The 57,671-nt window shown below is 38.1% G+C and carries 52 protein-coding genes and 1 riboswitch (2 of these 53 cut by a window edge); of the genes, 42 read left to right on the forward strand and 10 right to left on the reverse strand.

From position 1 onward, the window contains the following. The 8 genes from JN080_RS09830 to JN080_RS09865 form a co-directional block, all read left to right on the forward strand. Window positions 1–335, forward strand: partial view of a 3,4-dihydroxy-2-butanone-4-phosphate synthase gene (locus JN080_RS09830; protein ID WP_256235797.1) — the 3' end only. 655 nt of this gene lie to the left of the window's left edge; the window shows 335 of its 990 coding nt (coding positions 656–990); the start codon falls outside the window, past its left edge; it ends in the stop codon at window positions 333–335. Between the two features lie 201 nt (window positions 336–536). Beyond that, the gene (locus JN080_RS09835; protein ID WP_256235798.1) at window positions 537–1,334 is read left to right on the forward strand and encodes an alpha/beta fold hydrolase; all 798 of its coding nucleotides are present in this window, start codon (window positions 537–539) and stop codon (window positions 1,332–1,334) included. A 42-nt stretch (window positions 1,335–1,376) separates the two neighbouring features. Then, the gene (locus tag JN080_RS09840) at window positions 1,377–2,591 is read left to right on the forward strand and encodes an acyl-CoA dehydrogenase family protein (RefSeq protein ID WP_256235799.1); all 1,215 of its coding nucleotides are present in this window, start codon (window positions 1,377–1,379) and stop codon (window positions 2,589–2,591) included. A 70-nt stretch (window positions 2,592–2,661) separates the two neighbouring features. Beyond that, window positions 2,662–3,423, forward strand: coding sequence for an SDR family NAD(P)-dependent oxidoreductase (locus JN080_RS09845; RefSeq protein WP_256235800.1), 762 nt, complete (start codon window positions 2,662–2,664; stop codon window positions 3,421–3,423). Between the two features lie 42 nt (window positions 3,424–3,465). Continuing rightward, complete coding sequence (locus JN080_RS09850) at window positions 3,466–4,608, forward strand: CaiB/BaiF CoA transferase family protein (protein WP_256235801.1); 1,143 nt, start codon at window positions 3,466–3,468, stop codon at window positions 4,606–4,608. A 244-nt stretch (window positions 4,609–4,852) separates the two neighbouring features. Then, window positions 4,853–5,914: an LLM class flavin-dependent oxidoreductase gene (locus tag JN080_RS09855; RefSeq protein WP_256235803.1), complete on the forward strand. Its 1,062-nt coding sequence runs from the start codon at window positions 4,853–4,855 to the stop codon at window positions 5,912–5,914. A gap of 343 nt (window positions 5,915–6,257) precedes the next feature. After that, window positions 6,258–7,328 carry a phosphotransferase family protein gene (locus tag JN080_RS09860; protein WP_256235804.1) on the forward strand — a complete coding sequence of 357 codons (1,071 nt, stop codon included), beginning with the start codon at window positions 6,258–6,260 and terminating at the stop codon, window positions 7,326–7,328. A gap of 178 nt (window positions 7,329–7,506) precedes the next feature. Further along, a complete protein-coding gene (locus tag JN080_RS09865) occupies window positions 7,507–8,139 on the forward strand; it encodes a TetR/AcrR family transcriptional regulator (protein ID WP_256235805.1) in 633 nt (210 codons plus the stop codon). 96 nt (window positions 8,140–8,235) lie between these two features. Here the strand turns inward: JN080_RS09865 and JN080_RS09870 are convergent, their stop codons facing one another. Beyond that, the gene (locus JN080_RS09870) at window positions 8,236–9,759 is read right to left on the reverse strand and encodes a S8 family serine peptidase (RefSeq protein ID WP_256235806.1); all 1,524 of its coding nucleotides are present in this window, start codon (window positions 9,757–9,759) and stop codon (window positions 8,236–8,238) included. Window positions 9,760–10,125: 366 nt separating this feature from the next. Between JN080_RS09870 and JN080_RS09875 the strand changes: the two genes are divergently transcribed. The 4 genes from JN080_RS09875 to JN080_RS09890 all read left to right on the forward strand — a co-directional run bounded on the left by JN080_RS09875 (window position 10,126) and on the right by JN080_RS09890 (window position 13,621). Next, window positions 10,126–11,424, forward strand: coding sequence for an aromatic ring-hydroxylating oxygenase subunit alpha (locus JN080_RS09875; RefSeq protein WP_256235807.1), 1,299 nt, complete (start codon window positions 10,126–10,128; stop codon window positions 11,422–11,424). Window positions 11,425–11,440: 16 nt separating this feature from the next. After that, window positions 11,441–11,935, forward strand: coding sequence for an aromatic-ring-hydroxylating dioxygenase subunit beta (locus JN080_RS09880; protein ID WP_256235808.1), 495 nt, complete (start codon window positions 11,441–11,443; stop codon window positions 11,933–11,935). A 12-nt stretch (window positions 11,936–11,947) separates the two neighbouring features. Then, window positions 11,948–12,862, forward strand: coding sequence for a VOC family protein (locus JN080_RS09885; RefSeq protein ID WP_256235809.1), 915 nt, complete (start codon window positions 11,948–11,950; stop codon window positions 12,860–12,862). 267 nt (window positions 12,863–13,129) lie between these two features. Further along, complete coding sequence (locus tag JN080_RS09890; RefSeq protein WP_256235810.1) at window positions 13,130–13,621, forward strand: hypothetical protein; 492 nt, start codon at window positions 13,130–13,132, stop codon at window positions 13,619–13,621. 74 nt (window positions 13,622–13,695) lie between these two features. Here the strand turns inward: JN080_RS09890 and JN080_RS09895 are convergent, their stop codons facing one another. Both JN080_RS09895 and JN080_RS09900 read right to left on the reverse strand, forming a co-directional pair. Continuing rightward, window positions 13,696–13,839, reverse strand: a complete 144-nt coding sequence (locus JN080_RS09895) for a hypothetical protein (protein ID WP_256235811.1) — start codon at window positions 13,837–13,839, stop codon at window positions 13,696–13,698. A gap of 143 nt (window positions 13,840–13,982) precedes the next feature. Further along, the gene (locus JN080_RS09900) at window positions 13,983–15,524 is read right to left on the reverse strand and encodes an MDR family MFS transporter (RefSeq protein WP_256235812.1); all 1,542 of its coding nucleotides are present in this window, start codon (window positions 15,522–15,524) and stop codon (window positions 13,983–13,985) included. A gap of 380 nt (window positions 15,525–15,904) precedes the next feature. Here JN080_RS09900 and JN080_RS09905 point away from each other — a divergent pair, with 380 nt between their 5' ends. Then, entirely contained in the window at window positions 15,905–16,855 is a 951-nt protein-coding gene (locus JN080_RS09905; RefSeq protein WP_256235813.1) for a ribose-phosphate diphosphokinase, read from the forward strand. A gap of 156 nt (window positions 16,856–17,011) precedes the next feature. Here JN080_RS09905 and JN080_RS09910 read toward each other — a convergent pair whose 3' ends face one another. Further along, window positions 17,012–17,482: a low molecular weight protein-tyrosine-phosphatase gene (locus JN080_RS09910; RefSeq protein WP_256235815.1), complete on the reverse strand. Its 471-nt coding sequence runs from the start codon at window positions 17,480–17,482 to the stop codon at window positions 17,012–17,014. 138 nt (window positions 17,483–17,620) lie between these two features. On the opposite strand from JN080_RS09910, the gene JN080_RS09915 reads away from it, so the two are divergent. Both JN080_RS09915 and JN080_RS09920 read left to right on the forward strand, forming a co-directional pair. After that, window positions 17,621–18,301: a Dph6-related ATP pyrophosphatase gene (locus tag JN080_RS09915; RefSeq protein ID WP_256235816.1), complete on the forward strand. Its 681-nt coding sequence runs from the start codon at window positions 17,621–17,623 to the stop codon at window positions 18,299–18,301. A gap of 172 nt (window positions 18,302–18,473) precedes the next feature. Then, window positions 18,474–20,075 (forward strand): FMN-binding glutamate synthase family protein, encoded by a 1,602-nt coding sequence (locus tag JN080_RS09920; protein WP_256235817.1) that lies wholly within the window; start codon window positions 18,474–18,476, stop codon window positions 20,073–20,075. A gap of 93 nt (window positions 20,076–20,168) precedes the next feature. On the opposite strand, the gene JN080_RS09925 is transcribed toward JN080_RS09920, so the two are convergent. After that, window positions 20,169–20,486: a hypothetical protein gene (locus JN080_RS09925; protein ID WP_256235820.1), complete on the reverse strand. Its 318-nt coding sequence runs from the start codon at window positions 20,484–20,486 to the stop codon at window positions 20,169–20,171. A gap of 661 nt (window positions 20,487–21,147) precedes the next feature. Between JN080_RS09925 and JN080_RS09930 the strand changes: the two genes are divergently transcribed. Continuing rightward, window positions 21,148–21,690 (forward strand): glutathione peroxidase, encoded by a 543-nt coding sequence (locus JN080_RS09930; protein ID WP_256235821.1) that lies wholly within the window; start codon window positions 21,148–21,150, stop codon window positions 21,688–21,690. Window positions 21,691–21,911: 221 nt separating this feature from the next. Beyond that, entirely contained in the window at window positions 21,912–22,730 is an 819-nt protein-coding gene (locus tag JN080_RS09935) for a dimethylarginine dimethylaminohydrolase family protein (RefSeq protein WP_256235940.1), read from the forward strand. Window positions 22,731–22,793: 63 nt separating this feature from the next. Here JN080_RS09935 and JN080_RS09940 read toward each other — a convergent pair whose 3' ends face one another. Together JN080_RS09940 and dapA are read right to left on the reverse strand one after the other, a co-directional pair. Beyond that, the gene (locus JN080_RS09940) at window positions 22,794–23,093 is read right to left on the reverse strand and encodes a BC1872 family protein (protein ID WP_256235822.1); all 300 of its coding nucleotides are present in this window, start codon (window positions 23,091–23,093) and stop codon (window positions 22,794–22,796) included. A gap of 233 nt (window positions 23,094–23,326) precedes the next feature. After that, complete coding sequence (gene dapA / locus JN080_RS09945) at window positions 23,327–24,214, reverse strand: 4-hydroxy-tetrahydrodipicolinate synthase (protein ID WP_256235823.1); 888 nt, start codon at window positions 24,212–24,214, stop codon at window positions 23,327–23,329. 131 nt (window positions 24,215–24,345) lie between these two features. Continuing rightward, a riboswitch (Lysine riboswitch) is annotated at window positions 24,346–24,525 on the reverse strand. A gap of 304 nt (window positions 24,526–24,829) precedes the next feature. On the opposite strand from dapA, the gene JN080_RS09950 reads away from it, so the two are divergent. Beyond that, window positions 24,830–25,900: a sulfite oxidase gene (locus JN080_RS09950; RefSeq protein ID WP_256235824.1), complete on the forward strand. Its 1,071-nt coding sequence runs from the start codon at window positions 24,830–24,832 to the stop codon at window positions 25,898–25,900. Window positions 25,901–26,153: 253 nt separating this feature from the next. Continuing rightward, window positions 26,154–27,392, forward strand: coding sequence for a beta-ketoacyl-ACP synthase II (fabF, locus tag JN080_RS09955; protein ID WP_256235825.1), 1,239 nt, complete (start codon window positions 26,154–26,156; stop codon window positions 27,390–27,392). Between the two features lie 82 nt (window positions 27,393–27,474). Here the strand turns inward: fabF and JN080_RS09960 are convergent, their stop codons facing one another. Continuing rightward, on the reverse strand, window positions 27,475–28,794 hold the full coding sequence (locus JN080_RS09960) for an extracellular catalytic domain type 1 short-chain-length polyhydroxyalkanoate depolymerase (RefSeq protein ID WP_256235826.1): 1,320 nt from the start codon (window positions 28,792–28,794) through the stop codon (window positions 27,475–27,477). A 527-nt stretch (window positions 28,795–29,321) separates the two neighbouring features. Next, window positions 29,322–30,557 (reverse strand): PrsW family glutamic-type intramembrane protease, encoded by a 1,236-nt coding sequence (locus JN080_RS09965; RefSeq protein WP_256235827.1) that lies wholly within the window; start codon window positions 30,555–30,557, stop codon window positions 29,322–29,324. 334 nt (window positions 30,558–30,891) lie between these two features. Here JN080_RS09965 and JN080_RS09970 point away from each other — a divergent pair, with 334 nt between their 5' ends. The 13 genes from JN080_RS09970 (at window position 30,892) to JN080_RS10030 (ending at window position 45,117) form a co-directional block, all read left to right on the forward strand. Further along, entirely contained in the window at window positions 30,892–31,680 is a 789-nt protein-coding gene (locus tag JN080_RS09970; RefSeq protein ID WP_256235828.1) for an enoyl-CoA hydratase-related protein, read from the forward strand. Between the two features lie 165 nt (window positions 31,681–31,845). Further along, on the forward strand, window positions 31,846–32,847 hold the full coding sequence (locus JN080_RS09975; RefSeq protein ID WP_256235829.1) for an amidohydrolase family protein: 1,002 nt from the start codon (window positions 31,846–31,848) through the stop codon (window positions 32,845–32,847). Between the two features lie 99 nt (window positions 32,848–32,946). Beyond that, a complete protein-coding gene (locus JN080_RS09980; RefSeq protein ID WP_256235830.1) occupies window positions 32,947–33,621 on the forward strand; it encodes a GntR family transcriptional regulator in 675 nt (224 codons plus the stop codon). 256 nt (window positions 33,622–33,877) lie between these two features. Further along, window positions 33,878–34,756: an alpha/beta fold hydrolase gene (locus tag JN080_RS09985; RefSeq protein ID WP_256235831.1), complete on the forward strand. Its 879-nt coding sequence runs from the start codon at window positions 33,878–33,880 to the stop codon at window positions 34,754–34,756. A 27-nt stretch (window positions 34,757–34,783) separates the two neighbouring features. Then, complete coding sequence (locus JN080_RS09990; RefSeq protein ID WP_256235832.1) at window positions 34,784–36,079, forward strand: aromatic ring-hydroxylating oxygenase subunit alpha; 1,296 nt, start codon at window positions 34,784–34,786, stop codon at window positions 36,077–36,079. Window positions 36,080–36,113: 34 nt separating this feature from the next. Next, on the forward strand, window positions 36,114–36,605 hold the full coding sequence (locus JN080_RS09995) for an aromatic-ring-hydroxylating dioxygenase subunit beta (protein ID WP_256235833.1): 492 nt from the start codon (window positions 36,114–36,116) through the stop codon (window positions 36,603–36,605). A 24-nt stretch (window positions 36,606–36,629) separates the two neighbouring features. After that, window positions 36,630–37,550: a VOC family protein gene (locus JN080_RS10000; RefSeq protein WP_256235834.1), complete on the forward strand. Its 921-nt coding sequence runs from the start codon at window positions 36,630–36,632 to the stop codon at window positions 37,548–37,550. Between the two features lie 27 nt (window positions 37,551–37,577). Further along, window positions 37,578–38,351 carry an SDR family NAD(P)-dependent oxidoreductase gene (locus JN080_RS10005; protein ID WP_256235835.1) on the forward strand — a complete coding sequence of 258 codons (774 nt, stop codon included), beginning with the start codon at window positions 37,578–37,580 and terminating at the stop codon, window positions 38,349–38,351. 354 nt (window positions 38,352–38,705) lie between these two features. After that, window positions 38,706–39,788 carry a TRAP transporter substrate-binding protein gene (locus JN080_RS10010; protein WP_256235836.1) on the forward strand — a complete coding sequence of 361 codons (1,083 nt, stop codon included), beginning with the start codon at window positions 38,706–38,708 and terminating at the stop codon, window positions 39,786–39,788. Window positions 39,789–39,800: 12 nt separating this feature from the next. Beyond that, window positions 39,801–40,304: a TRAP transporter small permease gene (locus tag JN080_RS10015; RefSeq protein WP_256235837.1), complete on the forward strand. Its 504-nt coding sequence runs from the start codon at window positions 39,801–39,803 to the stop codon at window positions 40,302–40,304. 49 nt (window positions 40,305–40,353) lie between these two features. Continuing rightward, window positions 40,354–41,631, forward strand: coding sequence for a TRAP transporter large permease (locus tag JN080_RS10020; protein WP_256235838.1), 1,278 nt, complete (start codon window positions 40,354–40,356; stop codon window positions 41,629–41,631). A gap of 357 nt (window positions 41,632–41,988) precedes the next feature. Further along, window positions 41,989–43,344 carry a hypothetical protein gene (locus JN080_RS10025; RefSeq protein WP_256235839.1) on the forward strand — a complete coding sequence of 452 codons (1,356 nt, stop codon included), beginning with the start codon at window positions 41,989–41,991 and terminating at the stop codon, window positions 43,342–43,344. 399 nt (window positions 43,345–43,743) lie between these two features. Next, window positions 43,744–45,117: an MFS transporter gene (locus JN080_RS10030; protein WP_256235840.1), complete on the forward strand. Its 1,374-nt coding sequence runs from the start codon at window positions 43,744–43,746 to the stop codon at window positions 45,115–45,117. A 146-nt stretch (window positions 45,118–45,263) separates the two neighbouring features. Here JN080_RS10030 and JN080_RS10035 read toward each other — a convergent pair whose 3' ends face one another. Next, window positions 45,264–46,187: a LysR family transcriptional regulator gene (locus JN080_RS10035; RefSeq protein ID WP_256235841.1), complete on the reverse strand. Its 924-nt coding sequence runs from the start codon at window positions 46,185–46,187 to the stop codon at window positions 45,264–45,266. Between the two features lie 240 nt (window positions 46,188–46,427). On the opposite strand from JN080_RS10035, the gene JN080_RS10040 reads away from it, so the two are divergent. The 10 genes from JN080_RS10040 to JN080_RS10085 form a co-directional block, all read left to right on the forward strand. Further along, window positions 46,428–46,610, forward strand: coding sequence for an aspartyl-phosphate phosphatase Spo0E family protein (locus JN080_RS10040; protein WP_256235842.1), 183 nt, complete (start codon window positions 46,428–46,430; stop codon window positions 46,608–46,610). Between the two features lie 25 nt (window positions 46,611–46,635). Then, window positions 46,636–47,463, forward strand: a complete 828-nt coding sequence (locus JN080_RS10045) for an ABC transporter ATP-binding protein (RefSeq protein WP_256235843.1) — start codon at window positions 46,636–46,638, stop codon at window positions 47,461–47,463. A gap of 73 nt (window positions 47,464–47,536) precedes the next feature. Further along, the gene (locus JN080_RS10050; RefSeq protein WP_256235844.1) at window positions 47,537–47,989 is read left to right on the forward strand and encodes a CoA transferase; all 453 of its coding nucleotides are present in this window, start codon (window positions 47,537–47,539) and stop codon (window positions 47,987–47,989) included. A gap of 156 nt (window positions 47,990–48,145) precedes the next feature. Further along, a complete protein-coding gene (locus JN080_RS10055; protein ID WP_256235845.1) occupies window positions 48,146–49,126 on the forward strand; it encodes a quinone oxidoreductase family protein in 981 nt (326 codons plus the stop codon). Window positions 49,127–49,367: 241 nt separating this feature from the next. Further along, entirely contained in the window at window positions 49,368–50,603 is a 1,236-nt protein-coding gene (caiB, locus tag JN080_RS10060; RefSeq protein ID WP_256235846.1) for an L-carnitine CoA-transferase, read from the forward strand. A 358-nt stretch (window positions 50,604–50,961) separates the two neighbouring features. Next, a complete protein-coding gene (locus JN080_RS10065) occupies window positions 50,962–53,127 on the forward strand; it encodes a methylmalonyl-CoA mutase family protein (protein ID WP_256235847.1) in 2,166 nt (721 codons plus the stop codon). Continuing rightward, window positions 53,124–55,289: a methylmalonyl-CoA mutase gene (gene scpA, locus JN080_RS10070; protein WP_256235848.1), complete on the forward strand. Its 2,166-nt coding sequence runs from the start codon at window positions 53,124–53,126 to the stop codon at window positions 55,287–55,289. The genes JN080_RS10065 and scpA overlap by 4 nt, the downstream gene beginning before the upstream one ends. Next, entirely contained in the window at window positions 55,289–56,419 is a 1,131-nt protein-coding gene (gene meaB / locus JN080_RS10075) for a methylmalonyl Co-A mutase-associated GTPase MeaB (RefSeq protein ID WP_375141630.1), read from the forward strand. Before scpA ends, meaB begins: the two co-directional genes overlap by 1 nt. 23 nt (window positions 56,420–56,442) lie before the next feature. Beyond that, window positions 56,443–56,880: a methylmalonyl-CoA epimerase gene (mce, locus tag JN080_RS10080; protein ID WP_256235850.1), complete on the forward strand. Its 438-nt coding sequence runs from the start codon at window positions 56,443–56,445 to the stop codon at window positions 56,878–56,880. Between the two features lie 40 nt (window positions 56,881–56,920). Further along, a protein-coding gene (locus JN080_RS10085) for a (Fe-S)-binding protein (protein WP_256235851.1) crosses the window boundary here: on the forward strand, window positions 56,921–57,671 show its start. The gene runs 1,331 nt beyond the window's last position; only the first 751 of its 2,082 coding nucleotides appear in the window; its start codon is at window positions 56,921–56,923; the stop codon falls past the right edge of the window.

Below are 57,671 nucleotides of genomic sequence, written 5' to 3' on the forward strand. Positions count from 1 at the left end.
GCCTGGGTTTTCCAACGGCAAACCTAGATCTTTACGAACAGAATCTCAATTTACTGCCAGGGGTGTATGGCGTTAAAATTCACTTTAATAATCAAGAATTTACTGGAGTTATGAATGTCGGCTATCGACCTACTTTTAATGAAAATAAAAATTCAATGCACTATGAAGTCCACATCTTTGATTTTAATCAAGACTTATATGGACATAACATCGATATAAAAGTTTGTTTTTTCTTAAGAGAAGAAATTGCCTTCCCTAGTATTATGGAATTAGTCAACCAAATAAATATAGACAGTGATTTGGCAAAAAGCAGATTCACTCTATTGTTTTCATAGAAGATTTACTCTCACATTCGTGGCAAAATAAAATTCAGAAAATTTAAAAATATTATTGAATATGTCATCAGTGCTTGCTATAATAAAAATCAAACAAACGTTAGATTTTTTTTGAATCGTTTAAGTGGTCAGTCACCTTTCAAAGTGCAGCAAGGGTTGAAAGAAAAATAATAGATTATCTTTCAAAAGGAGGATTTATCGATGCCGTACGTAGAAGTGGAAAAAGATGTTCAGTATTACTATGAAGATCGGGGTCAAGGTGCACCAATTGTTTTTGTTCATGGATGGGGTATGAACCGGATGGTTTGGGAAAGACAGGTAGTTGATTTAAGTGAGCAATTCAGGGTAATTACCATTGATTGCCGCGGCTGTGGAAAATCTGATAAGCCTGCACATGGCTATGAAATCTCTAAACTAGCAGATGATGTTCATCAAGTTATCCAAAAACTTTCTTTAAAAGATGCGACCCTTGTTGGCTGGTCGGCCGGGGGATCGATTGTAATGGATTATGTCACTCGCTATCGCGGCGGCGAGGTGATTAAGGCAGTATCAGTTGGCGGGGCAGTCCCCCGGTATACGAATACAGTTGATTTTGAACTGGGTTTCCCCCAAGAAGCTGTTAAAGAAACGTTAACAGCGATGCGGCTGAACCGCCCATCTCTGTTACGCGCCATTGCTGATGGCTGCTTTCACCAAGATGTTGGTCAACCGATGAAAGATTGGTTTTTTAATATATTCATGGAGCAAAGTTGGTTTACGGAAAAGACAATGGAAGACCTAGGTAAGATTGACTTACGAAATAAATTAGGTGATATTTCGATACCGGTGGCCCTTTTTCATGGGCTTCATGACGGAGTTGTTCCACTTTCTTTATCTGAATATTCTGCAAAAGAGATACCAGAAGCAAAATTGGTCGTTTTTGAAAACAGTTCACACGCACCATTTATCGAAGAAATTGATCGCTTTAATGAGGAGTTAGTTTCTTTTATTCATTCTTAATAGGATAACAAAAATGTTGAATAAAAGAGGGAGGGAAATGACATGTATAATTTTAGTCCAACTGGTGAACAAGAAGAACTGTTATCCAAGGCGAAAAAAATAATGGAAGAAGACGTCTATCCTGCAGAAAAACATATTATGCCAGGAATAGGATTACCAGATGAGATTCTAAAACCTATCCAAAAAAAAGTAAAGGACCAGAATTTATGGGCAGCCCATCTTCCAATAGAGGTAGGTGGATTAGGTCTAGGAAATGTTTTTCTTGGGCTATTAAACGAGTTATTGGGAAGCAGTCCAATTGGTCCGAGAGTATTTGGAACAGCTGCTCCTGACACGGGGAATACAGAAATCCTCTTGAAAGCAGGAACCCCTGAGCAAAAGGATAGATATTTAAGACCTGTTATCAATGATGATATCCGTTCGTGCTTTGCCATGACAGAGCCTGATGTTTCGGGGGCAGATCCAACGGGATTACAAACAAGGGCTGTCAAGGATGGCGATGAATGGGTGATTAATGGTAAAAAGTGGTTTATAAGTAATGCTGGATTATCCTCTTTTGCGATTGTAATGGCTGTTACGAATCCTGACGCACCTCCACATGAAAGGGCAACAATGTTTCTTGTCGATAAAGGAACTCCTGGCTTTGACCTGATTCGCGATATAGGTGTAATGGGGGATTTCAGTGAAGGCGGACATTGGGAAATCCACTTTACTAATTGCCGAATCCCTTCTGAAAACATATTGGGCAAGGAAGGCGAAGGATTTAAACTAGCTCAAATGAGATTAGGTCCCGGCCGCATCACGCATGCTATGCGCTGGTTAGGCGTCATGAATCGCAGTTTTGATTTAATGCTTGATTATGCACTCAAACGAAAAACCCGTGGAAAACCACTAGCTGAATTGCAAACGATTCAAAATTTCATTGCAGATTCAGCAGCGGAAATTTCAGCATCAAGACTGATGACCCTTCATGCTGCATGGAAAATGGACCAAGGGGAAGATGCACGAAAAGAAATAGCCTTAATCAAATTTTATGGGGCAAAAATCTTAAATGATGTAATAAGTCGGGCCATTCAGGTTCATGGTTCTTTAGGCTACTCAAAGGATACACCGTTGGAAGCGTTCTATCGGGAAGCAAGAGCAGCCCATATTTACGATGGCCCAGATGAAGTGCATCGGATGGTTGTGGCAAAACGACTTTTAAAGGAATACCAAAATAAAATAAATAAACCATTAGCAGAAAATTTTCGAAGGTAAAATAATGGTTAATTATCTGTTCTCAAGGGGGTATTCCTGAACAATCGATGAGGTCAAAGGAGGTAACTAAGTGGGAAAGATACTGGATATTAGCGGGAAAGTGGTTGTCATTACGGGAGGTAGTCGAGGATTAGGAGCTGAGATGGCAAGGGAGTTTGCTGCAAGCGGGGCTGACTTGGTGTTAGCTAGTCGAAATAAGGAAAGCTGTGAGAGTGTCGCAAGTGATGTCCGAAAGCTGGGCAGAAAAGCCGTAACCGTTTCATGTGATGTGTCCAGCGTATCCGATATTCGCAACCTGTTTAATCGGGCGATGGAGGAATTTGGGAGAGTTGACGTTTTAGTGAATAATGCAGGAGCAAATGTAACAAAATCTGCAATCGAGGTGTCGGAAGAGGATTGGGACTATATCAATGATGTCAACATAAAAGGATTATTTTTCAGCTGCCAGGAAGCAGCAAAGATCATGATTCAGCAAAATTCCGGAAAAATCATTAACATTTCATCAGTCGGAGGGGTAAAGCCTTACAAACGGATTGCACCTTATACGGCAACCAAAGCAGCAGTTATTCATTTAACTCGCTCGTTGGCTGCTGAGTGGGCACGCTATAACATTCATGTTAATTCGATTGCACCGGGACTAATTGGGACTGAAATAAACAAAACGGAAATGGAAAACAAAGAATGGCTTGAAAGGTCAATTAAGGCAATCCCATTAAGAAGATTAGGTGAACCGAAGGATATTTCACAAATCGCATTGTTTCTTGTTTCAGATGCAGCTGATTATATTACAGGACAGACATTTTTTATCGATGGCGGAACACTTGCGGAGTAGAAAAGGTAGGTAAATAGAAATATAGAAAGGAGGTAGGCATTTTTGAATCTACCACTTCATAACATTCGCGTTTTAGATCTTTCGCGGTTATTACCAGGTCCCTATTGTACAATGTTTTTGGCGGATTTTGGCGCAGAGGTTATTAAAATTGAGGAACCAAATACAGGTGATTATGCTAGATTGGAAGAGCCAAAGCTTGGAACGGACAGCGCAATTTTCTCTTCATTGAATAGAAATAAAAAGAGTGTCACCCTTAACTTGAAATCTGAAAAAGACAAAGAAATTTTTTTAGAATTAGTTAAAACGGCCGATGTGGTGGTTGAATCTTTTCGTCCTGGTGTAATGGAACGATTAGGGTTAGACTATGAAACATTAAAAACCCTTAATTCTAAAATCATTTATTGTGCGATTACGGGTTATGGTCAAACCGGTCCTTATGCCAATTTGCCTGGTCATGATTTGAATTATATTAGTTATGCAGGGTTACTAAATTTGCAGGGGGAGCGCCATCGAAAACCATTTCCGCCAGCCGTGCAGATTGCCGACATCGGAGGTGGATCTTTAATGGCTGTAATTGGGATTCTGCTGGCTATCCAAGCCAGAAATAGTACCGGCAAGGGGCAGTTTGTCGACATTTCCATGTTGGACGGAGCTGTATCCTGGCTACAAACAACCCTCCCAAACTATTTAGCAAATAATCATCCACCGGTCAGAGGTGAGCTGCCGTTATCAGGTGAAAAAGCATGCTATGAAGTATATGAAACCTTGGATCAACGCTATTTATCAGTGGGTGCTTTAGAGCTGAAGTTTTGGACCGAGTTCTGTAAAGGCATCGAAAGAGAGGACTTGATTGAATTTCTTGATGCACCTCAATCCAAACAAGATGACATGAAGAATCAAATTGGGATGATAATCAAAAGAAAGACTTTAGAAGAGTGGATTGGGATATATACTAACTTAGAAGCATGCGTTTCTCCAGTGCTAGCGTTTGAAGAATTAATCAATAATCCGCAAATTACAGATCGTCAAATGATTCGCGAGGTACCAGGTATAAATGGCAAACAATTAGGCATACCGATCAAGCTCTCAGATACCCCTGGGTCGATATATTCTAATGCTCCTCTATTAGGAGAACACAATAAAGAAATTTTTGACGAGCTTGGCTATGTAAAAGGGAAAATTTAAAGGAATTGTCATATAGGAAGCTTATTAAACTTCTAATAAATAAAAGTAAAAAAATTCAGAATATTCTTGCATATAATCGAAAGCATGATTATAATAAAATCAAATGGTTGTTTGTTTTTAGTAAATGGTAAAATGGTTGTTATTTTTCAAACAAACGTTTGATTTACATTACAAGCGGTTTCACTTTTATCCATGGTAGTTCAAATATTTCATATAAAATTTTATTAAAAGGAGTGTTTGGTAAATGAAAATGGGTCTTTTTTATGTAAATGAGTGTCATGACAAAAATTATGAACGCGCTTACGGGGAAATGCTGGAACAAATTCAGTATGGTGAAGAAATAGGCTTTGAGAGCGTGTGGTTAGCAGAGCACCATTTCAGTGCCTATGGAAGTATGCCTTCTCCTCAGGTGGCGGCAGCTGCCATTTCACAAATTACTAAAAAGATGGATATTGGAATTGCTGTTAGTATCCTGAATTTCGACAATCCTGTGCGTATTGCCGAAGACTATGCGATGGTGGATGTCTTAAGTAAGGGACGCTTAAAGTTTGGCGCGGGACGCGGCTATCAACCAAGTGAGGCGAAAGGCCTTGGGATTAGTTTAGAAAGAACGAGAGAACGGTTCTGGGAGTATGTAGACATCATTCAAGGGTTATGGAGTAATGAAACGTTTAGCTATCACGGAGAATTCTATGAATTTGACAACTTAAGATTAACGCCAAAACCGGTCCAGCAGAGAATCCCATTCTATCATGCTTGCATTAGCCCTGAATCCTTTGACCTCATGGTAGAAAGAGGCGCACAGGAATTTATGGTAACGCCTACTCTAATGGTTATGGATGACGTACTTGAATATACAAGACGAACTAGAAATCGTTTAGTTCAAAAAGGGATAAACCCATCGATTCACATGAATTTGCAAATGAACATTGCTGATGATACTGATCAAGCGATAAAGAACGTTGAAAAAGAGATGGCAGTTTATTTTAACAAAGTGCTTGAGTTAATTCCTGGTGCAAAAGGAACACAGGCTCCTGCTACCTATGAGCGGTTTGCTGAAGTAGCAAAAGAATTTGACGGCCCAGTCAATGTTGGGGCATTAAATCAATCGGGAGTTGCTATATTAGCGGATTCGAAGGAAGCGGTTAATCGGCTTGAGGTCGTTGAAGAAGCTGGAATTAATAGTATGTCCTGCTGGTTCCGGATGGGAGATATGGAACACCGTAAGGTTATGAGAACAATGAAACGATTTGCAGACGAGGTTTTACCTTACTTTAAATCTACAGCAAAAAAGGTTAATGTCTAATTATTTATAATAATTTTACTTAGAAGTAGGGAATAGGATATTCAAAATTAGACTAATAAAATAAGAGAGAGAGGGTAAATGAAAAATTCATTTACCCTCTATTTCAGTAGATAGAAATATTTCAGGAGGGCCTCTTATTTTGGTGGGAGCTTATTGACAAGAGTGACCATGGTATATAAATAATTTTCCTAGTCAATTCAAGCTACAAGGCTGCAGCGGCAGGTTTTTCAATAAATTTTCTGAAAATTAAAAACATGGTATTGAATCAACGTTTTATTCTTGTTATAATAAAAAACAAACAAACGGTAGATTTATTTTGAAAATTTTATTAGGTGGTGAAAAAGTGAATCAATCACAATATAGTGAAACAATCCCCATTCGAAAGGGGGAGGAATTCAATCAGGAAACGCTAAGAAGTTTTCTAAATGAACATGTAGATGGATTTCCCAATAAACCTTTAGAGGTAAAACAATATCCTACAGGAGTCTCTAATTTAACATACTTCATTCGCAGTGGTGAATGGGAAGCTGTTATGCGTCGTCCACCATCAGGTCCTTTACCTCCAAAGGCACATGATATGAAAAGAGAATCCGATCTTTTAACAAAACTTCATCCAGTATTCCCACTTGTTCCTAAACCATATGTTTATTGTAATGATCCGGAAGTGCTGGGTGAACCATTTTATGTAATGGAGCGAAAACATGGAGTTGTATTGGACTACAAGTTTCCAGCCGGGTTTACTGCTTCAAAGGAGTTATGTAAAGAAATATCTTACGCTGTTGTCGATGCACTTGCACAATTACATTCTGTCGATTATGAAAAGGCGGATTTAGCTAATTTTGGCCATCCAAATGGTTTTTTGGAAAGACAAGTAAATGGATGGATCCACCGTTACATTAAGTTTAAAACGGATGAAATTCCCTATTTTGAGCCTATGGCGAAATGGTTGGTAGATCACATTCCATCATCCCAGTATGCAAGCATTATTCATAATGACTATAAATTAAATAATATGCTGCTTTCAAAGGAGTTTAAACAAATCGAGGCCATATTAGATTGGGAAATGGCAACGATTGCCGATCCATTCTTTGACTTAGCGTGTGCATTAGGTTATTGGATGGAGGAAGAAGATCCTGATTACCTAAAAGATAGCCTGCCAACTGTTACAACCTTGCCTGGATTCATTAAGCGAAAAGACTTTATCCAAAGATATGCTGTAAAAACTGGCAAAGACATTCCTTCTCTGACCTTTTATATGGTTTTTACGTATTTTAAACTCGCAGTTGTGTTGCAACAGATTTATTATCGTTGGAAAGTGGGGCAGACGAAGGACGAACGGTTCGAAACCTTTATTAAAAAAGTAAAGAACCTTATGTATTATGCATATGAAGTGTCTGAAACAGGAAATTATTAAGATTTTGATAAAGATTACTTTTTCCCCATCCCAAAATTATGTTCACCCATATGACTATACAATTGTGAAACAATAGAAGTAATGATAGAATTTTTTCAAACAACCATCTGTTTTATGGTGGAGACTCCAGGGGTACAATTATTCAAATAATTTTATTGGATGGGTAGGGGAAAAGAGTATGGGAAATTCAAATATAAAAAAGCCAACAAAAAAATCAAATGAGAAATTCATTAAAATTATCAATGCAGCGGCCAAAATTTTTCGAGAAAAAGGATATAAAGAGGCCACATTAGAAGATATTGCTAATGAGGTTGGAATCCTGAAAGGAAGCCTTTATTACTATATAGATAAAAAAGAAGACCTGCTATATGCAGTTGTTGAAAGGCCGTTAAGTGAAATGACGGAAAATTTGAAGGGAATTGTTAACTCGGCAGATTCGCCGACACTAAAATTAGAAAAAGCATTAGAAAACCAAATTAATGGTTTTGAACGGTACCAAAGTGAACTATTTGTTTGGATTTCAATTGAATGGTTTAAATCAGAATTTGGCGGAGAGATCGCAACATTGGGGGATGAAATTGATCGCCTGCTCCGAACCATAATAATCGAGGGAATTGAAAAGAAAGAATTTAGAAGTGATTTAGATCCCAAACTGCTGACTTTTGCGATATTCGGTGTGTTTAATTACATGCAGCGCTGGTATTCACCAACAAATGGATATTCTTTTCAGGAAATATATGTGCAGTTTAAAAAATTTATCCTTCAGGGGATCATGGATAAGGTTCTTTTGTGTTCTACTTCTGATCATTAAATGTTGATGAAAATAAAGAATCCCGCCAACCCAGCGGGATTTTGTTCTTGTCTGGGGAATTTAGGAAAACATGCCAGCGATTAAGTTTAATTGAAGTTATGTTTTACAAACTAACCGCAATAGTGTATCTGCTCCACCTATAATGCTAGAAGTCCCCCATTTCAAGGCTGGCTGCCCTGGTAATTCCACGAATATACTAAATCTTCCTGGAAGAAGGTTGTGTAAGCGGAACATACCATCAGTACCCAGGCTATTATTCTCAAGGTGAACATTCGTTTTTGTTTTGTAGGTAGAGACAATCTTTCCAGAAATTCGAGCGGATACAATTGCATTTGCTATAGGATTACCTAATTGGTCGACAATTTGTCCATAAAAACTGCCTTTTCGAATCTTAGCGCCTTTATCAGGAGTGTGTCTTCCTGAGGTACTTCTCCTGGATGATCCTCTCCTAGTAGTTCTACGAATCGTTTTTCCCGTTCTACGATTTACAGCATTAGAAGCATTTAATAACCCATACCCGTAAAAGTTATTCCATTGTTTACTTTTCTCATCTATGGGATCAGCTGCCCTTTGAATAAGTTGAATCACTTCTGCATTACTTAAATCTGGGTAAATAGCAAATAAGAGTGCAGCCAACCCGCTAACAAAAGGCGTCGCTTGCGAAGTTCCTTGCAGTGCATCATAGGATCGCATTTTATGCGGGGTAGAATAAGTTGGAGTAGTGGAGAGAATACTCGTGCCAGGCGCTGAAATTCCGATATTCATTCCCCAGTTCGAAAATTCAGCAAGATCATTGGCTTTATTTGTAGCAGAAACAGCTAGTACAAAATTATATCCAGCAGGGTATTCGACCTTGTTTTTGCCTCCATTTCCTGCAGCTGCTACAATGACAACTCCTTTTAACCAAGCATAGTCAATAGCACGTTGGAATGCCAGACTAAAGGGCGGTCCGCCAATACTTATGTTAATCACCTTAGCACCGTTAAGGACAGCATATAAAATACCTGCAATGAGCCATTTCGCCTTACCTCCATTGGGACCTGCCACTTTTACGGGCATGATCTTTGCTGAATTATAGCTGATTCCAGCTACACCTCTTTTGTTATTTGTTACAGCTGCTGCAATTCCAGCAACATGTGTTCCATGGCCATTTTCGTCTTTAAAATCATTACGGTCTTTAGTGGTAAAATTAACTGGTTTAACAATTTTGGATGACAGATCAGGATGATTAGGGTCAATTCCTGTATCTAAAATCGCGATCGTTACTTTGCGATCAATCTTTCGGGCTAACTCCCATGCTGCTTCTGGATTTACTCGTTTAAGTCCCCATTGGCTTTGAGGACCATCATATAATACCCGTTTAGGTTGTTCATAGTATGGATCGTTTGGTTGAAAACTTATAGAATATGTGGTATTTTCCTCTACAAATGCAACGTGATGAGAAGATTGATAAACATTTAAAACATTTTGAAACACTATCTTCAATACTTCAACTACTTCCACATTAATTGCATCAAACCTTGAAACAAGCCTTGCTCCAACCTTGCTGTGTAATTGATTCTTTTGTTCGTTAGTTGTTTGGGGAACAAAACCTACTAACAAACTAATGATTTCATTCACCTTAACTCTCCCCTCAAAGATGCTTGTCATGCCTGTCCGGCATACAATAAAGTATTCAAGATTGAGAGAATTGCAACGGCGAATATCACAGTAGTATAAATATTTTATAGGGAAATAGTAACAATTAAAAGATTATTTCTATTAGACGAAATTTTGCAAAAAGTGATATGCTAATAGCGTAGTAAAAATTCAGAATATTAAAGGAAGTACAAAAACAAATATCAGAATATCTAAAAATATTCTGAGACATCAAAGCAATGCTAAGGTGGTGAGTAAAATGTAAGGGGTTACAGCTGCTGCTGCGCAGCAAAGGGGATGTAAGCCAATCAATCTTGAGTTAAACAATACTTTATAGAGGTGAAAAAAATGGGAAAAAGAAATTATGTTATTGACAATAAAGAAGAATGCAAGTTTTTGGTTAACCGGAAAACATTTGTTGACCCAGAGATTTTAGCAGAAGAACAAGAAAATATCTTTAGTAAGTGCTGGATTTATGTCGGCCATGAATCAGAACTAAAAAATAGCGGAGACTTTCACACAAGAAATGTTGCAGGAAGACCAATCATTTTTACTCGCGATGACGAAGGACAATTCCATGTATTATTAAATACGTGTACTCATAGAGGATCATTAGTATGCCGAGGCGAAAATGGGAATTGTAAAACTTTCTTATGTACTTACCATGCATGGTCTTTTAAAACAAATGGCGCTCTAGTTGGTGTACCTATGGAAGCCAGCTATCCAAAGAGCTTTAACAAAAAAGACTACGGTTTACATGAGGTAAGAAGCGAAAGCTATAAAGGCTTTGTATTCTGTAACTACGACGATAATGCAATCAGCTTGGAAGAATATTTAGGGGAAGCAGCACTATACTTAGATTATGTTGCAGATCAGTCTGCAGTCGGAATGGAAGTTTTAAAAGGAACACAAAAATATGCAATCAGAGCAAACTGGAAGCTTCTGGGTGAAAATAGTATCGATGGCTATCACGTTGCATATAATCACAAAACATACCTTGAATATTTGACGGATGAAGGTCAGGATGTTTCAAAAGGGCTATATGGCCAAGGAAAATCATTAGGAAACGGCCATGCCGTTATGGAATACGAAGCACCTTGGGGAAGACCAATCGCGAAAGCCCAAGCAAATTGGGATGAAGAAACAAAGGAACGGATTGCTAAGTTACGTGCGAAAATTGTTGAACGAGTTGGCGAAGAAAAAGCTCATATGATGTGTGACGTCAGCAGAAACGTGTGGATTTTCCCTAACTTAATCATCAATGACATCATGTCATTAACTATTCGGACATTTAATCCAATCAGCACTGATTATATGGAAGTAACTGCATGGGCATTAGGACCAATTGATGAAAATGCACAAGAAAAGGAACATCGTTTAGATACGTTCTTAACCTTCCTTGGACCAAGCGGCTTTGCAACACCAGATGATATTGAATCATTAGAAACAGCTCAATTAGGATTTAAAAATACTATCAATGAAGTTGAGTGGTCTGATATTTCAAGAGGCATGGACCGTGAAGTTTCACCAACAACGGATGAAAAACAAATGAGATCCTTCTGGAGAAAGTACGTTGAGTTAATGGATCCGGAGGAAGACCAAGCTGCAGCTCAAACAAATAAAGCAGAAACAGAACAATTAATATAATAGAGGGGGCGGAATTATGAAAATTACGGAGGAAAAAATTACTCAGCAAACTATTGAGCAGTTTTTATATAAAGAAGCAGATTTACTGGATTCATGGAAATTAGACGAGTGGTTAACTTTAATGACAGAAGATTCAACATACTCTGTTCCAACTACAGATAATGCAGATGGAGACTACAAAGATTCTCTTTACTTCATTGCTGATGATTATCATAGATTAACAGCACGGGTAAAACGTTTAAGCAGCAAATTTTCACATGCTGAAAACCCTAGGTCTCGCACTCGGAGATTTATTACGAACGTTCAAATTGTGAATGAAGCAGATGGCAAAATCGAAATTGCAGCCAACTTTATCGTATATCGGATGAGATATGGCTTTACTGATGCTTACGTTGGCAAGTACAATTATACCCTTATTACTGAAAATAACGAATTGAAAATTTTAGACCGTAAAGCAATTCTTGACATTGAAGGACTTCGACCACATTCAAGAATCAGTATTATCTTATAAGGAGATGTAAGAATGATTCGCTACGCAAAGCTAGGATATGTTGCTCTAAATGTAAGCAATCTTGAAAAATCCTGTGACTTTTATGGAAGATTACTTGGCTTGGAACGGGTAGAGTCCGACGTTCCGAACACTGCTTTTTACCGCGTCAGCCGTGATCATCATAATCTGATTCTTACACAGGATGCTAATCCAGGATTAAAGCGAATTGGACTGGAATTAGAAGCACCGAAAATGGTAGATGCAACATTTGACTATTTCTCAAGCCAAGGGTTAAACCCGCAACTGGTGTCTTTAGAAGAGCTGGATATTCTTCAACAGGCAAAATCTTTTCGGGTAGTAGATCCTTTCGGCGTAACTTTTGAATTCTATAGTGATATGTCTCAGTTACCTTTAGAGTTCGAACCAACTGTGGCCGAAATTCAAAAATTAGGCCATGTGGTCTTAAAAACGCCGGATGTTGAAAAAGCCACAAATTTCTATAATGATGTGTTCAATTTTGCCATTTCAGATTATTTATCTGGTACAGGATCGTCGAACAAAGGCGGAACCTGGTTCAGATGTTTCCCAGTTCCATATCATCATTCCTTCGCTGTCTTTGAAGGCCAAGATACTAGTCTTCACCATGTGAATTTTATGGTTTCGACAATTGATGATATTGGCAAAGCTGTCAATCGGTTCAAGAAAAACGGTGTGAGTATAGCAATGGGTCCTGGCAGACATGCTCCCTCAGGCGCGATTTTCTTATATGTTTTAGATCCGGATGGCATAACAATAGAATACAGCTTTGGCATGGAGGAATTCTCGGAAGTCAATCCACGCAAGCCAAAGTATTTGGCACCTGACCCAGAAACCATCGATCTCTGGGGTGGCCAGGTTGCAGATCATAAGATGGCGGGCATCGGAGTTAAAGGCTTAATGCCAGTTTGATAACTTGTTTTTATTATAGCATAGGTTAATAACACATGCATAGTGTAAACTAATGAAATTATGAGAAAATTATAAAATTGCTATAGTTGGTGAGGAAAGTAACTAAACTTCCTTGCCAACTATTTTTTTATAGTTTATAAAACGTTTCAATTTGATTAAAATACATATAGGATCCTTCCTTAATCAGAAAGTAATTTTAATAGACTATTACTCCATTAAAAGACGATAATAGCTATTTATCAATGGCATATTGTAAGGGGAATTATTATGGTTGATGTAAAATCAGTAAAAATCGATGGTGAAATAATTCATGTCTTTAAGAGCATGATTTATATTTTCGAGTCAAGTTCGGTGTTGACCTTAGAATTAGATATGATTGTCAGTGAGGTTGCTGTAAAAAGGTATAAAAATGAAGAAACTTTAATTGTCGAGATTGAATTAGAAGATGGCAGAATCATTAGTTCCATTATGCATGTAAAAGTCCTATCAGGACGATTGCCACAGCTGAATGTGTACGTGGAACTAGGTGACTTAGATGAGTACTCAGACTTTCAGATTGTTCATGAAAGTGATTCCTCATATCCAAATCTAGAAGAAGGCATCACTATTGAAGAGATAAGAAAAGTGGAAATGCCTAATGAAAAGATCACGTTAAAGTTAAATTTACCGATCGATCAAACTGAGTGGCTAACTAAACAAAAGGTAAAAGATTTAAATAACATTTTCAAAGAACTGATCTATAAGTATTGGGAAAAATAGCAAGAATCACTTATTTTTCAAAGCTATTTTTCCCATTTATCAGATAATGACGATAATGGAACAGAATAACGGTTTTATCCCTTTATTCCCTGAAGCCATTCTTGATAACACTCATGGCACAATACTTCCTCTTTTTCAATAGTAGTCATATCAAACGTTACAAAATGGATTTCATTTTCTTCAATGTCATTGGTACAATAGAAACATTTGTGACTCATTTGGAATCCAATCCTCCTCAATAAAAACAAGTATTCTTAGTTTAAAACGATGTCCTATTTTTTATACTTATAAACGATAGAAAGAATATAAGCTGAGGATCAATTAAAAGGCTGATGAATTTTTTTCATCAGCCTAAAAAAAGTTATTGTGGGTTTAATGATTCTGCTGCTACTTCCTTTTTTCCTTTTTCATTGCTGGAGAGACGGTCGTTGGTTAAAAAGAAAACAAAAACGAGTACCAAAATGGCTGGAATAAGCGCCCATGTAAATGTGTAACTAATCGAATTGGCTAGATTGTCAATAATCTTGTCAAGAATGGGCTTAGGTATTTGTGATCGTGCTTGTTCAGACAAAAGGGCACGCGGATCACTTTGGTTTCCCCCAGGAAACAGTTGGCCGGCTCCTCCAAAGGATTCCTTTAATTTATCGGAAAAAACATTGCGCTGAATGATTCCATATATCGTAATTCCAACGGTCATTCCAAGCTGACGAACGAACGATAAAGTTGAATTGGCTGATCCTCGCCGTTCCGGTCCAAAATTATGGATTGCAGACATGTTGAGAACAGAAAAGGAGGCACCTGTGCCTAAACCAATAATAATCATATACAATGTTATCGTTGTCCGCGATGTACTTGCTGAGACAGTACTCAACAAGTAAATGCCAATCAGGAATATAACAGCAAAAACGAGCATGATATTACGGTATCCGAATCTTGCAGCACTCATTGCCCCTGTCTGTGCCGAAACTACAACACCAAGCATCATCGGCAGTAAAATCAGCCCTGAGTTTGTTGCTGTGCCGCCTGTTACTCCCTGAATGAAAATAGGAATGTAAATGGAGCCTACAATAAATGCGATTCCGTAAAGCAGTCCCACGATTGTACTTGAAGCATACAAACGGTCTTTAAACATCGTAAAGGAAATTACCGGGTCTGAGGCTTTTTTCTCCGCTAAGAGAAACGTTAAAAATAAAACAGCAAATCCGGCAAACAAATTAAGAATAACACCAGAATTCCAGGCATATTCATTTCCGCCCAGTTCCAAGGCGAACATCAAACAAACGACTGCACCTACTAGGGTAAATGCCCCGAGCCAATCGATTTTCTGTTTGTGGTGTTCCAGTGACTCCTTGTAAAACTGAGATATAAAAAATAGAGCAATGATCCCTAATGGTAGATTAATATAGAAGATCCAGTGCCAGCTGATATTGTCCGTGATATATGCTCCAAGCAGCGGTCCAAATATGCTGGATAACCCGAAAACTGCTCCAAACAAGCCGGTCATTTTGCCGCGCTTTTCGGGCGGGAAAATATCAAATAAAACGGTAAAAGTAATTGGAACTAATGCGCCACCGCCTATTCCCTGTATAGCTCTATATACACTTAACTGCTCAATGCTTTGTGCTGTGCCGCATAAAATGGAACCAAACATGAATAGGGCAAGACCCATGATAAAAAAACGTTTCCGGCCAAACATATCGGAGAGCTTCCCAAATATAGGCATCCCGGCCATTTCGGCTACCATGTAAGCGGATGTTACCCAAATAAATTTATCAAGCCCGCCCAAGTCCCCGATAATGGTCCCCATCGCTGTAGCGACAATGGTATTATCCATAGATGCCATCAAGAGAGAGAGAAGCAATCCCGCAACGACAAACCCTTGGTTATTTTTTATTTGTGTCATAAACATCCCCTTTACCCTATTTTTTAATGTTTATATGGTAATAAATTCAAGATAAGCGATATCTTCAGAATAATCAATGGAATTATTTCTTTTATTAGAAAATTTACATTGAATATGTAATTGGAAACGGCAGTTAAGTTTTGAAGGTATAATAAATGCGTCTGGACAAGGCATTCTAACAAGAGGCTTCTTACCATTCGAATAAAAAGAAATCATCCTTTGCCTATAGTGGAATTAACAAAAACATAAAAAATGATTCATTTCCAACACTTAAATATTTTTCGACAAATCCCGGGACGTGACATTATACTGCCATCAATAGTAAAATAAGAGAATAGACAAGAAAAAGAGGGAAATTTATATAGTGTGGAGGACAAAAAGTGACATATCAATTAAAATCTGCGTTTAAAATGTTTGCATTGAATTCAAATCGAGAACTGGCAAATGAGTTGGCTACACTCTTAGGCTGTGAGTTAGGAAAATGTTCTGTTTCTCAATTTAGTGATGGTGAAATTCAAATTCATATTGAAGAAAGTGTTCGAGGCAGTGAGGTATTTGTTGTTCAATCAACTTCATCCCCGGTCAATAAACATATCATGGAGCTTCTTATCATGATTGATGCGTTGAAAAGAGCTTCAACTAGAAGAATCAATGTTGTCATTCCTTACTTTGGGTATGCACGACAAGACCGAAAAGCTCGATCTCGGGAACCGATTACTGCGAAACTAATGGCTAATCTTTTGGAAAAGGCTGGAGCAACCAGGGTTCTTACAATGGACCTACATACTTCTCAAATTCAGGGCTTTTTTGACATACCTGTTGAACATCTATATGGTGTCACCATCCTTTCACAGTATTTTGAGAAAAAAGGCTTAGAAGATATTGTTGTTGTAGCGCCGCATAATGGCGGAGTAGTAAGAGCAAGAAAAATGGCTAATCTGTTACATTCTCCCATTGCCCTTATCGATCGACGTCGCCTCGAAGCAAATGCAGCAGAAACGATCAATGTCGTTGGAAATGTAGAAGGAAAAAATGTGATTATTATTGATGATTTAATTGATACAGGCGAAACCATTACTTTAGCCGCTAAAGTGCTTGCAGAAAAAGGGGCTAAATCGATCTATGCCGGCTGTACTCATCCTATTTTCACTGGTCCAGCTATCAGTAGAATAGAATCATCACCGATTAAAGAATTAGTCGTGACGAATACAATTGAGCTGCCAAATGAGAAAATGATCGATAAAATTACAACTATCTCGGTTGCACCATTGCTTGCAGAGGCTATTGATCGGATTCATAATGAAAAAGCAGTAAGTCCTTTATTCGAATAAGGTAAATCAAAGAGCTTGGACACCAAGCTCTTTTCTATTGCTCGCTGTTATAGATTTACTTATACATCGAAGATGATAAATAATGTTTTAATTGATTGCATATAGCGGATGAGAGGCTATAAAATATCCCGCCAATACTGAATTGGCGGGATTTCATTATTTCGTTATATTGTGGTCATTACAAATTTTCTTAAGTAATCCTTGGCATCCCTCATTAATCAGATTGTAGGTTTCCTGGAAATTCCCTGTGTAATAAGGATCCGGGACATCCTTTTTGTGATCAGTTAAGTCGAGTAGACGAAGGATTTTCGGATGATGAGGATGCCCAGTCAGTTCATAAATGTTCTGTATATTGCTTTCATCCATTCCGATAATATAGTCGAACTGGTTGAAGTTTTCTTTCACAAATTGGCGCCCTATTAGGCCATCTGATGAGATATTGTATTTTTTTAAAATGGCAAGTGTTCCTTTATGGGGAGGTGATCCAATGTGCCATGAACCTGTTCCTGCGGAATCAACCTTGATTTTGCTGCTCAGATTATCTTTTTTGAGTAAGTCACGGAATAATGCTTCAGCCATCGGTGAACGGCAAATGTTTCCGAGGCAGACAAATAAAACATTGATCATGAAGTAAGCCCCTTTTTGATACTATTATACTAATGTTTTTATTGGAATGCACTTTTATTTAGTTAAGATAGAAACTTGTATAAATCTTAGATAAAATGGAACAAGAGACGTTGCCAAGAGGCTGGGGAGGTGTGCTAATTGAAACGGGTTGTTATATCTTGGAGTGGCGGTAAGGATTGCTGTATGTGTTTGGACAGAGTGATCCAAAAGGGTTATCAAGTTGTAGGTTTCATTACTATGGTTACTGATGTTTTTAAGAGAACCTGTGCTCATGGCATTTCGATCGATGTGGTAAAAATGCAAGCTGAAGCCTTACAAATACCTGTCACTTTTGTAAATTCTACACCTGATTACGAAAATCAATTCGTGAACGCGCTAATAGATATAAAAGAAAACCAAAATATTGATACAGTAATTTTCGGATCTCTTTATGTAGAGGCGGATCGACAGTGGAATAAACAAGCTACGGCAAAAGCGGGACTGAACTCGGAATTTCCCCTGTGGATTCATTCAAACGATGTAAGTCAACTGGTCAAGGAATGGCTGCAATCAGGTTATCAGGCCATTATTTGTAGAGCGAAAGACGGCTGTTTAGATAAGTCGTGGGTGGGGAAAAGTTTAAGTACTAATTTTTTCAATCAAGTCACCAATTCGGCAATTTGTCCAATGGGGGAAATGGGGGAATTTCATACAATTGTTGTTGATGGACCATTATTTAAGAAAAGATTAGATTTGACTCATACCGACATTGTATTAAACAGCGGTCTTTGGTCATTGGATATTAAAGGAGCGAAATTAGCAGTAAATGATTTAAATTAAAACAATTTTTTACAGTTTCTCTTGTTAGTGTTTCTTCAAACCCCTGGTTGCAGGGGTTTTTTGTGTTTGCATAGATTTTCCCAATTTGAGAAAAAATAAAACCATTGAAACTTATTAAAAAGCTATGAATATACATGGGGAAAGATATTTCGTCATTTAGGAAGTGGAGATTATGGATTTGGCAGATGTATTAATTATTATCGGGTTTATTATGGCGGCAGTTGCTATTTTGACACCGGTTCTATTGCTTATCTATTTGTTATCAGTTGATCGAAATCAGAGAAGACACTCCATTTTAAGAAACTATCCTGTTTTAGGACGGATTCGCTATTTTTTTGAAAAGATCGGCCCGGAAATGCGGCAATATTGGTTTAATAGTGATACCGAAGGAAAGCCATTTTCTAGAGATGAATATGAACATATTGTTAAAAATGCTAAGTACAAACGTGATGTTGTCGCGTTTGGTTCAAAACGGGATTTTGATGAAGATGGTTTTTATGTTCGAAATGATATGTTTCCAAAGCTGGCGGAAGAAATAAAAATGGATTCAGATACAATGGTTAGAACAAAAAGATACCTATTAATGAAGGATCCGCTTTTTACACAACGAAAAGAAACGTGGGAGGATGACGATTCACCAGCTTTTTTATTACATGATGATGATGTTGTTGTGATTGGTTCAAATACAAAACATCCCTTCATTCTCAAAGGTCTTATTGGAATGTCTGCCATGAGTTATGGTGCATTAGGGAAAAACGCAATTACCGCATTATCAAAAGGATTAGCGATGGCGAAGGGCACATGGATGAACACAGGTGAAGGTGGATTATCTCCCTATCATTTAGAAGGTGGGGTTGACATAATCATGCAGATCGGCCCGGGGCTGTTTGGGATTCGCGATCTAAATGGAGAAGTGGATTGGGATGAGCTAACAAGGAAAAGTGAGATTCCACAAATTAAAGCATTTGAAATCAAACTTGCCCAGGGTGCCAAAACACGGGGCGGTCATATTGATGCAGAAAAGGTAAACCCGGAAATAGCCGAGATCCGTAAAGTGGAACCGTATAAATCCGTCGACAGTCCTAACCGTTTTCACCAGTTTAGTGATGTACCTTCGATGTGTGATTTCATCGAAAAAATCCGCGACCACACCGGAAAACCGGTGGGAATGAAAATTGTGATCGGTGGAAATGACAGTGCAGAAGAATTAGCCAGATATATGAAAGAAACCGGCAAAGGTCCTGATTTTATCACTGTGGATGGCGGTGAAGGCGGAACAGGAGCGTCTTATCAGGAATTGATCGACAGTGTCGGTTTGCCGATTAAATCGGCGCTGCCGATTTTAGTAGCAACCCTTCAAAAGTATGGGGTGCGTGATCGGGTTAAAATCATTGCTTCCGGTAAGCTGTTCACTCCTGACCGAATCGCCGTTGCATTGGCGATGGGAGCTGATCTTGTTAATATTGCCCGTGGCTTTATGATTTCAGTAGGATGTATTCAAACCATGAAATGCAATTCCAATATTTGTCCGGTGGGGGTTGCCACAACTGATCCCGATTTACAAAAAGCGCTTGTCATCGATGAAAAGAAATACCGTGTGGCAAATTATCTTGTCTCCTTACGAAAAGGTCTGTTTCGAATTTCAGCAGCTGCCGGTATTGACTCACCCATTTATTTTCGGCCCAAACATATTAGTTATAAGAATGAAAAGGGTGTAGTTGTATCATTAGAAAGTATTCTCCACGAAATTGGCCAAAGGATAGGGGCGAACTAAAAAAGTTTGCGAGGTAATACGAAAAAAAGAATTCTGGTAACAAGTGAATTGTCATCCAGAATTCTTTTCGTAAGCGAAACCAAAACTTTTGAATTATTCTTTTTTCTCAACCTTTACTAACCCTTTGCCTAAATTATTCTTTTCAAAATAGCAGATTACCTCATCCGAAACTTGTATCTTATCACCCGAATGGATGCTTTTAGAAGAAAAATGGATCCCTGTACCGTCTTTAGCTTTCCCGTAGTATTGATTACCTTTAATGTCAGTAATCTTGTATTCCATCGTAATATACCCAGAAGAAGCATTGCTTTTAGGGGTTGTGTTAACTGGGGCACTTGTATGACCTTTAACTAATGCTAGTACCAATAAAATGATCGAGAGCACCACAAGGATGATTACTTTTTTTAACATGCTGAACTACCTCCCTCTATGTATTTTACGAGATGGTAGTGGAATGTAAATCCTCCTACTTTCCCTTAGCCTTTTTACCTATTGGTTTATATGTTTTGTAGCTATTATAACACTTTTTGATATGCATGAAAGGCAAGGACTGCAGCGAGTATTGAAGAACAATTAAAATAGTAAAAAAGAATGGTAAGATTACAATTTTTTCTTTTATTATAAAAATGTATCAATTTATTTAAAATTGACCAAACCCTTATTAATCGACAACTTTTTTAAAATAGCATGTTTATAATGACAGCAACTAAAGGAGAGGAGAAAAGTTTGTGTTGGCTTGTAGCCAAAATTCATTTCATTTTAAAAAAATTAAATCCTCATCAGAAATCAGTATACATACAAAGGGGAAATTGCTAAATAGGAAAATAATTTAATGGGGAGAAATTTGTGATGGTAATTTTAAGCTATTTAAGCACATACATCTTGCTCCTTCTTGTTATTATTTGGCTGATTAACATTGCTTTTAATCAGTTTCTTAAATAAACGTACGAGAAGTTGGGAATCACTCGGAAAATTGGAAAGATAAACCAGTCTGTTATAAAATACTATTGATAGGTTGAATTTCTTTGGTCTATCGGAGAAACAAAATTAAAATCATGAAGGAGAGAAGGATTTGTCAGTATACTCATTTCAAGCAAAGTTATCAAATGGAGAAGAAATTAGTCTAGAAACATACAAAGGCAAAGTGATGTTAATTGTGAACACCGCAAGTAAATGTGGATTTACACCTCAATATGAAGGACTAGAAAAATTATATGAAACGTATAAAGATAATGGATTTACGATAGTAGGTTTTCCTTGTAACCAATTTGGAGGACAAGAGCCGGGAAGTAATGAAGAAATTAGCAGCTTTTGCTCTTTGAATTATAATGTGACTTTTCCAATCTTTCAAAAAATAGACGTGAACGGGGAAAAAGCACATCCTTTATATCAATACTTACGTGAAAAGGCACCAGAAGATTCTGATTTAGATAAAAGCGGCTCACTATACAAGCTTTTACGTGATAAGATGCCAGCATTATTAGAAGGTTCAAATATTAGATGGAACTTTACAAAGTTTTTAATTGATCAAAATGGAAATGTAGTGAACCGTTTTGCACCAACAACAAAACCGGAAGATATCGCGGAGGATATTAAAAAATTATTGGTAAAGTAAAAAAAGGTAGTCAACATATTAGTTGTAATTATATGTTGACTACCTTTTTTATGTGGTATGAATTACGAAACATGAAGAATTTAAATTTCATACAATGCAAATTGTTGAACGTATCACCTTATGCAAATATTAATCCCATTTTTGGAAAAACTAGTTGTTAAGGAGATAAGGAGGGTAAAAAAGTGGACGCAAGCCCTGAACGAAACAACAAGACTTTTTGCATGAGCGAATACGATGAATTAAAGCGAGTAATTCTTTGTCAGCCTCAATATATGTCGATACGTGAAGTGATTAATGAAACACAGGAGTATTTTAAGGACGAGGGTATACATATTGAAATTGCACTTGAGCAGCATGGCAAATTTGTCAAAACGCTTCAGGATCATGGAATCGAAGTAATTTTATTACCCTATCATAAAAAATATCCCGAACAAGTTTTTACTCGTGATGTTGGTTTTACACTAGGGCAAACGATTTTTGTTGCTAAGATGGCAACGGACGTTCGAGAAGGGGAAGAAGACGTTTTAAAACAATGGCTTGAGGATGAAGAAATTTCCTACTTTAATTTAGTGGAGGAACGAATTGAGGGCGGAGATGTTATCATTGATCGGGATACGATTTACGTAGGATTAAGCAACCGGACAAGTCAGGGGGCAGTCGAACAATTACAGCGACTATTAAATCAATTCAATGTTATTGCTATCCCATTTAAAGAAAAATACCTGCATTTAGATTGTATTTTTAATGTGGTATCACCTGAAGTGGCCCTTATTTACCCGCGTGCATTAACGAAAAAAGATATCGACTTCTTTGCTTCGCGCTATGAATTAATTGAAGTATCGGAAGATGAACAATTTCAACTGGGCACAAATGTATTAAGTATTGGCAACAAAACGGTATTGAGTCTTCCCGTTAATACGAAGGTAAACAAACAGCTTCGTAATAGGGGCTTTCAAATCATTGAGGTAGATATTTCAGAAATCATTAAATCTGGTGGCTCCTTCCGTTGCTGTACCCTTCCGATCTTGCGAAGAGGGTGAAACCAACCAAAACCCACAGCGCCTCAAGATTGCTGTGGGTTTTGACAGAATTGATGCTATTTTTTACAGCCATTCTTCAGGAATTGAACTATTGTCAGCAATTTCAAAGGCTGCATTCGTGATTGCCTGTGCAAGAGTATCGCCAGTTGCACATTTGTCATTAAAGCAAACCTTGGAAACTCCTTTTGGTGTATATGTAAATCCGTATTTTTCTAATCTTTTAACGATTAGCATTGCATGTTCCAAGTTTTGATCAGGTTGAAAATCATAAATGAAATTGCTATCTTCCTCATCATACCATCTATCCCATCTATTTAATTTCCAACCTAGTATTCTCCGTGCTATTACTTCTACATTGTTCATTTCCTGTGGCCCCTTTACTCTAGATTTTTTTATTTTACCATTTTCATCGTAAAAAGTACTATGCTGATGTATTTTATTACCGTGAATTTTTTTGGAAGCAGCGAAACACAAGCAGAAAGGGTCTAAAAGGAATTACCAACTTGAACGGATTAAGAGGATGCAAATTTGATATTTCATGAAAAAGCCTTCACTTCTTCTCATAAGTGAAGGCTTTGTTTCTCATACTCGTTTCATTAGTTAAAAGCGTTCACTTTGATTGCTGGAAGGATCCTCTGTAGTGTGCTTTTTTCCTCATCATTTAAAGCGATCAGTGGTAAGCGGAGACCTCCGACATTGATCCCATTCATATTCAATGCGGCTTTTACGGGAGCCGGACTTGGGGCAGCAAATAACGCTCTAATAATTGGGAGAAGACGCCGGTGTGCTGAAGCAGCATCCTGAAGATTACCATTTTTAAAGTTATTAATCATGTCTTGTAGTTCATTCCCAATTACATGGGATGCAACGGAAATGACTCCTGCTCCGCCAATGGCTAAAACTGGTAATGCTAATCCATCATCACCGCTGTACAACGTAAAATCACTAGGGGTTTTACTAATGATTTCTGCCATTGCATCTAAGTTGCCGCTTGCTTCTTTCACGGTCACAATATTATCAATCTTTGAAAGACGAATAATTGTCTCTACTGACATATTGACAGCACTCCGGCCGGGAATATTGTAGAGAATGATTGGCAATTTTGTAGATTCGGCAATCGCTTTAAAATGCTGATACATTCCTTCTTGGGATGGTTTGTTGTAATAAGGGGCAACGAGCATAATCCCATCAACGCCTGCTTCCTCAGCAAGTCTAGTTAAATGAATGGATGCTTGAGTATTATTTGAGCCGGTCCCGGCGATAACTGGGACTCTCCCTCCTACAACTTCGACAACACATCTAAATAAAGCAACTTTTTCTTCTACTGTTAAGGTAGGAGACTCTCCGGTTGTACCTGAAACGACTAAACCATCAGTCCCATTCGCTAATAAATAATTAACTAACGTTCTTGTAGCGTTAAAATCAATCTCGCCATTTAGATCAAATGGTGTAACCATAGCTGTTAATACTTGGCCAAAATTCATCATTTCTCACCCTTTTAATAGTTTTATAAAAAATTAGAGGTGGTGGTTTAGGCCCTTCGAAAATCAACGCAAAAAAGCAACAGTGAAGGCTCACTGTTGCAGTAGAAACATAAATAAAAGTTCGTTCCCATGCGTGAGATAGCCCTCCATATAGTTTCCTATATGACAGTCCTGTATTTCTTCAACAACAGAACCAGCTTCATGATAATGAGAATCTATGAAGCTTCGGCAAATTCCCCTTTCCACAATTGTCATTGGATCTCATTATCCTCAGATTGCGTACTAATGGTCTTTGCGCCTCTATCCCTCACTTCAAAAAGTATTGAAGTAAGAAAATTATTTAATTGATTTTAAATATATCATAATTATCCTTAAAAATCAAGGATATTTGGATAACTTTCTCAAATGCATTTTGAAGACCGTATTTTTAAACATAACTAGTTTAGTTACACCCATAAATTGGAAAGGACATATCCAACAAAAGTAATTTTCCCCATTATGTTTACCAGTCTTTGTTAACATGGTGATCAGAATAAGGACATCCCTAAAGAGCATAGGATAGTATGATGGTTTAGCGGCCCTTTCGACTTTACGCTTCCTAGAGGAGGATCAAAGATGATTAAGAAGGATCGTCATATGGTGAAGCCCTATCTAGTAACGAGAAGTTTATTCCCTGAAAACCAAGAATCACCCATTCATTTTCTTAAGGATTCCATTATACATCCCCGCCATTTTTATCGACGAAATCATTATCCCTATCCTGATCTTCCACCAAAAACTTACTTATTATCCGTTGAAGGAAGTGTTCTTAGACCGCTGACTTTATCTTATGAAGAACTTTGCCAGCTACCCGCTAAAACAATCAAAGTCGTATTAGAATGTTCTGGAAATAAACGTACTTCCTTTCATCCAAAAGTATTTGGCGAGCAATGGGAGGAAGGAGCGATGAATCAATCCTATTGGAAAGGCGTCTCATTACAAACACTTTTTACCTATACTGGACTTAGCCAAAGGGCTCAAGAGGTAGTATTTGTAGGATATGATTACGGCGAACGAAAAGATTTAAATGAGACCTTTCATTTTGCGAGAAGTCTTCCAATGACTAAAGCACTTCATCCTGATACAATTCTTGCTTATGAACTAAACGGTAAACCCATTCCATTTAAACATGGATATCCTTTAAGACTGATTGCTCCTCAGTGGTACGCCATGGCATCTGTAAAGTGGGTTAAAAAGATTGTAGTAATTGAAGAGACTTTTCATGGTCCATTCCAGAAGATTGATTATGTGTATTATCCAGACAAAGACAGCAACGCGCAGAGCTATCCCGTGACGACGATGCATGTTAACTCAACGATTCAGCAGCCTCTCGATCATTCCATTTTAAAGCGAGGCACTCATGATATACAAGGGATTGCGTGGACAGGTGAAGGAACAATAGAGAAAGTTGAGATTAGCTTAGATCAAGGGAAAACCTGGAAATCTGCTTCTTTCGAACAGAACCCAACTGAACCCTATACATGGGTCAGTTGGAGCCTTTATTGGACAGCGAATCAAAAAGGGGAATATTCAATTTGGTCTAGAGCATCGGACTCAATGGGCCGAACCCAACCATATGAGCCCTTTTGGAATCGAAAAGGTTATGGTTATAATGCGATTTGTAAAGTAGATGTAAAGGTAGAATAGACTCCACTTCTCAATGGAAGGAGCGACTGAATTTGCTATAGCATATTTTAGTCACTTCTTCATCACGAAAGGGGACAGGCATATGTTGATAATAACATTATCTTACTATCTGTGCGTGACAGCTCAAGCATTACTAGTTAAAATAGAAGGATGAATCTAAAATGAATGAAATATTTAGGAAAATTGTGGATAAAAAAGCAATATTGAGATATGATGATTATTTTATTCCAACGAATAGTAGGGGAGCAATTATATGAAAAAGCGTATCGTAATTACGGGTATTGGAGCGGTCACTCCTTTGGGGAATGATGCTTTTACCACATGGGAAAACATTAAAAATGGAGTTTCGGGGATTGGTCCGGCAACAAGATTCGATACCGAAAGAGTGGATGTCAAAATCGCTGCGGAAGTAAAAGACTTTCTACCAGAAAGGTTTATGGACAAAAAAGAATCAAGAAGAATAGGCCGTTTTAGTCAATTTGCTGTTGCCGCAAGTAAAATGGCAGTAAAGGATGCAGGCATTCAAATCGGCGAAGATATTGATCCTGAACGAATAGGTGTGTGGATTGGATCAGGAATTGGCGGTTTAGGTGAGTTCGAAGAACAACATCAGAAATTCTTGGAAAAGGGGCAAAGAAGGGTTAATCCGTTTACGATTCCAATGTTTATTCCTGATATGGCTGCAGGCCAGGTTTCGATTGAACTTGGAGCGAAAGGAATCAACAATTGTTCGACGACGGCCTGTGCTTCTGGCGCTAATTCAATCGGGGATGCATTCCGCGCAATCCAAAAAGGGGATGTGGATATGATGATTGCTGGTGGAGCAGAAGCAACGGTTACAGGGATGACCGTCGCAGGATTTTCCAATATGACCGCACTTTCGAAAAATCCTGATCCAAAATCAGCAAGCAGGCCTTTTGATAAGAATCGTGATGGATTTGTCATTGGTGAAGGCGCTGGAATTGTGATATTAGAGGAATTAGAACATGCTTTGGCCCGTGGTGCTAGCATATATGGAGAATTGATTGGATATGGTTCCACTGGGGATGCCTATCATATTACGACTCCTGCACCAGACGGAGAAGGGGCCCAGCGATCGATGAAATTAGCATTGGCAGACGCTGAAATCTCTCCAGAACAAGTGGACTATATCAATGCCCATGGTACGTCCACCTATTACAATGACTTGTATGAAACGTTAGCAATCAAAAACGTCTTCAAAGAACATGCCTATCATCTATCTGTTAGTTCCACGAAATCAATGACTGGGCATTTGTTGGGAGCAGCGGGGGCGATCGAGGCTGTTTTTTCGTTGCTAACCATTAGGGAAGGAATCATCCCGCCAACGATTCATTATGAAACACCGGATGAAGAACTCGATTTAGACTACGTCCCGAATGTCGCAAAAAAGAAGGATGTTCAAGTGGTCTTATCGAATTCGTTAGGATTTGGAGGTCATAATGCGACATTGATTTTTAAAAAGTTTGTTTAGGGACGGTTCTTTTGTCAATTTTCGTTCCCTCCTTGGAAGCAAGAGAAACGTCCCCATAGGGGGATAAACGATATCCCTGGGATTATTTTCGTTTCTTTTTTGTAAGTTTAGAAAGAAAATTGCTTAAAAACTTCTTTTTTGGTACATCGGTCGGCGGTTGGTCCAGCGTTAAAACTGGTGATTTGTCTAAGGTTTTGTCCGTTGATATACCTGACGCTTTGACTAATGAGTCGTCTAACATTTTATCCGGCGATTGGTCCAGCATTATGGTCGAAGATTTGTCTTGAGTTATAACAAGTGAGTCGTCGAACCTTTTGCCCGATATTTCGCCAGGGGTTTTTACCGGTGGTTTAATCGGTGTATCTACTGGTAATTCAACTGGTTTTTCAGTTGAGGAATCGTCTAGCGTGCTGGTGGAGTATTCAATTGGTGTTTCAACTTGTTTTTCATCCAGTTTTTCATTTGTATGCCGTTGATTTTTGGTGAAAAAATCCCATATTATTTCTGATGCATTTGGACCAGAGGGGTCAGTATAAGAACCATTTGGGTTTCCGCCAGACCAAGTATGCCCCATTTTGTCGATCATCCAAAGTTCCAATAAGGGTTCACCGCTCCCATCACAGTAGATATGTTGAGTATAGCTTTTTCCATTGATGATATCCCCTTTAACTAGTGTCGGGGTAACATCAGCATACCCTTTACCGCCTTCTACTAGGAAATTGGTTTGAGTCCATTGGGTGATTACCTGCTGACCATTGATGGGGTGGACCGTTGTATCACAGATACCATGGAAAACAATAACCGGCATTTTTTTCTTGAATTGTCCCATTTCTTCAAAAGCACTGTTTCCACAAACATATGGATCAGGCACACCTTTTTCCATGCTTTTTTTGGCATCCTCTGCTAAAGGATCAGTTAGAAAAAATACATTGGCAGCGTCATAAGCTAGACCCGAGCAAATTCCAATCCCGCTAAAGACATCAGGATACGTTACTCCTAGAATACAGGCTAGTGATCCCCCTGCTGATAACCCCGCCGCGTACACTTTATTTGAATCAATACTGTACTTACTTTTCACTTCCTCAATGATCTCAAAAATTAACTTGGGATGTCCCTTCCCTCGGTGCTGATTTTTATCTAAAAACCAGTTCCAGCAGCCAAAAGGGTTATAACCTGCCGGATTAGAAGGATTAAACAGGTTGTTCATATTAGGATACAGTACGAGAAAGTTTTCCTGTTCTGCAAGTGTGTTCATGTTTGTTCCTGCAGCAAAGTCATCTGGATCTTGACCACAACCATGAAGCATCACCATCAAAGGAGTCTCTATATCTTCTTTATATTTACTCGGAACATAAAGCTTATATTTAAAATTTTGATAGGTAAAATCTTGAAATTCTCCCAAAGGACTCACCCTCCGTCTATTAATCTATATTTTCCCATTTTGATCGATGGCCGTAACGACACAAAGCTTAATTTTATAATTTTTACAAAAAATGAATAATGGAAGCTCGGTCATTTACTGGTGTTTGGATTGAATGATGGTGAGACAGATATGTAGTAAGGGGGTAAAAAACAGAAAAATCTCCAACAAGGAGGTCTAAAGGGACTTTTACTTAGTTGATTTTTTATATTCTCTGCTCATGTACAACCCAAGGGTAACATGGCATTTTTTAAAGAATTCTAACCTTGTTGGCTATTTTTTCGTTTGGATCTATTGTTTTAATAATATTAACAAAATTAAAAAAATATTAAACTTTATTTGTCTTGGATTTACTAAATTGATACGTAAAGCCCCTGCCTTTTGGCATGGGGAGCAGACAGTTTTATCGATACGTATTCAAAAGGAGCTGGGGAAGCTGTGTAAAAGGGAGCAACCATGAATTTCAGGCACAAAAGGCGAAGCCATTTATGTTTACTGGAGATACGATTTTATGGACCGTAGTTTGAGTTACGGGTAAGGGTTAGTCTGTTTTTCTTATCCGAGATTTCCTTTAGGCCAATTCGGATCATGAGGAATACAAAAACCCATGATACGACCATTAGTATTATTTGGCCAAACGGATAAATTCCTAGTAAAGGTGCGTCCCAAAGCGCGTGCATACTGACGACAAGCGCAAATATAAGTATGAATTTGGGCTTGAACAACATGTTAATCTGAAATTTCGAGTCTCCTTGTACCATGCAGATTGCAGCACCTGTCAAAGCAGCCCAAGCGACATGGCCGCCAGGAGAGAAAACACTTCGCCACAGAATTGTGGTGTAAAGCATGTGGAAACTGTCCGAAAGAAGGGCACGTAATGCATAACCAGCAGTTTCAAAGGCAGCGAAACCAGCACCTATTGCAGCACCCAGGAGCAGGCCATTAAGAACGAATTTATATTTAAGCGGGCGAACAAAAAAAATAACAGCAACGACTTTAGATAGTTCCTCAACGACTCCAATCGTAACGGGATTGATGTTATTCCGAAGAATATCATAAAAAACTACCGCTACTAAAAGCGAGAGGATTCCGCCGATAAAGACCACATAGACAATTTTATAAATGGCAATATTCTGAGGAGCGTTCATTTCCCAGAAAAAAATCAGTGTGGTGAAGGGAACTGCAAAAGCACCGACTACGATAAGACCTGGTACGAAGTTTATATTTCCGAACAAGCTTACCCCTATAAATAACCCTAAGTATGCAAGGAGAGCAATGAGGAATACTCTCGTAAAAAGCCAAGGCTTTGGCCATGTGGCCACCACCTCCTCAATTTTAGGCGTGGTGAGCGATGTTCCCACAATAAAAAGCCGTTCTGCCTCCATATCACTGTGCTTTCGAAACACCCGCGAAAATATATTTCGAAATTTAGGTTTCACTGACCGATGGCTCATCGGAACCCCGTCAACAAGCTGTGCAAACTCATAAAATAGGCTGTTTGAGTCCTGTTGGGTATTGTCTCCGCTAGTAAACTCATGTTCACAGTTTAAGCAGAACGTTAACCCTCTCGGATTAGAGTAGTCACAGTGTGCGCACTTCATATATCTTCCCCCTCTTGCCAAAGTTGAACAAATCGATATTTCAATAGTATAGGACCGTATAACTAATCCATATGGTTCAAACCATTCCTCGATAATATGTGTAAAAGTAAAGGAAAATACACCAATTAAATCCTGGTTATTCATTTCTACCCCATAATAAAGCCTATTTACCCTTTGGCAGGTAGATGATCAAGAAAGTGGATCGCAGGAATGAATCTTAAAAGAGCTATGAAAAAGGAGAGAAAAGGATGAACATGAACATCTTTTTCTCTCCTTATTATTAGGACTTATTTTATTGGTGTGAAAGTTGAGATAGTAAGTATTAAATCAGTCGAATTAGTTCTGAAAAAAAGTATATGAAAATTCCGTTGACTTATCTTTTTTTTAATAATACTATAAAATTAATAATTGTCGACAATCCATTATTTAATAAAATATTGTTAATTATTATGAACGTTTGACGGGGGGCTACTTACAGGTGGAACAAGAGAAAAAAGTTTATTTGAAGATAGAAGAGGAAGTAGGTACAATCTATATTAATCGTCCAGAAAAACGGAATGCACTTTCATTGGATATGTGGAAAGGTCTTATACAACTTGTTAATGAATGCAATGAGAATCCAAATGTGAAAATAATTGTTTTTCGAAGCAGCAGTCCGACAGCATTTTCTGCAGGTGCTGATATCAGTGAATTCAGCACGATTCGCTCCACGGAGGAAGGCGCTGCTGAATATAATGACATTACGATGATATTAGAAGAGAAGATAGCCAACTGTTTAAAACCAAGTATCGCTATGATCCAAGGCTTTTGTGTTGGGGGTGGCTGTGAAATTGCGGTAGCATGTGATTTCCGTTTTTCTGATTCTTCAGGGGTATTTGGAATTACGCCTGCTAAGTTAGGACTTGTTTATAACACACCTGGGACTAAAAATGTAGTCGATCTTGTGGGGCCATCTAAAGCAAAAGATATCCTATTGACCGGCCGTTTGCTATCTGCTGAAGAAGCTCTTAATATTGGTCTGATTGATCGAATTATTGATTCTGAGACGATTGAAGAAGAAACCTATCAATATGCAAAATTAATTAGTAACAACGCTCAATTTGCAGTGCGTAATTCAAAACGAATCATTAATGAAGTATTAAAAGGTGCTGTAGAGGATTCGGAAGAAACTGCCCAAATTATCCTTGAGTCTTTTACATCTAGTGATTATAAAGAAGGCGTAAAAGCGTTTTTAGAAAAAAGAAAACCAAAATTTACTTATCGATAATAAAACAATTAAGCCCATGTGTGAAGTTGTACCTGCACCTGGGCAAAACTTCTATTTACACGGACATGTACGATTCTGAACTTTAGTTCAAAGTTTTTGTAACATAAATTTTGTCATTTAATCTTTTTTGAAGGAACTTATCTTAATTATAGAAAGAGTGAAAACATGATTATCGATATTCATACTCATTTTGTACCTGAAAAACTACCAAATATGTTAAATCGGGTAGGGGGGGATAAATGGCCAGTTATTCAATGTGTATGTGGACAGCCAAACCATAGACATGTCATGATTTCAGGGGAAAACTTCCGTACGATCACTGACGAATCTTGGAGCCCGCAGAGGCGTATTGCAGATATGGATCAGGAAAATGTTGATATTCAGGTCGTGTCACCAATGCCACAGCTTTTGTCTTATTGGTTTAATGCACAGGATACATTGGATTTTTCCAGATACATCAATGAACAATTATCCGTTGCCATAGCTGAAAAACCAAATCGTTTTAATGGATTAGGAATGGTTCCTCTTCAAGACCCGGAATTAGCTGCAAAAGAACTTGGACGTTTGAAAAAGAATTATGGACTGCTTGGCGTTGAAGTTGGTACAAATATTAATGGTAAATCTATTGGAGACCCTTTTTTTGAACCATTTTTTGCGGAAGCAGAAGCACAGGGAATGGTCATTTTTATCCATGCCTTACATCCGCAAGGAAACGAAAGATTTATTGGGGCACCATTTGTAAATAACTTAGTTGGTTTTCCTACCGAAAATGGTTTGGCTATCTCATCCTTAATAACCGGTGGTCTATTAGAAAAACACCCTAATTTAAAAATCGTTTCTAGTCATGGAGGAGGTTCTTTTTCTGCTATCCTTCCTAGATTGAATCAGGGGTGGAAAATCAATCAACCATTTAGGGAATTTTGTCCAAAACCACCGAGTTACTATGCTCAAAAGATCTATTACGATACACTTGTTTATGATGTGAAAACGGTAAAATATTTAATAGACCTATATGGGTCTACTCAATTAATTGTTGGTTCTGATTATCCTTATGTGATAAAAGAAGAATATCCGGGTCATTGGATTGATGATTTAGAAGTGACACAAGAGATAAAAGATCAATTAAAGTATAAAAATGCATTACGCTTATTAGATATTGAAATATAGTCGCAAACCTAGGGTACTTAGCTTGTAAAATAAAAGATAGTAATAATTTAACTATTCAATAATTTTGAATTGTTCATGAGTCTTTTGGGAGGAGCTACAATGGCGGAATACAAGATTGATAATAATGCTATATCAAATATTATCATGGAAGATATTGTGAATGATATTATCCTTGGCAAATTAAAACCAGGAGATAAGCTGATTGAGGCAAAATATGCTGAAAAATTTGGTGTAAGCAGAGCACCTATTCGTGAAGCATTTAATACGTTAACAATCGAAGGGATTGTTGTGAAAGTTCCTCGAAAAGAAACGGTTGTAAAAGGATATACCAACGAAGAAATTTGGGATCTTGTGAGAATAAGAAAGTTTTTAGAAGACCTGGCTTTTGAGAAGGTAGTCACTAATACTCGGCTCACAAATTTGGTCCATGATTTAAAAAATATTGAAAGTAAAATGGATATGTTTAATACAAAAGATTATGCAAAATTGAACCAGGAATTCCATTTACGGATCATAAGCGAAAGTGAAAGTGATGTACTTATTGCTATGTATACTAGGATGGCAAGATTATTATTGTCACTTCAGTTAGTAGCAATAATGGAAACGAAGAATTTAAGCAATTCACACGAAGAGCATAAAAATATTATTCTAATGTTAGAACAAGGAAATATCCTTGAGGCACAAAAAGTATTAAATCAACATAATGAAGCTTTCTTACAAAATATCAAAAACCATTTATTGAAGAAGGAAAATGAAATTTTCCAACAGAACTAGCTAAAAGCGGAAGATGTACCGGCAAACATTTGTTTAATTTGCCGGTTTTTATAGGGAAAAAACAGTCTGAAAATTTAAGTAAATTAAATTTTCTAAAAATATTGACATATGTTTGAGCAGTACTTATAATTTAATTAAAGTAATGATTGTCGACAATCAACAAATACTCAGATCATTATTTGTAAGCGCTATAATCCAATAGCTAAAACTAAAAACAGCAAATCTATTCTATCGAATAGTAGAAAGCGAGGAAAAAATGAATTCTATTTGGAATAATTTCATCGGCCACGAAGTGAAGCAATCTTTTTATCAAGCAGGGAATATTCGTACAAGAGCCATAGAAGCTGGTCAAGGGGAACCGTTAATTTTCTTACATGGAACTGGAGGGCACGCTGAAGCTTACTCTAGAAACATCATAGCTCACGCTGAATATTTCCATGTTTATTCAATAGATATGATTGGCCATGGTTTTACTGATAAACCTGATAACATCGTTTACAATCTTGATACTTATGTTCAGCATCTAAGAGATTTTGTTGAGGCCATTGGGGCAACAAAGGTCAATATTTCTGGTGAATCGCTTGGCGGACAGGTAGCGATCATGTTTGCCTATAAATATCCTGAATTAGTAAATCGTATTGTCATTAACACAGGAATGATTGCACCAAGATCGGAACAAGGAATGAAGGAATTAAATGACATGTTAACTAGAGCTAAAGGTGCTGCAACTACCATGTCAAAAGAAGCGGTGAAAAAGAGATTAGAGTGGCTAATGTATGATCCGAACGATGTCTCTGAAGAATTAATTGAGTTAAGACACTATATCTATAACCTACCAGGTGCTGCACAAATCATGTATAAAATTACTGAAGGTGTAATAAGCAATGAATCAACGGATAGAGACAATAGCTTCCTATCTGAAATTGAAACAGAAGCGTTAGTCTTTTGGTCAAACCATAATCCAGGTGCTTCTTGGGAAGAGGCTAAAGTTCATGCGCAAAAATTTCCAAATCACAAATTTTACTTAATGGAAAATGATGCAGCGCATTGGCCACAATGGGAGAATCCAGAGGAGTTTAATAAAGTTCATATTGATTTCTTAAGATTTGGAATTAAATCAAAGGTTTTAGGCTGATTTAGAACATTTTAAGGGGAGATTATTGTGGGTCAGGATGTTAAAGTTGCGAATAAATATCTGAAAATAGACAGGGAGAAATGTATTTTTAATGTGCCACACAAAGCTTTTATTGATCAAGATATTTTTGAGAAAGAAAGAGATAGAATTTTTAATAAATGTTGGCTTTATCTAGGTCATGAGTCTGAGGTTGAAAAAGTAAACGAATACAAAACTCGTACTGTTGGTGGAAGACCACTAATCTTTAATAAAGATAGTAACGGACAAATCAATGCATTCCTAAATGCTTGTCCACACCGTGGGGCAATGGTTTGCCGTGAACGTGAAGGAAACAGCAAAGTCTTCCGCTGCTTCTATCATGCATGGACTTTTAATAATAAAGGGGAATTAGCAGGAACTCCAGATGGAAAAAATGGTTATTCTGAAGACCACAACGCAGATGGTTCCAAGAACTTAATCAAAGTTCCAAGATTAGAAAGCTATCGCGGATTTATTTTTGTTAATTTCGACAAGGATGCTATGGGCTTAGAAGATTATCTTGCGGGTGCTAAAGAATATATCGATTTGGTGGCTGACCAGTCAGAAATCGGCATGGAAATTGTTCATGGAACACAAGATTACAGTGTGAGAGCGAACTGGAAGCTTCTTTCTGAAAATAGTGCCGATGGTTATCATGCTCTACCTACACACAAAACTTATTTTGAATATGTTATCGAAACAAATGAAATCAAATACGACAAAAATAAAGAAGATTTAAGTATTGCAAGAGATTTAGGAAATGGACATGTGGTAACGGAAAAAGCAGGTATGTATCCTTGGGGACGTCCAGTTGCTAAATGGATCCCTGCCTGGGGAGAAGATGGAAAGAAAGAAATTGATGCTATTAGACAACGTCTAGTTGACCGTTTTGGTGAAGAGAGAGCGAAGAGAATTGCTGAACATGATTTTAACATGATTATCTTCCCTAACCTTGTTATTAACAATATTATGGCTGTCACCGTTCGAACATTTTATCCAAAATCACCAACATATATGGAAGCAACTCAATGGGCAATTGGTCCAAAAGAGGAAGATCGGAAGCTTAGACATCGCCGTTTGGATAACTACTTAGAATTCCTGGGACCAGGAGGCTTTGCTACACCGGATGATAATGAAGCACTTGAATTGTGCCATAGAGGCTATGAAGCTACTAATGGTGAAGGCTGGAATGATCTATCAAAAGGTATGCATAAGGAATTAAGAGGAGAAACTCCAAAGAACTATGATGAATACCATATGCGTGCATTTTGGGTTCAATGGGAAAAAATGTTGACAAAAGAATAAAGGAATGAGCGAAGAAAGAAAGGAGTCGTGTTAAATGACAGTTGCAAGCACTGTATCTAAAGATTTAGTAGAAGAGTTTTTATATCAAGAGGCTGATCTTTTAGATGAATGGAAACTAATGGAATGGTCTGAATTATTCACTGAGGATGGTACCTATTTGGTGCCATCCACAGATATCCCGAATGGAGATCATGAAACAGAGCTATTTTTAATCGCTGATAATCATCATCGTTTAGTTCAACGAGCAAAAAGGTTACTTAAAAAAGAAGCGCATGTTGAATTTCCTCATTCTACTACACGCCATATGTACAGTAATATACGTGTTCACGATACGGTTGACGGGGTAACATATGTAACTTGTAATTTTTCAACATACCGAATCAAAAGGGAATTTATGGATAACTATGTAGGCCAAATCAAATTCAAGCTTGTTTTCAACGGGGAGAACATTAAGATTCAACAAAAGAGAGTTGTTCTTGATTTGGCTGCACTAAGACCACAAGGGAAAGTAAGTATTATTCTATAAATTTAGTAGAAGGGGTAGAGTGGGATGATTAGATATAGAAAATTAGGGTATGTTGCATTGAATGTATCCGATCTTGAACAATCAAAAGAATTTTATACCAAAATGGTTGGGTTAGAGTGTGTTTCAGCTAAAGAAAATGAACCAGTTTTTTTGAGATGTACCAGTGATCACCATAATGTCATTCTATATCAAACAGATAGGGAGCCTGGCCTTAAACGAATTGGTTTTGAACTAGAAAGTGATGAACAAATTGAAATCGCATTCAAACATTTTCAAGAACATGGTTTAGAACCTTATTACATTGATGAGGAAGAACAAAGTTTATTAAAGCAAACAAAAACGTTCCGTTTTACTGAACCTTACTCAGGAGCAACATTAGAATTTTACAATTATCAATATCATCTTCCTCATGAATTCAAAAATGAAATTACGAAATTTGAAACTTTAAGTCATGTTGTTATAAAAGTACCAGAATACGAAAAAGCCGTTAAGTTTTATAGAGAAGTGGTAAATTTTAAAGTATCAGATATGGTTGGTAATGGTATTACCTTCATGCGTTGTTTCCCAAATCCATACCATCATTCTTTTGCAGTGGCAAACGGAACAAAACCACAGTTACATCACATTGCTTTTAAAGTAGTAGATATTAATGATATTGGTATTGGTAGAACTAGAATGGCGAACAATGATATTCCAATTGTTCATGGACCAGGACGTCATTTGCCTTCTGGAAGTATTTTCCTTTATTTCCTTGATCCAGATAAATTAACGGTTGAATTCACGATGGGGATGGAAGCATTTCCTGAAGAAGATCCTCGTAAACCACGGTATTTACAGCCTCATATTGAATCAATTGACATTTGGGGAACAGTGCCAGATCCAAGAAAGGCTGCATTTGGAAGTGTTGAAAATTTAAAAGAGATTAATAGTGCAATAAAAAATTAATATAAGTCTATCAGGAGGAGCTAACATATGAATAGTAGCAAAAAGTTAGCAGGAAGATCAGCCATTGTTACAGGAGGTTCCAAAGGGATTGGGCTTGCCATTGCAAAAAGATTAGCAGAGGACGGAGCAGATGTCTTATTAGCAGCAACTTCTGATCCAGTTATAGAAAATGCAAAGACAATCGCAGAAGAGTATAATGTCAAAGCGGACTATTATATTGGGGACCTTAGTAAAGAAGAACATGCCTATGCAATGGTAAATAAAGCAATCGAGAGCTTTGGAAAAGTGGATATTCTTGTTAATAATGCTGGTGGGGGTGTGATCCTACCATTTCTAGAACATACAGCTGAAACGTTGAAGACGACGCTTGATCGGAATTTGTGGACGACTATTTGGGGTTGTAAAGCCGTTCTTCCACATATGGTAGAAAAAGAGTATGGTAGAATTATTAACATCGGTGGAGATTCAGTTCGAAATGGTTTATGGAATCATGCCGGGTATAATGCAGCAAAAGGTGGAGTCCATGCAATTGTCACTGGACTTGCAAGGGAATTTGCTCAATATGACATTACAGCAAACTGTGTTGCCCCTCCACAAGTATTAACAGATCGAAAATTAAAAGCAGATAATTTAAGAAGAATTGATGATGATTTGAACCAGAAGTTCAAAAGTATTATTCCAAAAGGAAGACCTGCAAATATGAGTGAAGTGGCCGCAGTCGTAAGCTTTTTAGCAGCTGATGAAGCTTCCTTTGTGACGGGCCAGGTAATTAGTGTAAATGGTGGAAGTACGATGCTTTAACACTAAGTTTTGCGAAACTGGAGTGGAATTTAAATTTTAATATCTGAAAATTCAAATAAAATAAAGGATTATGATTTAAAGTTAGATAATATTCTTTAAAGCCATGCTAAAATACCGCCTGCCTTTAGCAGGTGGCTCTTCATCTTTTTTTACTCTATTAACACTATATTCATAGTTTAAGTGATATTAACCATCCGATGACTAAAGATAGATCATTCAATTCAAAAGCTGTTCAGGACTTTATTCTACTATCACATTTAGAACTGTTAGGGGGGTGAATATTTTTAAAAAAAACATTGTGTAATTTATTTGTAAGCGGTTGCTTCCATATCCATATAAAAAGGGGAGAATTAAATGAGAAAAAGCAGTTTATTAATTTCTATATTATTAATCATTGGATTACTACTTTCAGCCTGTGGAGGTCAAAAAACAACATCAGGGAGCGCGACATCAGGTAGTAAGAGTTCAGGAAGCAGCAAAGATCAAATTGTCATCAAAATGGCGGATCATTATCCTACAGGACATTTCTTACTGAAACCTACGGAGGACTTTCAAAAAAGAGCTATCGAACTATCACATGGAAAAATTAAATTTGACTATTATCCAGGAGGACAACTTGGTTCAATCAACGAAATGGGGGGGCTTGTAAAAGATGGCGCAGTTGACTTAGGATATACTCTAGTCGCATCGGCTGGATTCCTCCCGTTAACTTCGGTTACATCACTTCCATCGGTACTTACTAACTCAACAGATGAAGGAACAGCCTTTGCACAGCTTTTGGATGGACCTTTAGCATCAGAATGGGAAAAGAATGGATTAAAACCAATATACAGCTTTGTGAACCCGCCTAATAGTATACTATCAACTAAAAAGAAGATAACTTCAATTAATGATTTAAAAGGTTTAAAAGTTAGAGGCTCTGGTGGTGTTCTTAATTTTATTCCGGAAATATTTGGAGCTTCTGGTGTTTCGATCGGAGTAAATGATTTATATGAGAGCATGCAAAGGGGAGTTGCAGACGCAGCGTTATTTCCGATCTCGAGTGCACCATCCTATCATTTAAATGAAATGACAAAATATGTGCTGACAGGCACTAACTTTGGGGCAACAACTCAAGTTTATGCTATGAATCTAAAGAAATGGAACTCCTTACCAAAGGATGTTCAAGACGCATTAATACAAGCAGGTAAAGAAGCTACCGCAGCACATGCTAAACTTATGGACCAAAAAGAAAAGGAATCAATTGAAACGTTTAAAAAGGATGGTATACAGATCACAGAAGTAACTCCCGAACAGCACAAACAGATTTTGAAAAAAGTGGAACCAGTAGATAAACAATGGTTAGAAGGTATGAAACAAAAGGGAATTGATGGTACAAAAATATTACAAGACTATCGATCCATTACTGAAAAAGTATCTGAAAATAAAAAGAAGTAGTGAGGAGGACCTATGAAAGCTTTTGCTAATGCTGTCAACAAAATTGACCATTTTTTCTTCATACTGGCACAAATTATTCTTGTGATTACGATGCTATTCTCAGCACTGGATACCATTTTAAGGTATGTATCAAAGTCTCCGATTGTTGGCGGTTACGAGATTATTTCTGAATATATGTTACCATACTTAGTATTTTTTGCGATTAGCTATGTTTTTAAACAAGGAGAACATGTTAGAGTAACATTGTTAATTAGATTACTTTCTAGTAAAACTCGAGAGGTTTTAATGTTTATAACAAATTGCCTGAGTGTTTTGCTAATTGGTGTTTTAACCTATACCACTTATGTTAAAACATTTAATGCATTCCAGGATGGTGAATATTCTTCAAATGTATTAGCTTACCCGTTATGGCCGGCATACGCAGTCTTAGTAGTCGGTTATGGAATTCTTGCGATTCGAATAATCCTGACGATCATCAGGAAAGAGAATCCATATTTACAGTCAGAGGCAGAATAGTTTCTAACAATATCCTTTTTATTCGAATTAGCTGAGTGGAGGTTAAAATATGCTCGTCTTGACAACATTTGTTCTCTTGATCCTCCTTATAGCTATTGGGATGCCCGTTGGTTTTACAATGGGCATCGCAGGGCTGGTGGGTTTGATTTTATTTAGTGGTTTTGATACCACGATTACTTATTTGAGTCAGATATCCTTTAGTTCTGTAGCAAGTCCCACATTAGCAACTGTCCCTTTATTTATTTTAATGGGTGAGTTAGTGTCCAGTGGCGGTGTGGCAAAAGACTTATTTAATGCTGTTCAAAAGTTTTTAGGCCGTATCCCAGGCGGAGTTGCAATTACTACGGTGTTCACCAGTGCTGCTTTTGGATCGATGTCCGGTTCTACAACGGCTGCGGCCGGTGCGTTATCTCGGATTACAATGCCTGAGTTTAGAAGACTAGGATATGAACCTGGGCTTGCCAGCGGGGTTGTGGCTGTTTCAGGAACATTAGCTATATTAATTCCGCCTAGTATACCCATGATTATTTATGGAGTAGCCACACAAACGTCGATTGGTAAGCTATTGTTGGCAGGGCTTATTCCCGGAATTGTGACAGCCGTAGTCTATATTATCGGAATCATATTTTGGAATAAGATGAAACCTGGAATAATGCCAAAAGGGGAAAAATATACCTGGAAAGAAAAATTTAGCTCTCTAAAAAATTTATGGGGCTTCGCGATCATTGTTGGTTTTATTTTGTACGCTTTGTATGGCGGGATTGCTACACCGACAGAAGTGGCGGCATTAGGTTCATTATTCGCATTAGTATTTCTTTTAATGATGCGACGTCTTAATTGGAAGAGCTTTTCCCTGGCGCTTCAGCGAACGCTCACTTCAACGGCTATGATATTTGTCATTATCATTGGTGCAAATATCTACGCTAAATTCATAACCTTAACGAACGTAGCAAGAAACTTGCTTGAGTGGCTAACTCAACTTAATATTGGTCCATGGGGCATTATGTGTATATTAATTGTTCTCTACCTATTATTAGGCTGTGTAATGGATCAAATTGCTATTCTTGTGATCACTCTGCCAATAACATTCCCACTTGTGATGTCTTTTGGTTTTAGTCCGATTTGGTTTGGAGTCATTGTTATTAAATTAGTTGAAATAGGTTTAGTAACACCGCCGGTTGGTATGAATTCATTTATCGTAAGCGGCGCTGCGGGGGTACCACTGGAAAAGGTGTTTAAAGGTACCGGAATGATGCTTTCATTTGAAGCCTTAACATTAATAATTTTACTAGCTTTCCCAATCATTACTACAGTTTTGGTTCAATAGCTAAGATGAAAAATAATTTTTTTAGTCTACAGTATACTATTGAACTCAGTATTTAATCACTTCTAAAAGAGTAGAGGCTGTCTCAAAAAGGTTTGCCCCTAACCTAAAATACATAGCAAAAGATTAAGTAAGTTTGCAGTATTTTGTAGGGGTGGGGCTGAACCTGTGTTTGAGATATCCTCTATTTTTTGATTCAACCGCTTTTTTAAGAAAAAGAAAAATATCTTCAAAAACATATAAATTACATAGAATATTTGAAATATTATAATAAAGATACCCTATTGATTTTGATCAACTAAATGCGATGACCAACTTATAGGAAAGCAATAAGGATAAAGCATAGAGGAGAGATATGATTTGCTCAGAAAAATTCGAATGTTTTGTTATACCATTACCTTTATTTTCTATATGTTGAGTGTTCCTTTTCCAAACACAAATATAAAGATTACCCTGGCTGTTCTCTCATTTGTTTGTATTTTACTATCATTACTTTCAATGCGGGGAATGATGTTATTCATTTCGATCTTATTTTTATGTTTAGGTGGATTGATCATAATTGCAGAAGGGAAAAGTTTGTATGTCCAGTTTTATAACTTCTACAATATGGTAAATCTTTTAACCGTAATAGGGCTGGTGACATTACTAACAATTCCGGTTAAAATATCAGGTTATTTAGATTACATTGAAGTTTTAACAAGAACTAAAGTGAAAAAGCCAAGCCAATTTTTTTCTATGACACAATCTTTAGCATATGGAACGGGCAGTGTTATGCATATGGCTTCAATGCCTATGACACATACACTTATCAAGGAATCCAGCAAGAATATGAATATTCCAAACAAAGTTATGGCACATGGTCTGATACAAGGGTACTCCTTATCAATGCTGTTGAGTCCATTAGGTATCGGTTTTACCCAGGTTGTAGACACGACAAAAGCTACCTTTTTTGAGACATTCTTTTTTTGTTTAGCTCTTTCCTTATTAGGTTTAGCGATTGGCCGTTTGTTAGACTCAAATGAATTGAAAAGAATCTCCTTTCAGTCTTACACCTCTTCTCATGGTAAAATGCGCTATAAGCTAATTTTTTCGCTAATCATTCCATTAGCTATTTTTATTGTGGGAATCGTTTTACTAAATGAATGGCTGCATTGGGGCTTTATTTATTTAATTTCTATTTTGATTTTTCCTTTTTCTTTTCTTTGGAGTGCGGCAATAAAAAAAACAAAAGAGTATTTGCGACAAGTTTCCAGTCATTTTCAAAATGGAATACCAGGGATGTTCAATATGTTTGGGTTATTGTTAAGTGCAGGATTTTTTGTCGGTATTCTTGAATCCTCTACTATTTTTCAAAAAATGATCAGTGGATTGAAATGGAGTGCAAATTATATTAACCCAAGCGTCTTTGTTATTTCATTTATGCTGATTATTATTATTTTATCGGTAGTAAGCATGCATCCGCTTGTTGCATTTACGATTGTCTTACACATCGTAGATCCTGCAACGATTGGCATACCGGCATTTCTTTGGGGTGGAGCGTTATTGTCAGCAATGGTGATCGGAATGGCTGTTAGTCCTTTTTCGGGTACTACAGCTTTAATGGCTAATTTAGTGAATACTACATCACTGCAAGTAGCTAAATGGAATGCTCCTTTTGGTACTGGATTTTTTATTGTAGTCAGCTTAGTGGTAGTTATTATTGGTAATTTTTTTTAGTGAAAACTCTTTCCTTCATTAGAATTAAAAGAATATTCGGAAAATATAAATTTACTAACAATTAACTAAACTATATAATCAAGCAAACGGATTGCCGACAATACTAAGAAATAATAGAAAGGGAATGATATTGGAATGTCTTAGATAATGGAAAGCTTTGAAAAAGATAAGAAAAAAGATTTAATTCATTCGTTGTAATTGAACCTGATTAACTTGTTCATTAGTATTGTAAGCGCTAACAAAAGAAAAAGGTAAAATCAAAGCTTGTGAAAATCAAGAATCAGCCTCTAGCAACAAGGAAGGTTCAAAAGTGTTTTATTAAAAGGTCTGATGACCCAATCACCAATTGACTAGCTAATATGTTGTGATTTGCCTAAAAACAGGAAAAGGGAGATGGACATGCGTAAATTAAATGTTGGTAAAATGATTGAGGAGAGTAAATTTAATCGTTTCCATTTTATGGTTTTATTTTTGCTTACTTTTATTATTGTATTTGACGGGTTTGATCTTGTCTCATTCGGAGCCGTAATCCCGGTGCTTATGAAAGAGTGGGGCCTAACTCCAATTCAAGCTGGTGCACTTGGAAGCTACACTTTAATTGGGACGATGATTGGAACGCTCATTTTTGGCTTATTGGCAGATAAAGTAGGCAGGAAAAATATTATTTTATTTTGTTTCACTTTATTTTCTGTTTTTACAGGGTTGATTTGGTTTGCAAATAATCCAACCGTTTTTGGAGTTTATCGATTTATTGGAGGTTTGGGGCTTGGTGGAGTATTACCGAATGTAATCGCCTTGATGACAGAATATTCTCCAAAAAAATGGCAAAGTACATCTGTTACCATTATTGAGGGTGGATTTGCCTTTGGAAGCGCTATTGCTGCAACAGTAGCTATTTTTGTAATACCAAATTTTGGATGGAGACCATTGTTCTTAGTAGGTGCACTTCCATTGCTGACGCTTCCTATCTTGTACAAATACCTACCTGAATCACCAGGTATCTACTTAGCAAAAAATAAAAAAGAAAAGCTAACTTTTGCACTAACAAAAATAATTCCTGGTTTTAGACCTGAAAAAGGTGATGAATATGAAATTACAATTCCTGAGAAATCAGAATTTCCTGTTGCCAGCCTATTTAAAAATAAGCGGGCAATAAGCACGAGTTTGATTTGGCTCGGAACGGCATTTGGCTTATTAATGGTTTACGGACTAAATACATGGCTTCCTAAATTTATGCAAACAGCAGGGTTCGCTTTAGGATCAAGCTTAGCATTCCTGGTTGTCTTAAATTTTGGTGCCATTTTTGGCGGGGTCTTCGGTGGCTGGTTGTCAGATAGATGGAATGGAAGAAAAGTAGTCATATTTTTCACATTAATTGCAGCTGTTGCCTTTATATTACTTAGTTTTAAAACGAACACTTTTATTACCTATCTTCTAATTTTTGTTGCCGGTGCTACCACAATTGGTACGACATATACCGCTAATGCCTATATTTCACAATATTACCCAAGCAAAATGCGTTCCACGGGCGTTGGCTGGGCGCTGGGAATTGGAAGGATTGGAGCAGTATTGGGACCGACACTTGGAGGAGTCTTGTTAACAATGAATTTACCAATCAAAATAAACTTTTTGATCTTAGCTATTCCAGGTCTTATTGTTGCTCTATCGTTCTTGATGATTAAAGACAGATATAGTAATGCCTATACAGAGGACATTAAAAAAGCAAATCAAATAGTTGAGCAAACAGACACCTTAAGCCCAAATGAAGTGTAATTTTAGATGCTGTTGAGCAGGAAGGGGAACGGACACCATGCGTTCCCCCTTTTTATTTTGAAACCGATTTCAATAAAGTCTGGACTCCAAACAGGATCAACTTTCTGTCAATAAAGAGTGGAGTAACATCTTAGAACCTTTTATTTTTATTTTTTTTCTATATACCCATTTTCTATTTGTTGTTTCATCGTTTTAATAAAATCCCTAGCAGGCTTTAAAAAGCTCCTTTTTTTTGAACGTACTAATCCATAAGTTAAATTTGATCGTTCATAATTGACTAGTGGAATACAAATAATGTCTCCATTTAGTACACTGGGGTCATTTTTGATGATTGCATCAGAAAGAAGGGTTATCGCGATCCCGCTCATAACTAATTTCTTAAGAATTTCAGTATTGTACGTTTGAAAAAGCATTTGGATATGACCGTATTGCTGGCAAATATTTTCATAGACATGTTTTGTACTTGAATATAAAACGAGCGTTTGGTCCAACAATTCTTCGGGCGCAATACTGTCTTTGAAAGCAAGGGGTGATTTTCTACTTACACAGACACAAAGCCTCCCCTGTGATAAGGTATCAAAATGCAGAATATTTTTGTATAGGTTACCCCATTCAATCCAAGTACTTTCGTTAACAGCGATAAATCCAATATCTGTTTCATTTTCTTTAAGAATCTCTAATGCTTCCAAATGTTCTTTAATTGTAATATTAATATGCGGATAAGCTCGTTGATAATTAAATAGGGTATCGGGCAAATGGGTAAGTAAAATACTTGGGCTGCTCACGATACTTAAATGATTATTATCTAAATCGTTATGTGTTTTTGTTTCATTTTCTAATTCTTCTAATTTAAGTTGGACCTCAAAGGCTTTCTCTATGACTTTTTTTCCTTGATCCGTTGGTTGAGCCCCCAACCGCGATCTTTTAAATAATTTAATCCCATATCTTTCCTCAAAATTTGCAATGGATTGACTAATGGTCGAGACGGATACATGGCGTTTTTGGGCAGCTTTTGTAAGGGAACCTGTTTTTGCTACTTCAACAATGTATTCTATTTGCTCAATCTGCATTTTCTAGCTCCTTCTTTAAGTAAAATTGAAATCATATTCAGAAATATACGATTTACTTTTGAATATTCTAAATTATATAATAATTGTAACGAATTGTCGACAATCAACTTAAAAAGATTGCAGACAAACCAATAAAAATAATAGAGAGGAATTGATAATCTGAACCAATTCAAAAGATGGGAGGAACTTGGAGCCAGCTACTTTATATATTAAGGATATTTTAGTTGAGGGGGATTTCAGATGCATATAGATGTAGTTCAATTAGACGATCGGATAAAGCAGCTAAAAAATAATTTGATTATTACTGCTAAGAGAACTGGATTGAATAGTCCTAATACCATTGCATGTAGTCAAGAATTAGATCAGCTCATTATCTTAGCTATTAAGGGTCGGGAAATTCTAATACCATACCAGGTAAATTGATTTGCTAAAATCGTGGGGGATATCGATGAGTCAAACAAAAAGTTGTGAAAATATCATTTCATTAAATAATATTAACTGGATACGAAATGGGAAACAAATATTAAATGGTGTGTCATGGGAGGTTAAAAAAGGGGAGCATTGGGCGCTGTTGGGATTAAACGGATCAGGAAAAACATCTCTTTTAAAAATTATTACCGGCTATCAATGGCCAAATTTTAATAGTGGTAATACTTATGTTCTGGGAAAACTTTATGGCAGAACCAATATTCCTGAGTTACGGAAATCAATTGGTTGGGTAAGTTCCTCATTTGATCAGGAATACCAAGCAAATGATACGGCACTTGAAGTCGTCTTAAGCGGTAAATTTGCGTCGATTGGATTATATGAGAAAGTTACCGAGAATGATGTAAAAAAAGCTACTGAAATACTTGATCAATTTAGAATCAAACATTTATCCAATCAAATCATCCACTCCCTTTCTCAAGGTGAAAAAAGAAAAGTAATGATTGCAAGGGCACTCATGTCTTCGCCGCGTTTATTAATTTTAGATGAGCCTTGTAATGGATTAGACATTTATTCAAAGGAAGAGCTATTAAACACTATTGAAGATTTAACGGCTGCAACGAACGGTCCGACTATAATATATGTTACACATCATATCGAAGAAATTGTTCCATCTATAACACATGTTTTGTTGATCGATGCGGGTAACGTTATTGGTAGAGGAGATAAAAAGAATACATTAACAGAATCATTATTGGAAAAGACCTTTCATGTCCCTATAAGCTTAGAATGGGAGAATGAGCGGCCGTGGCTCCGGATTAAATCAGTAATACAGACTTTAAAAGGCTAAAACTTGAAGGTTTCCCTACAGTCTACTATTGAACCAAAGACATTTTTATACAAAGTTATGTAAATGGTCTCAAATGAATATATTATATTCCTATATTATGTTAGGGTGTGCAAATCAGCGAAATTGGGAAAAGTTCTGTGTAGATGTGATCAATAAGCCAGAATGGATTACAAACCAACTTTTTATTGATAATACCATGCGGTTGGAAAACATTGAATATTTGGAAAATGAGATTGAAACTATATTGATTCTTTGTGAATCGACATATTGGTTAGACCGTTGTGAAAAAGCTGGTGTTCCTGCTGGTCCGATTAATCGTTTTGATACCTGTTATTGGGAAAATGAAAACTATTGGAATTCCAACCACTTTTTAGAAACACCAGGTGAAATTCGGACCCCTGCTCCTTTATTAGGGGAACATACGGAACAAATTATTGCAACTTTAAACTTTTCAAAAGATGAGGTAGATCTATTCGAGAAAAAAGGGATTATTAAATCTTTTTCTAATACGATCGCTGCAACATAAAAGGGAATAAATAACTATACCAATCCCTTTTGATACTTTCAATTAGTTATGAGGATTATCTATTATTGGAATATTTTTTCAAATATAAATTAAGCTTTACAACTATTGTGATATGGACAATGTTAATAAAGTGATTAAAAAAGGAGGAATTGAAAAATGAAAGCAATCGTAGTGAGTGAATTTGGAGGACCTAACGTGCTTCAATACAAGGGCATTGATATTCCTACTATCAGTCCAAATCAAGTGCTGGTTCGAGTTGTAGCCACAAGTGTTAATTTTGCAGATATTGGATCAAGATATGGTAAATATCATGGTGGAAAGCAGCCTCCATTCATTCCTGGATTAGATGCAGCTGGAGTAATCGAAAAAGTGGGGTCTGGTGTTCAAAATTTAAAAGTGGGACAACGAGTTATTGCTTTTCCTAAAAATGGTTCGTACGCAGAATATATCGTTGCCGATGAAAACCTCACTTTTATCCTGCCAGATCATGTCGATTTTCAAACTGCTGCCGCTAGTCCATTAGTATCCTTTACATCCTATAAACTCCTTGCCGATGTTGCAAGACTTGAACCAGGTGAAACTGTTCTTATCCATGCTGCTGCTGGCGGCATCGGAACAACAGCCATTCAATTAGCTAAAATATTAGGTGCTGGAAAAGTCATTGGAACAGTTGGAAGTGAAAATAAAATGGCAACTCCACTGGAAGTTGGTGCCGATCATGTTATTTGTTATGAGAAAGAAGATTTTGCCAGCAGGGTAAATGAATTAACAGATGGAGAAGGAGCAAATGTCATTCTTGATCCTATCTCTGGTTGGGTAACGGAAAAAGGTATTGATTGTTTGGCTGGGTATGGTCGTATGGTCATATTTGGAAATGCCAGCAAATCAATAGCCCAAATTAAAACGAAGGATTTACATTCAAGCTGTCGATCCGTACTTGGATTCAGTATCACGACAACAAGAAATAAGCGCCCACATCTACTAAAAGAAACAGCTGATAAAGTTCTGGGCTATTTAGCAGATGACCAACTGAAAATTAAAATTGGAAATGTATTTGCCCTTGAAAATGCTGCAGATGCCCATAGTTTAGTAGAAAGTAGAAAAAGTCTTGGCAAAGTGTTACTTGAAATTAAATAGAATTAAGGATATTTGTGAAAATCAAGAATACTTAGTTATTTGAGTGATAAACAAAGTCGTGGAAAATTACAGGTTTGTCGGGGCTGTCCCAACAGAAAAGGTGTTAGACACCCTACGGGACAGTCTTATTTGTTTATATAAAACATTCAATTGATTATAAACCCTATTCATTTGACAGGAATATTCTTGGGTTTAAAACGAAAAAGTTATCGGTTTTCAAGATGAAAAGGAGAGAATTCAAATGTTAGCTAATGAAAATTTACCAAAATTTGGACCGCTGCAAGGTATAAAAGTATTACATGCTGACCAAGTATTAGCAGGTCCGCATTGTGCACAATTATTTGCTGACTTTGGTGCAGATGTCATTTGGGCTGAAAATGCAGTTACTCCGGATTTATCACGTTTTGCAGGAACGATGTCTGCTCCGCAAGAGCGTCGGAATCAAAGAACGATTGCTTTAAATATTCCGACACCCGAAGGAGAAGAAATCTTTTTTAAACTAATTAAAGAAGTAGATATTTTTATTGAAGCTGCCAAGGGAGGACAATATGAAAAATGGGGTTTAACCGATGAGCGTTTATGGGAGGTCAATCCGCAGCTTGTCATTATTCATATTTCCGGCTTTGGTCAAACAGGTATTGAAAAATATATCAAGCGACCTTCCTTTGATGCACTTGCACAAGCATTTAGTGGCTATATGAGTGTCAATGGTTTTGTTGATCGTCCACCAATTGCAGCACAGCCGTTCACAGGAGATTATATGACAGGGGTTTATGCGGCATTTGCTGGGATGGCTGCGGTGTATCGAGCTAAAACGACTGGAGAAGGAGAAAGTATTGATATAGCGCAATATGAAGTCCTCCTTCGAGCCCAGTATTGGGCAACCGATTATTTAACAAGAGGAAAGATTTACGGAAGACAAGGAAATCATCATACAGATTTTGCAGCGGTTGGATTATTTACATGTCAAGATGGAGAACATGTTTATGTCTTCTGGATGGGAGCGGGTACCCTTAAAAAAGGTCTTCCATTATTAGGCTTAGAATATGGAAGTGATTTAATACCAGAAGGCACAGGTTCGATTAGACTAGGTACACCCGCGGGGGATATTGTAGAAGAGAGATTAAAAGCTTTTTGCTTAAGCAAACCAGCAAGTGAAGTGGAGGATATCCTATTGGAAGCTGGCATTCCATGCAGCAAAATAATGGATTATCAAAGCCTATCAGAAGATCCACATGTTCAGATTCGGGAAGTTTTCACAGAATGGGAAGATAACGAAGGAAATGTCATAAAAGGTGTAAATGTTGTTCCTAAATTTAAGAATAACCCAGGAAGAACATGGAGAGCTATGCCAGATATCGGAATGGATAATGAAGAGATTTTGTCAGAGCTTGGTTACTCTGATAAAGATATTAATAGATTCTATGAAAAAAGGACCATTAAGAAATCTCAAGAAGAGAAAAAACAAAAAAGTTAATAAGCGCGATGAAGGACATTCACTAAAAAATCATTCGAATGTCCTTCTACCCGCAAAATAATAAATGAAGAACACACTCCTCTCCAACAACTTATCTACTTACTGCAAATCCCTTTTCTACCTGCTCCCTCATTTCTCATCGTTTTAATCAAATCCCGAGCTTGAGGTGAAAAACTTCTCTTTTTTAGAACGAACATCACTATATATTCGATCTGCTTATTTTCACCTCTATCTTTCAGAAAAAATGAAATAATATTCAGATTAATCTAATTTACTTTAAATATTCCGAATTATATAATAAATATATAAAATTGTCGACAATCAACTAAGGTCGATTGCAAGGAGAGGGGGATAAGCGATGATAAAAGTTGTTCAAAAGCAAGAATATCAAGATTTATATGAGGAAAATCGGCTATTCAGAGAATTTCCATTCTCTTCTTATCAAGAGTGGAGGAAAGCTGCAGAGAAGACATTAAAAGGCACCTCGTTTGAGGAGAAGCTTGTTTCGAAAACCTATGAAGGTATTTCTCTTAAACCAATGTATAGAAAAGAGGATATAGAGGGTCTTTTACACCTTTCTGCTCTGCCTGGGGCTGCTCCTTATGTGCGTGGAACACGGGCATTAGGTTATCAGGAAAAACCATGGGAGGTAAGTCAGGAGCTTGTCTATAGCACGCCTTTAGATTTTAATGAGGCAGCTAAAAATGATCTGGAACGAGGCCAGACGATGCTAAACCTTGTACTCGATCAAGCCTCCGCCTTACTACAGGATCCGGATCAAGCCTTACCGGAAAAAGTAGGCAGAGGGGGTGTATCCATTAGTACCTTCCAAGATTTAAATAAAGCCTTGGAGGGGATTGACCTTGAACAAACTCCTTTTATTATTCAAGCGGGTTGTGCAGGATTACCAATCTATTGCATGGTTGTTGCACATGTCCAAAAGAAGGGAATGGATATCAGCGAGCTGCGTGGCTGTGTGGGTATGGATCCGTTAGGAACGCTGGTAAAAGCAGGGACGATCCCGTTTTCTGTGCAGAAAGTGTATGACTTAATGGCAAGTTATACCTTATGGGCTAAAGATGAAACGCCGGAATTAAAGACGATTCTAATACAAGGAGATTCTTATCATAATGCAGGAGGAAATGCTGTTCAAGAGTTAGCATTTGCTTTGGCTACCGGTGTGGAGTATGTTCGTGAAATGCAAAAAAGAGGGTTGGTAATTGAAGAGATTGCGCAGAGGATGCTCTTTTCCTTCTCGATTGGCTCTAATGTATTCATGGAAATCGCCAAGCTTCGTGCAGGACGTTTACTTTGGTCTAAAATCATTGATGCTTTTGGAGGGAATGAAGAAGCACAGAAAATGTTTATTCATGCCCGCACTTCTTCCTGGACCAAAACTGTGTATGATCCATATGTAAATATGCTACGTGGTACAGCGGAAGCATTCGCTGCCATTATTGGCGGCGTTGATAGTCTTCATGTTTCGCCTTTTGACGAAGCTATTCGTCCAGCAGATGAATTTTCCCGCAGGATTGCAAGAAATACGCAAATTATTTTAGAAAAAGAAGCTCACTTATCGAAAGTGGCAGACCCGGCTGGCGGCTCTTGGTACATTGAATCTCTTACTGATTCTCTTGCTAAACAAGCGTGGGAACTATTCCAGCTTATTGAAGGCATGGGTGGAATGTTCAAGGCACTTGAAAATGGTTTTGTACAAGCCCAAATCAAAAAGATCGCTGACAATCGTTTCGTGAATATCGGACGACGTAGGGATAAATTTGTAGGTACGAACATGTATCCGAACTTGAATGAACAAAAGCTTTCAAAACGTGAGGAGGACAGGGATTCTGTCTATCAAACCCGATGTTTAGAGGTATGTTCTTATCGAAGATCAAGAGATGGAAGTGAAAAGGAAAGACTGCTTCATGTCCTGAGAACAAATGGAGAACAAATCATGAACACGTCTTTAAAAGCTATTCATGCAGGTGTAACTTTAAGTGAATGGGTGCAGGCTATTAGCCAATCGGATGAGGTTCTACCGACAATTCAAGCCTTGGAGCTGCATCGCGGAGCAGAACGCTTTGAAGCTTTACGGAAAAACGCAGAAATTATTAAAGAAAAGAACGGATCATTTCCGAAGGTCTTCCTCGCCAATATGGGACCGATTCCACGGCACAAAGCGCCGGCTGATTTCGCTAAAGAATTTTTTGAGGTCGGCGGGTTTGAAGTGATTTCCAATAACGGTTTCGAAACCGCGGATCAAGCTGTACAGGCTGCACTGGAATCCGGTGCTTCAATTGTTGCAATCTGTTCGAATGACGCCGTATATCCCGAACTAGTACCACTGTTGGCGCGGGAGCTTAAACAGGAAAATCCGGAAATTACTCTTTTTGTAGCGGGGCTGCCGGATTCAGAACAAGCAGAACTTTTCAAGCAGGCCGGTGTGGATGAATTTGTCCATTTGCAATCAAATTGTTATAACGTGCTGTCTGACCTTCAACAGCGGAAAGGAATTGGACGATGAGGAGAAATCCGGATTTTACAACGATTACCTATACAGGAAACTCTCAATCTTCCAGTACAATGCCATTGAATCATGTTGCTTTAGACGATTATAAATGGAAGACGATGGAGCAGATTGATGTAAAGCCAGTTTACAACAATAAAGACTTGACGGGAATGGAACATCTTGGGTATGTTGCCGGGATCGCCCCATTTTTGCGCGGGCCGTACCCGACAATGTATGTAACAAAGCCATGGACAGTTCGCCAATATGCGGGATTCTCGACGGCAGAGGAAAGCAATGCGTTCTACCGCCGGAATCTGGCTGCAGGGCAGAAAGGGCTTTCGATTGCCTTTGATCTGGCTACACACCGCGGCTATGATTCGGATCATCCAAGAGTAGTCGGGGATGTAGGAAAAGCTGGTGTTGCCGTGGATTCGATTTTGGATATGAAGATTTTGTTTGACGGTATTCCGCTCGATAAAATGTCTGTTTCGATGACGATGAACGGTGCGGTTCTTCCCATTATGGCTTTCTACATCGTCGCCGCAGAGGAACAAGGTGTTCATCAATCACAGCTGACCGGAACAATTCAGAATGATATTTTAAAAGAATATATGGTGCGGAATACGTATATTTATCCGCCTGAAGCTTCGATGCGGATTATCGCTGATATTTTTGCTTATACTTCACAGCATATGCCGAAGTTCAACAGCATTAGTATTTCCGGTTATCACATGCAGGAAGCGGGAGCAACTGCAGATATTGAATTAGGCTACACGCTGGCGGACGGGTTGGAATATGTAAGGACCGGATTAAGAGCCGGCATCGATATCGATTCATTTGCACCACGCTTGTCTTTCTTCTGGGCAATTGGGATGAACTATTTTATGGAAGTGGCCAAAATGCGGGCGGCACGGTTGATTTGGGCAAAGCTTATCAAGCAGTTTAACCCGAAAAATGAAAAATCGATGGCTTTAAGGACGCACAGTCAAACCTCCGGCTGGAGTCTCACGGAGCAGGATCCATTTAATAACGTGACAAGAACCTGCATAGAAGCAATGGCTGCTGTCTTAGGACATACCCAGTCGCTTCATACGAATGCACTGGATGAAGCGATTGCACTTCCAACGGACTTTTCAGCCAGGATTGCCCGCAATACCCAATTGTTTTTGCAGGATGAAACAGGGATCTGTAAGGTCGTTGATCCTTGGGGTGGGTCCTATTATGTAGAATCACTTACCCGGGATCTTGTAAACCGTGCCTGGGCACATATTCAAGAGGTTGAAGCACTAGGCGGTATGGCTAAGGCGATTGAAACAGGCTTGCCGAAGATGCGGATTGAAGAAGCAGCGGCCCGCCGTCAGGCTCAAATTGATTCGGGTAAGGAATCGATCATCGGTGTCAATCAATATCGTTTAGATAAGGAAGATCCGCTTGAAATTCTTGAAGTAGACAATACTGCCGTGCGTGAAGCCCAGATTCGGAGATTAGCAGAATTGCGGGCAAACCGTGATGAAATAGTAGTGAAATCAACACTTGATGCTATTACAAAGGCAGCTGAAACAGGTGAAGGAAATCTGTTGGCATTAGCGATTGAAGCAGCAAGAGTAAGAGCGAGCCTTGGGGAAATTTCGGATGCTTATGAAAAGGCAGTCGGCCGCCATAAGGCTGTCATTCATTCCATAACCGGAGTATACAGTACGGAATTTGGCGAAGGCGAACAGGTAGCGCACGTAAGGAAAATGGCTGACGACTTCGAAAAACGAGAAGGCAGGCGCCCAAGGATTATGATTGCCAAAATGGGGCAGGACGGACATGACCGCGGGGCAAAGGTCATTGCTACAGCATTTGCGGATTTGAGCTTTGATGTCGATATTGGTCCTTTATTCCAAACACCTGAAGAAACCGCAATGCAAGCTGTAGAAAATGATGTTCATGTTGTAGGGATGAGTTCCTTGGCTGCCGGTCATAAAACATTATTACCACAGTTAATAGAAGAATTAAGAAAGCTTGGTCGTGAAGATATCGTCGTGGTAGTGGGCGGTGTTATTCCGGCACAGGATTATGAATTCTTAAGGCAGAATGGAGCAGCAGCTATTTTTGGACCAGGTACAGTAATACCTGCAGCTGCACAAAAGGTGCTCGAAGAGATCAACCGCCGTCTTGAGGATGAGATCTAATTATGGATAAAAATGAGAAAAAACCGGAATGGGTGCCGGAAGGCGGGGGAGCTGAATTCGCTTCTCGTGTACTGGAAGGGGTTACAGGGGAGCACTCCGAACTGACCGACACTATAAGAGTTTCAGCACTACCACTTCCGCCGCGAAGGCGCCGGTTATCTGTAAGTTACTATGTTCAGGGGGTACTTTCAAAGAACCGGACCATCATCGCACAAACAATTACTCTGGTTGAAAGTAATAATGCGAAGCATTTGGAAACAGCACAAGAAGTGTTGAAACAGCTGCTTCCCTACACCGGAAATTCAATTCGGATCGGAATTACCGGTGTTCCCGGTGCAGGAAAAAGTACATTAATCGAAGCGTTGGGCACAATGCTTTGTGAGCAAGGGAATCGGGTTGCGGTCCTGGCTGTCGATCCGAGCAGTACGGTTACAGGAGGCAGTATTCTTGGAGACAAGACAAGGATGGACATGCTATCACGGAATCCAAATGCCTTCATCCGCCCTTCTGCTTCAGGAGGAACGCTTGGTGGGGTAAATCGCAAAAGCAGGGAAACGATGCTTATTTGTGAAGCAGCCGGGTTTGATGTCATTCTTGTGGAAACCGTAGGGGTCGGGCAAAGTGAAGTAACAGTACGTTCAATGGTCGATTTCTTCTTATTGGTCATGCTGACTGGAGGCGGAGACGAACTTCAAGGAATCAAAAAGGGTGTTATTGAACTGGCCGATGCCATTCTTGTCAATAAGGCGGATGGAGAAAATAAACAGCGTGCACTAACAGCAAAAGCTGAGTTTAATCGAATTTTGCATTATTTGCAGCCGATAACAGAAGGATGGTTTCCCCAGGCCTATACATGCTCGGTATTAACGGGTGAAGGGATTGCGGAAATGTGGCAGGTCATTCAAGATTTCCGCAGCAAAACATCTGAATCAGGTGTGTTCAGTCAGCGGCGCCGAAAACAGACCATTGATTGGATGTACACAATGGTAGAAGATTACCTGCGAACAAGCTTCTTTAACCATCCGGAAGTAAGCAGATTTATCCCGGTGATTGAAAAGGCATTGGTAAACGGTGAAATGTCGGCAACCATGGGTGCGAAACAATTATTGAAAACATATGAGGAAGTCTGAACAATATAGAGAGGAAGAAGAGGATGAGAGCTACACCACCAAAACAAATTGCACATATCGGGATTGCGGTAAAGGATTTAGAAAAATCAGTTCAATTTTATACCGAACTGCTTGGGTTAACTTGTCTCGGTTATGAAACGGTAGAAAGTGAGAAGGTTCGTACCTCATTCCTGGAAATAGGAGAGACCAGGCTGGAACTTTTAGAAGCAACCAGCCCGGACAGCCCGATTGCTCAATTTATCGAAAAGAAAGGGGAAGGAATTCATCATATTGCCTTACAGGTGGATAATTCAACCGAACGCTTAGAGTTCTTGAAGGATCAAGGAATTAAGTTAATTAACGAAGTTCCAAAACAAGGAGCACACGGTAATTTAGTCGCATTTCTTCACCCGAAATCAACAAACGGGATACTGCTGGAGTTATGCCAGCCACTAATGAATGAAGATTTGAATAAAAAATAGATTCATAAATTTTATTGACAGAAGATTAAAGGGGGATACCATGTTAGCACTTGTAAACTTTTTGGCCTTTATCACTGTAACTGGTTATGCTATTTACTTATTTATCAATGTGGTATACAGCCGGTATTTGTTTGTGAAGCTTGGTAAGAAAACCGCTTTTGAACCGAACCTCAAAGAACGAATCAATGCTGTATTGGTTAATGTTTTCGGCCAGCGAAAATTGTTTAAAGACAAGAAAAGTGGTCTTATGCACTTAGTGTTGTTTTATGGCTTTTTTATCATTCAAATCGGACTCATAGAAATTATAATTAAGGGATTTTTTAGAGGTTTTGAATTCCCTCTCGGGGCTGCACACAAATATTTCAGTCTCTTGCAGGAGTGGACTACCTTCCTCATGCTGTGCGCTATGGTATATGCTTTTTATCGCCGTTATATTGAGAAGCTGAAGCGGTTGCAATTGAAGCGGGATGCCAAAGCCGCGTTTGTTATTATTGCTCTGATCACGCTGACCATATCCATACTACTTTCGCTGGGATTTGAAAAGGTTATGCTGGGGCAAAAACCGGATTTTGTCTATGATCCATTCTCCGGAGTGATTGCGACTGTGTTTTCCGGCATCGGAACAACAGCAGCAACCGTACTGTTCTACTTATTTTGGTGGGTGCACATGATAACCGTGTTCTCATTCATGGTGTTCGTGCCGCAGTCAAAGCAAGCGCATGAGTTATTCGCTATGTTCAACATCTTTTTCAAAAAGAGCGGCCCTGTTGGAAAATTGAGAAAAATAGATT

Origin of the sequence: Bacillus sp. EB600 (assembly GCF_024494385.1) — a bacterium.
GTDB lineage: Bacteria > Bacillota > Bacilli > Bacillales > Cytobacillaceae > JAEVLT01.

What these genes read in the sequence shown, in the direction of transcription:
- JN080_RS09995 (WP_256235833.1), top strand. Translation starts at nt 36,114, where the DNA reads ATGACAGTTGCAAGCACTGTATCTAAAGATTTAGTAGAAGAGTTTTTA.
- JN080_RS10065 (WP_256235847.1), top strand. Translation starts at nt 50,962, where the DNA reads ATGATAAAAGTTGTTCAAAAGCAAGAATATCAAGATTTATATGAGGAA.
- JN080_RS10020 (WP_256235838.1), top strand. Translation starts at nt 40,354, where the DNA reads ATGCTCGTCTTGACAACATTTGTTCTCTTGATCCTCCTTATAGCTATT.
- JN080_RS09900 (WP_256235812.1), bottom strand. Translation starts at nt 15,524, where the DNA reads ATGACACAAATAAAAAATAACCAAGGGTTTGTCGTTGCGGGATTGCTT.
- scpA (WP_256235848.1), top strand. Translation starts at nt 53,124, where the DNA reads ATGAGGAGAAATCCGGATTTTACAACGATTACCTATACAGGAAACTCT.
- JN080_RS09980 (WP_256235830.1), top strand. Translation starts at nt 32,947, where the DNA reads ATGGCGGAATACAAGATTGATAATAATGCTATATCAAATATTATCATG.
- JN080_RS09940 (WP_256235822.1), bottom strand. Translation starts at nt 23,093, where the DNA reads ATGAACAATGTAGAAGTAATAGCACGGAGAATACTAGGTTGGAAATTA.
- fabF (WP_256235825.1), top strand. Translation starts at nt 26,154, where the DNA reads ATGAAAAAGCGTATCGTAATTACGGGTATTGGAGCGGTCACTCCTTTG.
- JN080_RS10050 (WP_256235844.1), top strand. Translation starts at nt 47,537, where the DNA reads ATGAATATATTATATTCCTATATTATGTTAGGGTGTGCAAATCAGCGA.
- JN080_RS09965 (WP_256235827.1), bottom strand. Translation starts at nt 30,557, where the DNA reads ATGAATAACCAGGATTTAATTGGTGTATTTTCCTTTACTTTTACACAT.
- JN080_RS09920 (WP_256235817.1), top strand. Translation starts at nt 18,474, where the DNA reads ATGGATTTGGCAGATGTATTAATTATTATCGGGTTTATTATGGCGGCA.
- JN080_RS09890 (WP_256235810.1), top strand. Translation starts at nt 13,130, where the DNA reads ATGGTTGATGTAAAATCAGTAAAAATCGATGGTGAAATAATTCATGTC.
- JN080_RS09985 (WP_256235831.1), top strand. Translation starts at nt 33,878, where the DNA reads ATGAATTCTATTTGGAATAATTTCATCGGCCACGAAGTGAAGCAATCT.
- JN080_RS09935 (WP_256235940.1), top strand. Translation starts at nt 21,912, where the DNA reads ATGAGCGAATACGATGAATTAAAGCGAGTAATTCTTTGTCAGCCTCAA.
- JN080_RS09885 (WP_256235809.1), top strand. Translation starts at nt 11,948, where the DNA reads ATGATTCGCTACGCAAAGCTAGGATATGTTGCTCTAAATGTAAGCAAT.
- JN080_RS10040 (WP_256235842.1), top strand. Translation starts at nt 46,428, where the DNA reads ATGCATATAGATGTAGTTCAATTAGACGATCGGATAAAGCAGCTAAAA.
- JN080_RS09875 (WP_256235807.1), top strand. Translation starts at nt 10,126, where the DNA reads ATGGGAAAAAGAAATTATGTTATTGACAATAAAGAAGAATGCAAGTTT.
- JN080_RS10045 (WP_256235843.1), top strand. Translation starts at nt 46,636, where the DNA reads ATGAGTCAAACAAAAAGTTGTGAAAATATCATTTCATTAAATAATATT.
- JN080_RS09840 (WP_256235799.1), top strand. Translation starts at nt 1,377, where the DNA reads ATGTATAATTTTAGTCCAACTGGTGAACAAGAAGAACTGTTATCCAAG.
- mce (WP_256235850.1), top strand. Translation starts at nt 56,443, where the DNA reads ATGAGAGCTACACCACCAAAACAAATTGCACATATCGGGATTGCGGTA.
- JN080_RS09950 (WP_256235824.1), top strand. Translation starts at nt 24,830, where the DNA reads ATGATTAAGAAGGATCGTCATATGGTGAAGCCCTATCTAGTAACGAGA.
- JN080_RS09895 (WP_256235811.1), bottom strand. Translation starts at nt 13,839, where the DNA reads ATGAGTCACAAATGTTTCTATTGTACCAATGACATTGAAGAAAATGAA.
- JN080_RS10055 (WP_256235845.1), top strand. Translation starts at nt 48,146, where the DNA reads ATGAAAGCAATCGTAGTGAGTGAATTTGGAGGACCTAACGTGCTTCAA.
- JN080_RS09910 (WP_256235815.1), bottom strand. Translation starts at nt 17,482, where the DNA reads ATGATCAATGTTTTATTTGTCTGCCTCGGAAACATTTGCCGTTCACCG.
- JN080_RS10000 (WP_256235834.1), top strand. Translation starts at nt 36,630, where the DNA reads ATGATTAGATATAGAAAATTAGGGTATGTTGCATTGAATGTATCCGAT.
- JN080_RS10035 (WP_256235841.1), bottom strand. Translation starts at nt 46,187, where the DNA reads ATGCAGATTGAGCAAATAGAATACATTGTTGAAGTAGCAAAAACAGGT.
- JN080_RS09835 (WP_256235798.1), top strand. Translation starts at nt 537, where the DNA reads ATGCCGTACGTAGAAGTGGAAAAAGATGTTCAGTATTACTATGAAGAT.
- JN080_RS09925 (WP_256235820.1), bottom strand. Translation starts at nt 20,486, where the DNA reads ATGTTAAAAAAAGTAATCATCCTTGTGGTGCTCTCGATCATTTTATTG.
- JN080_RS10005 (WP_256235835.1), top strand. Translation starts at nt 37,578, where the DNA reads ATGAATAGTAGCAAAAAGTTAGCAGGAAGATCAGCCATTGTTACAGGA.
- caiB (WP_256235846.1), top strand. Translation starts at nt 49,368, where the DNA reads ATGTTAGCTAATGAAAATTTACCAAAATTTGGACCGCTGCAAGGTATA.
- JN080_RS10015 (WP_256235837.1), top strand. Translation starts at nt 39,801, where the DNA reads ATGAAAGCTTTTGCTAATGCTGTCAACAAAATTGACCATTTTTTCTTC.
- JN080_RS09975 (WP_256235829.1), top strand. Translation starts at nt 31,846, where the DNA reads ATGATTATCGATATTCATACTCATTTTGTACCTGAAAAACTACCAAAT.
- JN080_RS10030 (WP_256235840.1), top strand. Translation starts at nt 43,744, where the DNA reads ATGCGTAAATTAAATGTTGGTAAAATGATTGAGGAGAGTAAATTTAAT.
- JN080_RS10010 (WP_256235836.1), top strand. Translation starts at nt 38,706, where the DNA reads ATGAGAAAAAGCAGTTTATTAATTTCTATATTATTAATCATTGGATTA.
- JN080_RS09880 (WP_256235808.1), top strand. Translation starts at nt 11,441, where the DNA reads ATGAAAATTACGGAGGAAAAAATTACTCAGCAAACTATTGAGCAGTTT.
- JN080_RS09855 (WP_256235803.1), top strand. Translation starts at nt 4,853, where the DNA reads ATGAAAATGGGTCTTTTTTATGTAAATGAGTGTCATGACAAAAATTAT.
- dapA (WP_256235823.1), bottom strand. Translation starts at nt 24,214, where the DNA reads ATGAATTTTGGCCAAGTATTAACAGCTATGGTTACACCATTTGATCTA.
- JN080_RS09865 (WP_256235805.1), top strand. Translation starts at nt 7,507, where the DNA reads ATGGGAAATTCAAATATAAAAAAGCCAACAAAAAAATCAAATGAGAAA.